This window comes from Streptoalloteichus tenebrarius (genome assembly GCF_024171885.1).
GTDB lineage: Bacteria > Actinomycetota > Actinomycetes > Mycobacteriales > Pseudonocardiaceae > Streptoalloteichus > Streptoalloteichus tenebrarius.
The window spans coordinates 57,672-113,500 of the sequence record NZ_JAMTCP010000016.1; the positions used below are offsets into that span (position 1 = coordinate 57,672).

Annotated in this window: 56 protein-coding genes and 4 tRNA genes (1 of these 60 only partly in view); 23 read left to right on the plus strand and 37 right to left on the minus strand. The window is 72.3% G+C overall.

Going from position 1 to position 55,829, the window contains the following annotated elements:
- Nucleotides 1-105: 105 nt before the first annotated feature.
- The 5 genes from mshD (at nt 106) to pstB (ending at nt 5,206) form a co-directional block, all read left to right on the plus strand.
- Nucleotides 106-1,032 carry a mycothiol synthase gene (mshD, locus tag LX15_RS15445; RefSeq protein ID WP_301304661.1) on the plus strand — a complete coding sequence of 309 codons (927 nt, stop codon included), beginning with the start codon at nt 106-108 and terminating at the stop codon, nt 1,030-1,032.
- Between the two features lie 214 nt (nt 1,033-1,246).
- Complete coding sequence (gene pstS / locus LX15_RS15450) at nt 1,247-2,356, plus strand: phosphate ABC transporter substrate-binding protein PstS (RefSeq protein WP_253670280.1); 1,110 nt, start codon at nt 1,247-1,249, stop codon at nt 2,354-2,356.
- 44 nt (nt 2,357-2,400) lie between these two features.
- A complete protein-coding gene (gene pstC / locus LX15_RS15455) occupies nt 2,401-3,504 on the plus strand; it encodes a phosphate ABC transporter permease subunit PstC (RefSeq protein ID WP_253670281.1) in 1,104 nt (367 codons plus the stop codon).
- Nucleotides 3,501-4,412, plus strand: a complete 912-nt coding sequence (gene pstA, locus LX15_RS15460) for a phosphate ABC transporter permease PstA (RefSeq protein WP_253670282.1) — start codon at nt 3,501-3,503, stop codon at nt 4,410-4,412. The genes pstC and pstA overlap by 4 nt, the downstream gene beginning before the upstream one ends.
- A gap of 17 nt (nt 4,413-4,429) precedes the next feature.
- A complete protein-coding gene (gene pstB, locus LX15_RS15465) occupies nt 4,430-5,206 on the plus strand; it encodes a phosphate ABC transporter ATP-binding protein PstB (RefSeq protein WP_253670283.1) in 777 nt (258 codons plus the stop codon).
- A gap of 123 nt (nt 5,207-5,329) precedes the next feature.
- Here the strand turns inward: pstB and phoU are convergent, their stop codons facing one another.
- The 6 genes from phoU to LX15_RS15495 form a co-directional block, all read right to left on the minus strand.
- On the minus strand, nt 5,330-5,986 hold the full coding sequence (phoU, locus tag LX15_RS15470; protein WP_253670284.1) for a phosphate signaling complex protein PhoU: 657 nt from the start codon (nt 5,984-5,986) through the stop codon (nt 5,330-5,332).
- A gap of 112 nt (nt 5,987-6,098) precedes the next feature.
- A complete protein-coding gene (locus LX15_RS33140) occupies nt 6,099-9,248 on the minus strand; it encodes an LCP family glycopolymer transferase (protein WP_308213472.1) in 3,150 nt (1,049 codons plus the stop codon).
- 279 nt (nt 9,249-9,527) lie between these two features.
- On the minus strand, nt 9,528-10,406 hold the full coding sequence (locus LX15_RS15480) for a GGDEF domain-containing protein (protein WP_253670285.1): 879 nt from the start codon (nt 10,404-10,406) through the stop codon (nt 9,528-9,530).
- A 328-nt stretch (nt 10,407-10,734) separates the two neighbouring features.
- Nucleotides 10,735-11,190, minus strand: coding sequence for a hypothetical protein (locus tag LX15_RS15485; protein WP_253670286.1), 456 nt, complete (start codon nt 11,188-11,190; stop codon nt 10,735-10,737).
- Between the two features lie 345 nt (nt 11,191-11,535).
- The gene (dusB, locus tag LX15_RS15490) at nt 11,536-12,690 is read right to left on the minus strand and encodes a tRNA dihydrouridine synthase DusB (protein WP_253670287.1); all 1,155 of its coding nucleotides are present in this window, start codon (nt 12,688-12,690) and stop codon (nt 11,536-11,538) included.
- Nucleotides 12,691-12,906: 216 nt separating this feature from the next.
- The gene (locus tag LX15_RS15495) at nt 12,907-13,497 is read right to left on the minus strand and encodes a superoxide dismutase (RefSeq protein ID WP_253670288.1); all 591 of its coding nucleotides are present in this window, start codon (nt 13,495-13,497) and stop codon (nt 12,907-12,909) included.
- A gap of 101 nt (nt 13,498-13,598) precedes the next feature.
- Between LX15_RS15495 and LX15_RS15500 the strand changes: the two genes are divergently transcribed.
- Both LX15_RS15500 and LX15_RS15505 read left to right on the plus strand, forming a co-directional pair.
- Complete coding sequence (locus tag LX15_RS15500; RefSeq protein ID WP_253670289.1) at nt 13,599-14,540, plus strand: DMT family transporter; 942 nt, start codon at nt 13,599-13,601, stop codon at nt 14,538-14,540.
- Nucleotides 14,537-15,007, plus strand: coding sequence for a DUF6328 family protein (locus tag LX15_RS15505; protein WP_253670290.1), 471 nt, complete (start codon nt 14,537-14,539; stop codon nt 15,005-15,007). Before LX15_RS15500 ends, LX15_RS15505 begins: the two co-directional genes overlap by 4 nt.
- Nucleotides 15,008-15,076: 69 nt before the next feature.
- On the opposite strand, the gene lysA is transcribed toward LX15_RS15505, so the two are convergent.
- From lysA to LX15_RS15530, 5 genes are all read right to left on the minus strand, one after another.
- On the minus strand, nt 15,077-16,411 hold the full coding sequence (gene lysA, locus LX15_RS15510; protein ID WP_253670291.1) for a diaminopimelate decarboxylase: 1,335 nt from the start codon (nt 16,409-16,411) through the stop codon (nt 15,077-15,079).
- A 216-nt stretch (nt 16,412-16,627) separates the two neighbouring features.
- Nucleotides 16,628-16,703 (minus strand) — tRNA-Lys (locus LX15_RS15515).
- Nucleotides 16,704-16,861: 158 nt separating this feature from the next.
- Nucleotides 16,862-17,530 (minus strand): deoxyribonuclease V, encoded by a 669-nt coding sequence (gene nfi, locus LX15_RS15520; RefSeq protein WP_253670292.1) that lies wholly within the window; start codon nt 17,528-17,530, stop codon nt 16,862-16,864.
- A 23-nt stretch (nt 17,531-17,553) separates the two neighbouring features.
- Nucleotides 17,554-18,114 (minus strand): suppressor of fused domain protein, encoded by a 561-nt coding sequence (locus tag LX15_RS15525; protein WP_253670293.1) that lies wholly within the window; start codon nt 18,112-18,114, stop codon nt 17,554-17,556.
- A 581-nt stretch (nt 18,115-18,695) separates the two neighbouring features.
- A complete protein-coding gene (locus LX15_RS15530; protein ID WP_253670294.1) occupies nt 18,696-19,712 on the minus strand; it encodes a DsbA family protein in 1,017 nt (338 codons plus the stop codon).
- A gap of 114 nt (nt 19,713-19,826) precedes the next feature.
- On the opposite strand from LX15_RS15530, the gene LX15_RS15535 reads away from it, so the two are divergent.
- A complete protein-coding gene (locus LX15_RS15535; RefSeq protein WP_253670295.1) occupies nt 19,827-20,378 on the plus strand; it encodes a TetR/AcrR family transcriptional regulator in 552 nt (183 codons plus the stop codon).
- 28 nt (nt 20,379-20,406) lie between these two features.
- Here LX15_RS15535 and ctaD read toward each other — a convergent pair whose 3' ends face one another.
- Complete coding sequence (ctaD, locus tag LX15_RS15540; RefSeq protein WP_253670296.1) at nt 20,407-22,107, minus strand: aa3-type cytochrome oxidase subunit I; 1,701 nt, start codon at nt 22,105-22,107, stop codon at nt 20,407-20,409.
- A gap of 251 nt (nt 22,108-22,358) precedes the next feature.
- Between ctaD and LX15_RS15545 the strand changes: the two genes are divergently transcribed.
- Nucleotides 22,359-22,802: a MarR family winged helix-turn-helix transcriptional regulator gene (locus LX15_RS15545; RefSeq protein WP_253670297.1), complete on the plus strand. Its 444-nt coding sequence runs from the start codon at nt 22,359-22,361 to the stop codon at nt 22,800-22,802.
- Nucleotides 22,799-23,617, plus strand: coding sequence for an SDR family NAD(P)-dependent oxidoreductase (locus LX15_RS15550; RefSeq protein WP_253670298.1), 819 nt, complete (start codon nt 22,799-22,801; stop codon nt 23,615-23,617). The genes LX15_RS15545 and LX15_RS15550 overlap by 4 nt, the downstream gene beginning before the upstream one ends.
- A 306-nt stretch (nt 23,618-23,923) precedes the next feature.
- On the opposite strand, the gene LX15_RS15555 is transcribed toward LX15_RS15550, so the two are convergent.
- The 7 genes from LX15_RS15555 to LX15_RS15585 form a co-directional block, all read right to left on the minus strand.
- Nucleotides 23,924-24,118: a hypothetical protein gene (locus tag LX15_RS15555; protein ID WP_253670299.1), complete on the minus strand. Its 195-nt coding sequence runs from the start codon at nt 24,116-24,118 to the stop codon at nt 23,924-23,926.
- A 47-nt stretch (nt 24,119-24,165) separates the two neighbouring features.
- Nucleotides 24,166-25,683: an alpha/beta hydrolase gene (locus tag LX15_RS15560; protein ID WP_253670300.1), complete on the minus strand. Its 1,518-nt coding sequence runs from the start codon at nt 25,681-25,683 to the stop codon at nt 24,166-24,168.
- A gap of 550 nt (nt 25,684-26,233) precedes the next feature.
- Entirely contained in the window at nt 26,234-26,884 is a 651-nt protein-coding gene (locus LX15_RS15565; RefSeq protein WP_253670301.1) for a UdgX family uracil-DNA binding protein, read from the minus strand.
- Nucleotides 26,885-26,948: 64 nt separating this feature from the next.
- On the minus strand, nt 26,949-27,383 hold the full coding sequence (locus LX15_RS15570; RefSeq protein WP_253670302.1) for a hypothetical protein: 435 nt from the start codon (nt 27,381-27,383) through the stop codon (nt 26,949-26,951).
- 497 nt (nt 27,384-27,880) lie between these two features.
- Nucleotides 27,881-28,438: a hypothetical protein gene (locus tag LX15_RS15575; RefSeq protein WP_253670303.1), complete on the minus strand. Its 558-nt coding sequence runs from the start codon at nt 28,436-28,438 to the stop codon at nt 27,881-27,883.
- The gene (locus LX15_RS15580; protein WP_253670304.1) at nt 28,435-28,755 is read right to left on the minus strand and encodes a hypothetical protein; all 321 of its coding nucleotides are present in this window, start codon (nt 28,753-28,755) and stop codon (nt 28,435-28,437) included. The genes LX15_RS15575 and LX15_RS15580 overlap by 4 nt, the downstream gene beginning before the upstream one ends.
- 39 nt (nt 28,756-28,794) lie before the next feature.
- Complete coding sequence (locus LX15_RS15585; protein WP_253670305.1) at nt 28,795-29,124, minus strand: YbaB/EbfC family nucleoid-associated protein; 330 nt, start codon at nt 29,122-29,124, stop codon at nt 28,795-28,797.
- A gap of 105 nt (nt 29,125-29,229) precedes the next feature.
- Here LX15_RS15585 and LX15_RS15590 point away from each other — a divergent pair, with 105 nt between their 5' ends.
- Together LX15_RS15590 and LX15_RS15600 are read left to right on the plus strand one after the other, a co-directional pair.
- Nucleotides 29,230-29,565, plus strand: a complete 336-nt coding sequence (locus LX15_RS15590) for a hypothetical protein (RefSeq protein WP_253670306.1) — start codon at nt 29,230-29,232, stop codon at nt 29,563-29,565.
- Between the two features lie 872 nt (nt 29,566-30,437).
- The gene (locus LX15_RS15600) at nt 30,438-31,082 is read left to right on the plus strand and encodes a ScbR family autoregulator-binding transcription factor (protein WP_253670308.1); all 645 of its coding nucleotides are present in this window, start codon (nt 30,438-30,440) and stop codon (nt 31,080-31,082) included.
- Here LX15_RS15600 and LX15_RS15605 read toward each other — a convergent pair.
- Nucleotides 31,062-31,868: an SDR family oxidoreductase gene (locus LX15_RS15605; RefSeq protein WP_253670309.1), complete on the minus strand. Its 807-nt coding sequence runs from the start codon at nt 31,866-31,868 to the stop codon at nt 31,062-31,064. The genes LX15_RS15600 and LX15_RS15605 overlap by 21 nt on opposite strands.
- Before the next feature lie 183 nt (nt 31,869-32,051).
- Here LX15_RS15605 and LX15_RS15610 point away from each other — a divergent pair.
- The 3 genes from LX15_RS15610 to LX15_RS15620 all read left to right on the plus strand — a co-directional run bounded on the left by LX15_RS15610 (nt 32,052) and on the right by LX15_RS15620 (nt 32,331).
- Nucleotides 32,052-32,124 (plus strand) — tRNA-Glu (locus LX15_RS15610).
- Between the two features lie 24 nt (nt 32,125-32,148).
- Nucleotides 32,149-32,225 (plus strand) — tRNA-Asp (locus LX15_RS15615).
- Between the two features lie 29 nt (nt 32,226-32,254).
- A tRNA-Phe gene (locus LX15_RS15620) sits at nt 32,255-32,331 on the plus strand.
- 80 nt (nt 32,332-32,411) lie between these two features.
- On the opposite strand, the gene LX15_RS15625 is transcribed toward LX15_RS15620, so the two are convergent.
- Nucleotides 32,412-32,549, minus strand: coding sequence for a hypothetical protein (locus LX15_RS15625; protein ID WP_253670310.1), 138 nt, complete (start codon nt 32,547-32,549; stop codon nt 32,412-32,414).
- Nucleotides 32,550-33,403: 854 nt separating this feature from the next.
- On the opposite strand from LX15_RS15625, the gene LX15_RS15630 reads away from it, so the two are divergent.
- From LX15_RS15630 to LX15_RS15640, 3 genes are read left to right on the plus strand one after another with little or no spacing between them, the layout of a single operon-like run.
- Nucleotides 33,404-33,802, plus strand: a complete 399-nt coding sequence (locus tag LX15_RS15630; RefSeq protein ID WP_253670311.1) for a nucleotide pyrophosphohydrolase — start codon at nt 33,404-33,406, stop codon at nt 33,800-33,802.
- 40 nt (nt 33,803-33,842) lie between these two features.
- The gene (locus LX15_RS15635) at nt 33,843-35,240 is read left to right on the plus strand and encodes an amidohydrolase (protein ID WP_253670312.1); all 1,398 of its coding nucleotides are present in this window, start codon (nt 33,843-33,845) and stop codon (nt 35,238-35,240) included.
- A gap of 49 nt (nt 35,241-35,289) precedes the next feature.
- Nucleotides 35,290-35,712 (plus strand): MarR family winged helix-turn-helix transcriptional regulator, encoded by a 423-nt coding sequence (locus LX15_RS15640; protein ID WP_253670313.1) that lies wholly within the window; start codon nt 35,290-35,292, stop codon nt 35,710-35,712.
- 18 nt (nt 35,713-35,730) lie between these two features.
- On the opposite strand, the gene LX15_RS15645 is transcribed toward LX15_RS15640, so the two are convergent.
- From LX15_RS15645 to yczE, 3 genes are all read right to left on the minus strand, one after another.
- Complete coding sequence (locus tag LX15_RS15645; protein ID WP_253670314.1) at nt 35,731-36,294, minus strand: hypothetical protein; 564 nt, start codon at nt 36,292-36,294, stop codon at nt 35,731-35,733.
- A gap of 287 nt (nt 36,295-36,581) precedes the next feature.
- Nucleotides 36,582-37,403, minus strand: a complete 822-nt coding sequence (locus LX15_RS15650) for a hypothetical protein (RefSeq protein ID WP_253670315.1) — start codon at nt 37,401-37,403, stop codon at nt 36,582-36,584.
- Between the two features lies 1 nt (nt 37,404).
- Nucleotides 37,405-38,052 carry a membrane protein YczE gene (gene yczE / locus LX15_RS15655; RefSeq protein WP_253670316.1) on the minus strand — a complete coding sequence of 216 codons (648 nt, stop codon included), beginning with the start codon at nt 38,050-38,052 and terminating at the stop codon, nt 37,405-37,407.
- Between the two features lie 60 nt (nt 38,053-38,112).
- On the opposite strand from yczE, the gene yczR reads away from it, so the two are divergent.
- The gene (yczR, locus tag LX15_RS15660; RefSeq protein ID WP_253670317.1) at nt 38,113-39,567 is read left to right on the plus strand and encodes a MocR-like transcription factor YczR; all 1,455 of its coding nucleotides are present in this window, start codon (nt 38,113-38,115) and stop codon (nt 39,565-39,567) included.
- A gap of 528 nt (nt 39,568-40,095) precedes the next feature.
- Here the strand turns inward: yczR and LX15_RS15665 are convergent.
- The 4 genes from LX15_RS15665 to LX15_RS15680 all read right to left on the minus strand — a co-directional run bounded on the left by LX15_RS15665 (nt 40,096) and on the right by LX15_RS15680 (nt 43,132).
- The gene (locus LX15_RS15665) at nt 40,096-41,454 is read right to left on the minus strand and encodes a hypothetical protein (RefSeq protein ID WP_253670318.1); all 1,359 of its coding nucleotides are present in this window, start codon (nt 41,452-41,454) and stop codon (nt 40,096-40,098) included.
- A gap of 535 nt (nt 41,455-41,989) precedes the next feature.
- The gene (locus LX15_RS15670) at nt 41,990-42,112 is read right to left on the minus strand and encodes a DUF445 domain-containing protein (protein ID WP_253670319.1); all 123 of its coding nucleotides are present in this window, start codon (nt 42,110-42,112) and stop codon (nt 41,990-41,992) included.
- Between the two features lie 194 nt (nt 42,113-42,306).
- Nucleotides 42,307-42,522, minus strand: coding sequence for a DUF397 domain-containing protein (locus LX15_RS15675; protein WP_308213473.1), 216 nt, complete (start codon nt 42,520-42,522; stop codon nt 42,307-42,309).
- A gap of 4 nt (nt 42,523-42,526) precedes the next feature.
- Nucleotides 42,527-43,132 carry a Scr1 family TA system antitoxin-like transcriptional regulator gene (locus LX15_RS15680; RefSeq protein ID WP_372502730.1) on the minus strand — a complete coding sequence of 202 codons (606 nt, stop codon included), beginning with the start codon at nt 43,130-43,132 and terminating at the stop codon, nt 42,527-42,529.
- A 366-nt stretch (nt 43,133-43,498) separates the two neighbouring features.
- On the opposite strand from LX15_RS15680, the gene LX15_RS15685 reads away from it, so the two are divergent.
- The gene (locus tag LX15_RS15685; protein WP_253670320.1) at nt 43,499-43,972 is read left to right on the plus strand and encodes a hypothetical protein; all 474 of its coding nucleotides are present in this window, start codon (nt 43,499-43,501) and stop codon (nt 43,970-43,972) included.
- A gap of 215 nt (nt 43,973-44,187) precedes the next feature.
- Here the strand turns inward: LX15_RS15685 and LX15_RS15690 are convergent, their stop codons facing one another.
- The 4 genes from LX15_RS15690 to LX15_RS15705 form a co-directional block, all read right to left on the minus strand.
- Entirely contained in the window at nt 44,188-44,799 is a 612-nt protein-coding gene (locus LX15_RS15690; protein ID WP_253670321.1) for a DUF3558 domain-containing protein, read from the minus strand.
- Between the two features lie 3 nt (nt 44,800-44,802).
- Nucleotides 44,803-45,222 (minus strand): hypothetical protein, encoded by a 420-nt coding sequence (locus tag LX15_RS15695; RefSeq protein ID WP_253670322.1) that lies wholly within the window; start codon nt 45,220-45,222, stop codon nt 44,803-44,805.
- A gap of 942 nt (nt 45,223-46,164) precedes the next feature.
- The gene (locus LX15_RS15700) at nt 46,165-46,512 is read right to left on the minus strand and encodes a hypothetical protein (protein WP_253670323.1); all 348 of its coding nucleotides are present in this window, start codon (nt 46,510-46,512) and stop codon (nt 46,165-46,167) included.
- An 80-nt stretch (nt 46,513-46,592) separates the two neighbouring features.
- Nucleotides 46,593-47,441 carry a phage major capsid protein gene (locus LX15_RS15705; RefSeq protein WP_253670324.1) on the minus strand — a complete coding sequence of 283 codons (849 nt, stop codon included), beginning with the start codon at nt 47,439-47,441 and terminating at the stop codon, nt 46,593-46,595.
- Nucleotides 47,442-47,565: 124 nt separating this feature from the next.
- Between LX15_RS15705 and LX15_RS15710 the strand changes: the two genes are divergently transcribed.
- On the plus strand, nt 47,566-48,201 hold the full coding sequence (locus LX15_RS15710) for a tyrosine-type recombinase/integrase (protein WP_308213474.1): 636 nt from the start codon (nt 47,566-47,568) through the stop codon (nt 48,199-48,201).
- 114 nt (nt 48,202-48,315) lie between these two features.
- Here the strand turns inward: LX15_RS15710 and LX15_RS15715 are convergent, their stop codons facing one another.
- Nucleotides 48,316-49,524, minus strand: a complete 1,209-nt coding sequence (locus LX15_RS15715) for a DUF445 domain-containing protein (protein ID WP_253670351.1) — start codon at nt 49,522-49,524, stop codon at nt 48,316-48,318.
- A gap of 172 nt (nt 49,525-49,696) precedes the next feature.
- Here LX15_RS15715 and LX15_RS15720 point away from each other — a divergent pair, with 172 nt between their 5' ends.
- A complete protein-coding gene (locus LX15_RS15720; protein WP_301304679.1) occupies nt 49,697-50,818 on the plus strand; it encodes a pyridoxal phosphate-dependent aminotransferase in 1,122 nt (373 codons plus the stop codon).
- On the opposite strand, the gene LX15_RS15725 is transcribed toward LX15_RS15720, so the two are convergent.
- From LX15_RS15725 to LX15_RS15740, 4 genes are all read right to left on the minus strand, one after another.
- Nucleotides 50,784-53,648: a CHAT domain-containing protein gene (locus LX15_RS15725; RefSeq protein ID WP_253670326.1), complete on the minus strand. Its 2,865-nt coding sequence runs from the start codon at nt 53,646-53,648 to the stop codon at nt 50,784-50,786. The genes LX15_RS15720 and LX15_RS15725 overlap by 35 nt on opposite strands.
- On the minus strand, nt 53,648-54,085 hold the full coding sequence (locus LX15_RS15730; RefSeq protein WP_253670327.1) for a hypothetical protein: 438 nt from the start codon (nt 54,083-54,085) through the stop codon (nt 53,648-53,650). The genes LX15_RS15725 and LX15_RS15730 overlap by 1 nt, the downstream gene beginning before the upstream one ends.
- Nucleotides 54,082-54,678: an RNA polymerase sigma factor gene (locus LX15_RS15735; RefSeq protein WP_253670328.1), complete on the minus strand. Its 597-nt coding sequence runs from the start codon at nt 54,676-54,678 to the stop codon at nt 54,082-54,084. The genes LX15_RS15730 and LX15_RS15735 overlap by 4 nt, the downstream gene beginning before the upstream one ends.
- A 149-nt stretch (nt 54,679-54,827) precedes the next feature.
- Complete coding sequence (locus tag LX15_RS15740; protein WP_372502731.1) at nt 54,828-55,349, minus strand: CGNR zinc finger domain-containing protein; 522 nt, start codon at nt 55,347-55,349, stop codon at nt 54,828-54,830.
- Nucleotides 55,350-55,457: 108 nt separating this feature from the next.
- Here LX15_RS15740 and LX15_RS15745 point away from each other — a divergent pair, with 108 nt between their 5' ends.
- Nucleotides 55,458-55,829: the 5' portion of a VOC family protein gene (locus tag LX15_RS15745; protein ID WP_253670329.1), read on the plus strand. 18 nt of this gene lie beyond the right edge of the window; only the first 372 of its 390 coding nucleotides appear in the window; the start codon lies at nt 55,458-55,460; its stop codon lies off the right edge, out of view.

The window sequence follows — 55,829 nt, forward strand, 5'->3', positions numbered from 1 at the left end:
TGGTGGGGCGGCGAACAACCGGCCGTCCGGCGGTGTTCCCCCACTGAGGTGATCATTGGCACGCGTGTCCAGTGTGGCCTGTCGACTAGCGTCGACGGCGTGGTGCTGCGGGAATGGCGTGACGTTCTGGACTCCGACCGCTCGGCCGAGGTGGTCGGGCTGATCGACGCGGCGGTGGCCGAGGACCGGGTGTCCCCGGTGTCCGACCACGTGCGCCTGCGGCTGCGCCCCGACGCGCCGGCCGCGCCGGAGTCCTCGCGGCATCTCCTCGTCAGGGACGACGACGGTCGCCTGGCCGGCTACGCGCACCTGGAGCCGGGCGCGGAGGGCTCGCCCGCCGTCGCCGAGCTGGTGGTCCACCCCGAGCTGCGCCGGCGCGGGTTCGGCGCGGAGCTGGTCGCCGGCCTGGTCGAGCTGGCCCCCGGGCCCGACGCGCTGCGCGTCTGGTCGCACGGCGGGCACCCCGGCGCCGCGCGGCTCGCGGAGCGTCACGGGTTCCGGCAGGTCAGGGCGTTGTGGCGGATGCGACGGGAGTTCGACGAGCCGCTGCCGGAGGCGTCTTTGCCCGAGGGCGTGCGCCTGCGGCCGTTCGTGGTGGGCCGGGATGAGGCCGCCGTGGTCGAGGTGAACAACCGCGCCTTCTCCTGGCACCCGGAGCAGGGCGGCTGGGACGTGGCGGACGTGCGGGCGCGGGAGGCGGAGTCGTGGTTCGACCCGGCCGGGTTCCTGCTCGCGGTGCGCGAGGACCCCGACGGCGGGGAGCGCCTGCTGGGGTACCACTGGACGAAGGTGCACGCCGGCGAGGAGCCGATCGGCGAGGTCTACGTGCTTGGCGTGGACCCCGACGCGCAGGGCGGCGGGTTGGGCAAGGCGCTCACCCTGGCCGGGCTGCGCCATCTCCGCGCCGCGGGTCTGCCGGCCGTGATGCTGTACGTGGAGTCGGACAACGAGCCGGCGATCGCGGTGTACCGGAGGCTGGGTTTCCGGCACTGGGACACCGATGTGCAGTACGCCCGTTCATCCGAACAGTGAGCCCTCCGTCACGCAGCGCTGAGTAGCAGGTCACGGCACGGGCACAGGATCAGACCAACGGGGGTGCCAATGCTCACCCGGTCGGCCTTGTTCACTTTTCGTTCACCTGGAGACCGGCGCGTGTCAACCCTCCCTGCCTAGCGTCCGGCGCAGCGGTCGCAGGAGGCAACCGGGCCGCGGAACACCCCGCCTTCCCTAGTCGTGGAGGATCCTGGTGAACATCAAGCGGCACGGTGCGGCGCTCGGTCTCGCGGCCGCGGGCGCGCTCCTGCTCTCGGCGTGCGGCAGCGACAACAACGCGCCGGCCTCGGGGGGCAACAGCGCCGCGAACGGCGTCAACGTGGACTGCGGCGGCAAGAAGCAGCTCACGGGCGAGGGCTCGTCCGCGCAGACCAACGCCATCCAGGAGTTCGTCGCTGCCTACGCGGCCAAGTGCCAGGGCTTCGACGTCGCCTACAACCCGACCGGCTCGGGCAACGGCATCAAGCAGTTCACCTCGAAGCAGGTGGACTTCGGTGGCACCGACTCGCCGCTGAAGGACGACGAGGTCGCCAAGGCCGCCGAGCGGTGCCAGGGCAACCCGGTGTGGCACCTGCCGCTGGTCTTCGGCCCGGTGGCCGTGGCCTACAACCTGCCGGGCGTCGACGGTCTCGTGCTCAACCCGGAGACCACGGCCAAGATCTTCAACGGCCAGATCAAGAAGTGGAACGACCCGGCCATCAAGGCGCTCAACGGCGGCGCCAACCTGCCGGACAAGGACATCGTGGTGTTCTTCCGGTCCGACGAGTCCGGCACCACCGACAACTTCCAGAAGTACCTCCAGGCCTCGGCCAAGGGCGTCTGGACGCAGGGCGGCGGCAAGCAGTTCAAGGGCGGCGTCGGCGAGGGCAAGGCCAAGTCGCAGGGCGTCTCCGACGGCGTCAAGGCCACCGAGGGCTCCATCACCTACGTGGAGAGCTCCTTCGCCAAGAGCGCCAAGCTCGGCGTCGCCAAGATCGACAGCGGCGCCGGCCCCGTGGAGCTGACCGACGCGAGCGCGGGCAGGGCCATCGCCTCGGCCAAGATCAAGGGGCAGGGCAACGACATGGTCATCGACCTCGACGCCCTGTACTCCTCGAAGGAGGCCGGCGCCTACCCGCTGGTCCTGGTGACCTACGAGCTGGTCTGCTCCAAGGGCTACGACGCCGACACCACCAAGGCCGTCAAGGCGTTCCTGACCACCGCCGCCGGCCCCGGCCAGGACAACCTCACCAAGGTCGGCTACGTCCCGCTGCCGAAGGAGTTCCGGACCAAGCTGGAGGACGCCGTCAAGGCGATCGCCTGAGCCCGGACGAACCACCCGTCATCTGCGAGACTGAACGAGACGCCATGAGCGACTCGACGCTGGCGGACCGCTCCGCGTCGGCCAAGGAGACGCCCGGTCGGGCGCGGGCGCCCCACGGGGCGCCGGGGTCGTCGCGGGGCGGCGCCGCGAGCTCACCGGACACTCCGGAGGGTCCCATCTCCACCGCGAACACCGCCCAGGGCGAGCCAGCTTCCACACCGGTCCGGCGTCCCGGCGACCGCGTCTTCCGCGGCACGGCCGTCGGCGCGGGGGCGTTCATCGTCGTGTTGATCGCGGCGATCGGCCTGTTCCTGCTGTTGCAGGCGGTCCCGGCGCTCCGCGCGAACCAGGTCGGGTTCCTGACCAGCGGGGTCTGGAACACCACCGACCCGAACAGCCTCCAGTTCGGCATCCTCCACCTGCTGTGGGTCACCGTCGCCACCTCGGTGCTGGCGCTGGCGCTGGCGATGCCGGTGTCGCTGGGTATCGCGCTGTTCCTGACCCACTACGCGCCGCGACGGCTCGCGCGCCCGTTCGCCTACGTGGTGGACCTGCTGGCCGCGGTGCCCTCGATCATCTTCGGCCTGTGGGGCATCAAGGTGCTCGGCCCCACGCTGGTGCCCGTCGCCGAGTGGCTGAACCGCAACCTCGGGTTCGTCCCGCTCTTCGCCCAGGGCAATGTCTCGATCAGCGGCGCCGGCAACGTCCTCACCGCGGGCGTGGTGCTCGCGGTGATGATCCTGCCGGTCATCACCGCGGTCAGCCGCGAGGTCTTCGAGCGCACGCCGAAGGAGCACATCGAGGGCGCCCTCGCGCTGGGCGCGACGAAGTGGGAGATGGTGCGGACCACCGTCATCCCGTTCGGCAAGGCCGGCTACGTCAGCGCGTCGATGCTGGGGCTGGGCCGCGCGCTCGGCGAGACCGTGGCGCTCTACCTGATCCTGTCGGGCACCGGGGCCGCGCCGAAGCTGAGCTTCTTCGACGGCGGGGCCACGATCGCCTCCAAGATCGCGTTGGGCGCCGGCGAGTTCAACAACGAGCTGACCGCGGGCGCCTACATCGCGGCCGGCCTCGTCCTGTTCGCCCTGACCTTCGCGGTCAACGCGCTGGCGCGGGCGATCGTCGCCAGGAAGAAGGTGTCGGCATGACGACCGCGACGACCGACCTGCACCGCCCGGCCACCGGCCCCGCCTTCCAGGGCGTCGGCCTCGGGCGCAAGGTCAAGAACGCGGTGGCGACCACGCTGGTGGCGCTGGCCTTCCTCGTCGCGGTGGTCCCGCTGGTGTGGGTGCTGTGGTCGGTGCTGGAGAAGGGCCTGCAACCGGTCCTGCACGCCGACTGGTGGACGCACTCGCTGTACGGGCTGCGCCCCTACGACGACCGCGGCGGCGCGTACCACGCGATCTACGGCACGGTGGTGCAGGCCCTGTCCACGGCGGTGCTCTCGGTGCCGGTGGGCGTGATGGTGGGCGTCTACCTGGTGGAGTACGGGGCGGGCACCCGCCTCGCCAGGGTCACCACGTTCATGGTCGACATCCTCACCGGCGTGCCGTCCATCGTGGCCGGCCTGTTCGTCTACGCGCTCTGGATCTCGATCCTCGGGTTCGGCCGCAGTGGCTTCGCGGTGTCGCTGTCCCTGTTGCTGCTGATGATCCCGGTGGTCATCCGCACCACCGAGGAGATGCTGCGGATCGTGCCCAACGAGCTGCGCGAGGCGTCGTACGCGTTGGGCGTGCCGAAGTGGAAGACGATCGTGAAGATCGTGCTGCCGACCGCGATGTCCGGCATCGTCACCGGCGTGATGCTCGGCCTGGCCAGGGTGATGGGCGAGACCGCGCCCGCGCTGATCGTCGGCGCGTACGCGTCGTCGATCAACCTCAACGTCTTCGACGGCAACCAGGCGAACCTGCCGCTGCTGATGAACGACCAGTTCGCCAACCCGGAGACGGCCGGGTTCAACCGCACCTGGGGCGCGGCGATGACCCTCGTGCTGATCATCATGCTGTTCAACCTGCTGGCCACCGTCATCTCGCGGTTGTCGGCCATCAAGAAGTGAGCGGGCGGGGACCAGCGATGGCAAAGCGCATCGACATCAAGGACGTCAACATCTACTACGGCAAGTTCCACGCCGTGGACAGCGTCACGCTGTCGGTCCCGCCGCGCAGCGTCACCGCCTTCATCGGCCCGTCGGGCTGCGGCAAGTCGACGGTGCTGCGCTCCCTGAACCGGATGCACGAGGTGACGCCGGGCGCCAGGGTCGAGGGCCAGGTGCTGCTGGACGGCGAGGACATCTACGCCGCCACCGTCGACCCGGTCGAGGTGCGGCGCACCATCGGCATGGTGTTCCAGCGCCCGAACCCGTTCCCCACGATGTCGATCAGGGACAACGTGGTGGCCGGGCTGAAGCTGGCCGGGGTGAAGAACCGGAGGCGGCTCGACGAGGTGTGCGAGCGGTCGCTGCGCGGGGCCAACCTCTGGGAGGAGGTCAAGGACCGGCTGGACAAGCCGGGTGGCGGCCTCTCCGGTGGTCAGCAGCAGCGGCTGTGCATCGCCAGGGCCATCGCGGTGCAGCCGGACGTGCTGCTGATGGACGAGCCCTGCTCGGCGCTCGACCCGATCTCCACGTTGGCGATCGAGGACCTGATCACCGAGCTGAAGCAGGACTACACGATCGTCATCGTCACGCACAACATGCAGCAGGCGGCGCGGGTCAGCGACCAGACCGCGTTCTTCAACCTGGCCGGCGTGGGCCAGCCGGGTCGCCTGGTCGAGGTGGACGACACCGAGAAGATCTTCTCCAACCCCAGCCAGAAGGCCACCGAGGACTACATCTCCGGCCGCTTCGGCTGATCCCTCCCCGACGGTTCTCCGGGCGGAACGCGGAACGCCCCTCGCACCACGTGGTGCGAGGGGCGTTCCGCGTGTGCCCCGACCGGCCCCGACCGGTGCTGGTCGGGGCCGGGGCGGAGTCGCTCAGTGTTCTTCGGAGCCCGGCATCTTGCCGGTGACCACGAAGACCATCCGGCGCGCCACCGACACCGAGTGGTCGGCGAAGCGCTCGTAGAACCGGCCGAGCAGGGTGACGTCGACCGCCGCGGCGGTGCCGTGCGGCCACTCCTTGTCCATCAGCACCGAGAACAGGTGCCGGTGCAGGTCGTCCATGGCGTCGTCCTCGTCCTCCAGCCGGCGGGCGAGGTCGATGTCCTTGGTGCGGATGACCTCCTCGGCGCGCCGCGCGAGGTGCACGGCGACCCGGCCCATCTCGGCGAAGTAGGGGCGCACCTGGTCCGGCAGCACCGGCTGCGGGTGCCGCCGCCGCGTCGCCTTGGCGACGTGCTGCGCGAGGTCGCCCATGCGCTCGAGGCTCTCCGCGGCGTGCAGGGCGGTGATCACGATGCGCAGGTCGGTCGCCACCGGGGACTGGAGCGCGAGCAGGGCGAGCGCGTGCTCCTCGCACTTCGCCCGCTCCTCGTCGACCTTCACGTCGTCGCCGATGACCTCCTCAGCGAGGCTGAGGTCGACGTCGAGCAACGACCTGGTGGCCTTCTCCATCGCGGTGGCGGCCATGTCGCACATGGCCGCCAGCTCGCCCGCCAGGTCCTCGAGTTGCTCGTGGTAAGCCTCACGCATGGCCCAAGGCTACGGTGGATCGGTCGCGGGGACGCGATGCGGCGGTGAACCCGAGGTGAACCGCCGGTGTCCACGCGATGACCGCACCCGCCCTGGCCTGCGTTGATCTTCCTCAGCCACAGGGGCCGTCGTCGGCGGCGTTGACCGTGGACAGGTCGTTCGGCAGCGGACCCGCCGGCGGCTTCTGGTCGCCCGGCTTCTGCTCCCCCTGCGGGGGCTCGCTGCCCGGCTTGACCACCCTGCCGTCGAAGTTGGCGCCGAGCACGAGCTGGATCGCGCCGCCCAGCGACGGGTCCTCGACCAGCTCCGCGCTCGGCACGGCGGACTTGAGCGTCCTGGCCTGCGCGGCGCGTTGGCCGGAGTGCCGGATCTGGGTCTTCTCGCCGCGCTCGCCGTCCCGCCGGGTGACGACCGTGAAACCCTGGGCGGCCAGCGCGTCGGCGGTCTCCTTGCCGGCGCCGTCCCGGCCGCTGCCGTTGACCACCTGGAGCTTGACCGTCTTCGGGTCCACGGCCGCGCCGCCCTGCGGGGCCTGCGCCTGCGGGACCGGCGAGCCCTGGGCCGGCTTCTCGCCGGGCAGCGGCGTCCCGTCGATGATCGCCCGGAACAGCGCGCGGGTGTCGTCGACGCGCAACACCTCGTTGCCCCTGGCGTTGGCGTTGCCGACGGTCGGCACGGTCACGAAGGTGATCTGGCCCGCCGACACGCCCCGCATCGACTGCGCGAGCGTGAGGAGCTGGTCGACGCCGACGTTGTCGCCGAAGGTGTTCTTCCCGACCTCGCTCACGAAACTCGTGAGCTTGCCGGGGTCGAGCAGCACCTGGCTCGACATGACCTTGCGCAGCAGCGCGGACAGGAACTGCTGCTGCCGCTTCATCCGGCCGTAGTCGGACGTGGGGTCGTTGGACAGGTAGCGGGCCCGCACGAAGTTCAGGGCGTCGTTGTCCCTGAGGACCTTCTTGCCCGCCTGCGGGAAGATCGGCCCCAGCTTCTCGTCGATCATCGGCTTGGGGATGCACACCTCGACGCCGTCGACGGCGTTGACCATGCCCTTGAACCCGTGGAAGTCCACGCCGAGGAAGTGGTTGATGGCGAGGCCGCTGATCTTCTGCACGACCTTGTTCGTGCACATCGGGCCGCCGGCCGCGTACGCCTCGTTGATCTTGGCGTTCTTCCTCGGCGCGGTCTTCTTCCCGGTGAGCTGACCCGTGTCGGGGTTCCACTGGTCGCACTCGGGCAGGTCGACCTCCAGGTCGCGCGGGAAGGAGACGACCACGACCCTGGAGCGGTCCTGGGGGATGTGCGCGATCATCACGCTGTCCGAGCGCGCGCCGTCGGCGTCGGCCTGGGTGCCCACGTGGTCCTCGGCCTTCGCGCCCGCGCGGGTGTCCGAGCCGACGAGCAGGAAGTTCTCGTCGCCGAGCTGCTTGTCCTTGTCCTGGATGTCGGCCGAGTCGGGGTCGAGGGCCATGACCTTGCGGAACTTGCTGTCGGCCCACTGCATGCCGCCCCAGCCGATGCCGCTGGCCACGAACACCAGCGCGGCGGCCGCGACGGCCAGGCCCTTGCCGACCAGCAGTGCGCGGCGCCGGTTCCGCGGGCGCCCCTCCACGGCCGGGTCGGACTCCGCGGGCTCCTCGTCCTTGCCGGCGTCCCGTTTGACGTCCCTCTTGGCGCCCTTCTCGGCGCGCGCCGGTTCCTCGGCGCCCTCCGGCTCGTCGGTCGCGGGCGGCAGGAGGGTGGTCTCCTCCTCGTCCGCCGGCGGACGGGGGGACGAGCCGCGCGGCTCCGCCGACCGCGACTCACCCGAGCGCGACTCGCCCGACCGCGACGGTGTCGCCTCGGCCGCGGCGTCGAGGTCCGGCAGCTCGTCACGCCGGATGAACCGGGTCAGCCGGTTCCGCTTCTTCTGCTCGGCCTCCAGCGCCTCGTCGTGGACTGCGGAGAACCGGGCCAGCGTGGCGTCGATCTTCTTGCTCTTCTCGTGCCGCTCGACGAGGTCCTGGGGACCGTCGCCCACGGCGGGCACCTCCTGCGTGACCTCCTCGGGAGAGGGGCCGGCGGGAGGGACGACGCCGCCCTGGCGGGCGGGACGCCGGGCAGCGCCGGGGACGGGCGGGCCAGCCGGCGTCGGCGGGCCGGCCGGGGGCCGGACGGGAGCCGCTCCGGCGGGGGGCGGTGGCGTGACCCCCGGGGGCGGTGGCGTGGCCCCTGGGGGCGGAGGCGTGGTGGGCCGCGGCGGCTGGGGCACCGGCCGGGACGGCGTGGGGTCCTCGCCGGACAGGGAGCCGAGGACGCCGGGATCGGGCCGGGCGGCCGAGGGCGGCACCGGCGGGGGCGGCACCGCGCCCGGCGGCGTCATCCGGGCACGGCTGCCGGGGCCCTGCGCGTCGCCGGCCGCGGCGGGGCGTTGCTTGCGGGTTGGCATCGGACGGGGTCCGCTGCCGCGTTGCGGGGTGGGCGCGTCCTGACGTCCCGAGGGCTCCTGCGCGGCGGGCTGCCGGGGGCCGCGCGGGGGAACGGGTGGCGGAGGGGAACTCGCCCCCACCGGAGGGGTCGGGGGAGTGGGGGGCGCCGAAGGGGTCTGTGCGGGAGGGCCGCCCGGCACCTGGCCCTGTCGGGCCCGACCGCCCGTCGGCCGGCCGCCGCGCCCGTCCGGCGCGGGAGCGCCGGGGGCGGGCATGGCGGGCCGGCTGGGCTCGTCCACGGGACGGCCACGGCCGGTCGGGGGTGTCGGCGTGCCCGGCGGCGTGACCGGCGGGGTGGTCCTCGGTGCCCGCATCGCCGGGCGGCTGGGCTCGTCGACGGCGCGCCGGCCGGTGGGGTTGGGGGCGGGCATCGCGGGCCGGCTCGGCTCGTCGACCGGGCGACCGCGGCCCGTGGCGGGGGGAACCGCGCCCGGCGCCGGCATGGCGGGCCGGCTCGGCTCGTCCGCCGCGCGGCGCGCGCGGCCGGGGGCGGGCAGGTCCCGCCGGCTCGGCTGGTCCTCGGCCGCCCGCGCGGGCTCGTCGGCGGAGGGGGGACCCGGGATGGGGTACTGGCCGGTGCCGTGTTTGGCGAGCAGGTCCGAGACGCTCACGCCGCCCGAGTCCTCGCGGGAGCGCCGCCGCCTGCCGGTGGGGGGCTCCTCGTAGCCGCGGCCCGCGCGGCGCGCGTCGCGGGGCTCGGCGCCGTCGCGCGCCTGGTCCCCCTGGGGGTCGCCGGTGTCGCGCTGCCTGCGGGAACGGCGGGAGCCGAAGCCGTCGCGGGGGTCGTCCGGCACTCGGTCTCCCTTCCCTTTCACGGTCTGCTGCGGGCGCGCTCCCTACGCCGCGTGCCCATGGTGGACGTGGAGCGACCCGTACCGGTTCCGTCACGATCAGATCGCTTGATGAACGCGATAGTACGGATGGTGTCCACTACTGACGACCACCCATCGAAATGTCTTCACTTTCCGTGCGCGCAAATACGCACCGTGTCGGTCCGTCCGGGCGAATCGTCCCCACCCACCGGCGGACGCAAATGCGTGATCACGCGATCACGCTTCGTGGAAATCGCCGAGTCAGTAACCGACGGCGCGGGGTTCGGCCACGGCACGGCGACCCGCGGCCGCGCCGGCGAGTCGGACCCGGCCGTTCTGGCGGTAGGCCACGGCGTTGCGCCCGGAGCGTTTCGCGGCGTAGAGCAGCCCGTCGGCCTGGAGCAGCGTCTGCTCGGGGCCGGCGGCCGTGCGGTTGCCGGGCGAGCTGTGGGCCAGGCCGACGCTGACGGTCACGCGCAGGCCCGGGCCGAGCTGCTGCCACGGGTAGTGCTCCACCCTGGCCCGCGCGGCGTCGCAGACCGCGACCGCGGTGGAGGCGTCGATGCCGGGGAGCACGAGGACGAACTCCTCGCCCCCGTACCGGGCGCAGAACGCGCCCTCGGGGAGGCCGTCCTGGAGCAGTTCGACGACGCGTTGCAGGACGCGGTCGCCGACGAGGTGCCCGTAGGTGTCGTTGACCTGCTTGAACCAGTCGAGGTCGACCAGGGCCAGGCCGAGGCCCGTCGGGTGGGTGGCCTCCTCGGCGAGCAGGCTGACCAGCCGTTGGTCGAGGTAGCGGCGGTTGTAGCTGGCGGTGAGGCTGTCCCTGAGGCTCTGCTCGCGGGCCTCGGCGTGCTCCCTGCGCAGCCGGTCGACCTCGCGGCGGAGTTGCTCGGGGACGTGCGGCGGCTCGGTCTGGTCGGCGTAGAGGAGGTCGAGCGCCGAGCGGAGGTGCTGGTAGGCCTGTCGCCACTGGCCGCGGGAGGCGAGCAACGCGGCGATGGACTCGTGGAGCTGGATGAGACCGGTGCTGCCGGTCTCCTGCGCGGGCGGCGGGGCGGCGCGGTCGGCCCTGGCCTCGGGCACCATGCCGTCGCGCACGTCGTCCGAATCGGCGATGTCGGGCCGCAGCACGGTCACCGCTCTCACCTCCCTACGTCCGTGGTGTCGTCGGCTGGGCCGGTCCCCTTGAGCGAGCGGCACGCGGCCGTGCCGGATTTCCCTCGACCGGTTGACCTCCCACTGCTCCGTTTCGGTGACTGTGGGTGATCTGTGTCGCCCGTCGTCGGGGTTCCGGGTACCGCCGACCGGGCTGGGCGGACCCGCCGGAGAGCACCCGGCCGGAGCAGTCGGACGGGGCGGGCGGTGGCCGTCCCGTCCGGTTCCGTGTCGAGGATCACGCTGCTCAGCACCGTCCCGTCCCGCCTTCGCCCTGGGAGCGCGCCGCGTCCTCGCCGCCCGGGGCGGGTCAGCTCGGGCAGGGGGCGAACCCGTAGGCCGTCCCGTCGAGGACCGCGATGTGCTTGGACGCGATCTGACTACCCAGCGTGGCACCCTCCCGACGGGCAGTCAGTGTGACAGCCACCACGTAGACCACGCCCCTGGGGTTCCCCGTCCGCCCGCCGGGACTCCAGTCCGGGTCGGGTCGCAGCGTCGTCAGCGCGGGTTCCATCCAGACGGTGAGCCCCCGGAGGTCGCACAGCCGGTCCCTGGCGTCGGGGTGCTGGGTGCGGCGGAAGAACTCCGCCTGCTCGCCCGCCCCCCGGTCGGCGGCGTGGTTCGCCTGCTCGAAGTACTCCTCGACCAGCCGTCGGTCGCTGTCGGTCAGCTCCACGGGTCGGGCGACGCCGGGCACCGCGGTGGCGCACCCGGCCAGCGCCGCCCCCACCAGCAGGAGCGCCGCCGTCCGCCCCCGGCCCGTCATGGCCCCAGCGTGACAGACCCACGTCCCCGACACCCGAGGATGACTCGGATTCGCGCCGCGCCGCGGGCTCTGGCACTTGCCAGAATCGACGGAAATGGCTGGCGGGAGCGTGGGCGGCGTCGCGCGGACTTCGTCTTCCGATGTCATGACAAAGCGCCCGACGCGTTCTCCCGCACCGGTCATCGGACATGACTCAGGAGGCGGTCGAACGTCGGAGCGCCGGTGTCGGCGAAAACACGTCCGGCGGCGGACTCCGGTGGGCCGACGCATTCCGACTCCGGGTATGGCGGCGACCGTTTCCGGGCGTGCCCCGGCGTCGGCCGAGGGGGCGTCGCGCCCCCGCTCTCAGCCTCCGGAGTGGTCGATCTCCGCCCCCGCCGGCACGCTGAGGTCCTCCGGGTCGTCCAGCCAGCCCTCCGGCAGCACGACCCGCGCCGGCGAGCCCTGCCGGCCCCTCGGCCCCTCGGCGTCCTCGGGGAACGGGGCGTCGTGGTCGAGCTGGCCGAGCAGGTCGTCCAGCTCGTCGAACGTCGACACCAGGCCGAACCGCTGCCGAAGCTGGGAGCCGATGGGGAAGCCCCGCAGGTACCACGCCATGTGCTTGCGCAGGTCGCGCAGGCCCTTGCCCTCGCCCAGGTGCGCGGCGAGCAGCTCGGCGTGCCGGCGCAGCACCGCGGCGACCTCGCCCAGCGTAGGGCCGGTCGGGATCGGCAGGCCCGCGAAGGCCGCCTGGAGGTCCCGGAACAGCCACGGGCGGCCGAGGCAGCCCCTGCCCACCACGACCCCGTCGCAGCCGGTCTCGCGGACCATCCGCAGGGCGTCGTCGGCGGAGAAGATGTCGCCGTTGCCGAGGACGGGGATCGACGTCACGGCCTCCTTCAGGCGCGCGATCGCCGACCAGTCGGCCTCGCCGGAGTACCGCTGCGCGGCCGTCCTGCCGTGCAGGGCGACCGCGGCGGCGCCCTCCGCCTCGGCGATGCGCCCCGCGTCGAGGTAGGTGACGTGGTCGTCGTCGATGCCGATGCGGAACTTCACCGTGACCGGGATGCCGGCCGGCTCGGCCGCCCGCACCGCCGCGCGCACGATCGCGGCGAACAGCCGCCGCTTGTACGGCAACGCGGAGCCGCCGCCCTTGCGCGTCACCTTGGGGACGGGGCAGCCGAAGTTCATGTCCACGTGGTCGGCGAGGTCCTCCTCGACGATCATCTGGACGGCGCGGCCCATCGTCTCGGGGTCGACCCCGTAGAGCTGCATCGACCTCGGCTTCTCGTCCGGGTCGAAGGTGATCATCCGCATCGTCTCGGGGTGCCGCTCGACCAGCGCCCTCGTCGTGATCATCTCGCAGACGTAGAGCCCGGCCCCGTACTCGCGGCACAGCCGGCGGAACGCCACGTTGGTGATGCCGGCCATCGGCGCGAGCACCACCGGCGGGTCGACCACGTGGGGGCCGATCCGCAGGGGCGCCGTCACCGGCACGGGAAGCGTGGTGGTGCTGGGCATCGGTCCATTGTCGCCGTCCCGTCGGGGTGGGCGTCGCCCCTCCGCCGGGGCGGTGTGGCCAAGACCTCACCGCGCGCCGCGCGCCCGCCTCCCCCAGCAGCGGGAAAGGCCCTCCCCGACGGGTCGACGGGGAGGGCCGGGCGGTCTTCGGACGATCCGCCCGCGGTCACGCGGACGGTGTGGTGTCAGAACGGTCTGTGTCAGAGAAGGACGGGGTCAGAACGGGACGGTGATGCAGGCGAGGCGGTCACCGGCCTGGCCGGCGTGCCCCGGGTCGGTGTGCGTGTGGTGCTCGTGGATGACCACCGAGCCCGCGTGCCGGTCGGTGAACCGCCAGGGCACGGTCGTCATCGCGAAGCCGTTGCCCTCGCGATCGGTGGTGAAGTCCAGCCAGATCTCGTTGCGGGGGTTGGCGTAGGCCGGGTCGGTCGAGGTCCCCGGCTTGGGGTCCACGACGTTCTGGTAGTGCGGGCCGGCCGCCGCGCCGGTGGCGCCGCACGCGTTGACGTGGGCGTGGGCGCCGTACTCGCGGTGGGGCACCAGGCCCTGGGTGAGCAGCACCACCCGGGTGCCGTTGTTCGGGGCGGGGAAGGCGACGACGGTCGCGCGGGAGCCGGGGCGGGCCAGCTCCTGGTTGTAGGTGATGGCCGTGGCGCCCGGTCGGTAGGGCTCGAACGTCCCTCGGGCGATGACGGCGCTGCCGCCGGCGGCGGTCGCCTCGGTGGAGGCGACGGCGGGGGTGGTGGTCAGGAGGGTGAGCGCAGCGCCCATGCCGAACAGGGCGGCGATGGTGGATTTGCGACGCATGCCCCAATCCTTGGCGCAGGCGCGGGGATCGTGCACGCCCCCCGATCGTGTACCACCCAGAAGGACCACCGGGGATTTCTTCCCCCGCATACGGTGTCGCGGTGCTCGGGAAGAGAGTGACAACAGCCGACCGGACGTGGTTGGTGGCCTGTTCGGCCGCCCTCTGGGGGACGGACGGCCTGCTCCGGAAACCCCTGGCCGACGCCCTGCCGGCCGCCACCGTCGTGTTCTGGGAACACGTGATCGTCCTCGTGCTCCTCCTGCCGTGGCTGCCGGGCGCCCTGCGGGCGCTCCGCCGGTGCTCGGCCAGGGAGTGGTTGGCCGTCCTGGCGATCGGGGCCGGCTCGTCCGCGGCCGCGACCGCCCTGTTCACCGCCGCGTTCCGCGTGGGCGACGCGGTGACGCCGCTGGTGTTGCAGAAGCTCCAGCCGGTCTTCGTCGTGCTGGCCGCCTCCGCCCTGCTCCGCGAGCGGGTGCGGGCGGGCTACCTCGTCTTCGCCGTGCCCGCCCTGGTCGGCGCCTGGTTGCTGACCTTCCCGAACCCGTTCCAGGTGCGTGTGGCCGCCGCGCAGGCGGCCCTGCTCGCCGTGGGCGCGGCCGCGTTGTGGGCGGCCGGCACCGTGCTCGGCCGGTTGGTGAGCCGGTCCCTCAGCCCGCGCGAGGTGACCGTGTCGCGGTTCGCGACGGGCCTGCCGGCAGCCGCCGTCGTGGTGTGGCTCCAGGACGCGCCGGTCGCGGTCGGCTGGGGCAACGCCACCGGGCTGGTGCTGCTCGCGGTGGTGCCGGGCCTGCTCGCGCTGAGCCTGTACTACCTGGGCCTGCGCTCCACGCCGGCGTCCAGGGCCACCCTGGCCGAGCTGGCGTTCCCCGCGACCGCCGCGCTGATCGGCGTCGGCCTGCTCGGCAACCACCTCACGGCCACCCAGTGGCTGGGGTTCGCGCTGGTCGTGGCCATGGTCACCGCGCTGGGGTGGCACGAACGGGTGCGTCGGGTACCCGTCGTCCAGGACCGGACCGGGCGGGAGGAGATGGTGCCGGGGTGAGCGAGCCCGAGGAGGACGACAGCGAACGGCTCGTCCGCAACCTCAACGAGCTGCTCCAGGAGCTGCGGGTGGCGCAGGCGGGCGTGCAGATCCTGTTCGCCTTCCTGCTGGCGGTGGCGTTCACCGAGGTGTTCCGGGACGCCTCCGCCTTCCAGCGGGTTCTGCACCTGGTCACCGTCATGCTGGCCACGGGCGCGGCGGCGCTGCTGATCGCGCCGGCGGCCTGGCACCGGCTGCTGTTCCGCTCGGGACGGCGGGAGCAGATCATCGGGGTGGCGAACCGGTTCGCCACGGCCGGGCTCGCGTTGCTCGCGGCGGCCATGACCGGCGCGGTCGTGTTGGTGGCCGACGTGGTGCTCAGCGGGCCGTGGGCGGTCCTCCTCGGCGCCGTCTCCGGGGTCTTCTACGGGGTCCTGTGGTTCGCCTGGCCGCTGCGGATCAGGTCCGCCCGCGGCCGCCGCCGGTGAGGGGCGCGCCGCCCGGCTCGGGGGACCGGGCGGCGCGGGTTCGCCGGGCGCGGCGGGCGCCCGGCCGGCTCAGCCGACGTCCCGGCGGAGCAGGTCCTCCTCGGTCTCCCTGCGCACCAGGAGCCGGACCGCGCCGTCGTCCACGGCCACCACGGCCGGGCGACCGACGAGGTTGTAGTTCGAGGCGAGCGAGTGGTGGTAGGCCCCGGTGGCCGGGACGGCGAGCAGGTCGCCGGCGTGGACGTCGCCAGGCAACGGGACGTCCCTGGCCAGGACGTCGCCCGCCTCGCAGTGCCGGCCCACCACGGTGACCTCGCGCGTCGGCGCGACCGGGGGCCGTCCGACCAGCCGGGCCAGGTAGCGCGCCCCGTACAGCGCCGGCCTCGGGTTGTCGCTCATCCCGCCGTCGACCGCGACGAACGTGCGGACCGCGTGCTTCACCGCGACCACGCGGTACACCGTCACCCCGGCGGCCGCGACCAGGGCCCTGCCCGGCTCGACCGTCAGGCGGGGCGGTCGGAGCCGGTGCCTCGCGCACTCGTCGTGCACCGCCACGCGCACGCGGTGGGCGAAGCCGGCGAGGTCGAAGGTGTCCTCGCCGGGGAGCTGCGGCACGGCGTGTCCGCCGCCCAGGTTCAGCTCCGGCAGCTCCAGCCCGTGCTCGTCGCGCACGGCCGCGAGGAACCCGACCAGCCGACGCGTGGCCAGTTCGAAGTCGGCGACCCGGCGCAGTTGCGAGCCCAGGTGGGTGTGCAGCCCGACCAGGCGCAGGTTCGGCTGGCGGAGCACGTGGCGGACCGCCTCGGCGGCGGCGCCGGTGCTCAGCGGGAAGCCGAACTTCTGGTCCTCCACGCCAGTCGTGACCGCGACGTGCGTGCCGCCGTCCACGCCCGGCGTCACCCGGACCAGGACGCGTTGGCGGTCCCTGGCGAGCGCGCCGAGCTGCTCCACCTCGTCCAGCGAGTCGACCACGATCCGGCCGACGCCGTGGGCGAACGCGGCCTTGAGGTCCTCGGGTGTCTTGGCGTTGCCGTGCAACAGCATCCGCCAGCCGGGGAAGCCGACCGAGCGGGCCACCGCGATCTCGCCGGCGGAGCACACGTCCAGCGACAGCCCCTCGGCGGCGACCAGCCGGGCCATGGCCCGGCACAGGAACGCCTTGCTGGCGTACGCGATCTCCGCGCCGGGCAGGGCGGCCCGGTACGCGCGGCAGCGCCGGCGCACGTCAGCGAGGTCGATCAGGTGGAGTGGGGTGCCGAACCGGCCGGCCAGCTCGGTGACGCGGACGCCACCGACCAGGAGTTCCCCGTGCTCGTCGACGGTCGTGCCGACGGGCCAGACGTTCTCTTCGAGACGGGCCTGCGCCATTCCGCGCAGGGACGGCAGGATTTCCGCAAGAGTCACCGCGTCCTCCCCGGTGTGGGGTGTGTGCGGGACAAGCACAGCGCCTGGCGGGCCCTCCGATGCCGCTCCGGACACCGTCATGACGACCCGACCGGCCATGTTGACGCCCCGTTGACACCGCCGTGTCCGCCGTCACGGGGCTGGGCGGCGTGGCGTCGGGTTTCGTATGGCTGTGATCTTGACAAGCCGAAGCCCCTGGTCGATGACCAGGGGCTTTGGTGGGCCGCCAGGGGCTCGAACCCTGAACCCGCGGATTAAAAGTCCGCTGCTCTGCCAGTTGAGCTAGCGGCCCGCAGACAAGGCTAGAGGAAGCCGGGCAGGGGGTGGGCACCCTCCCGGGGATTCGACCAAGCGGCCGCCTCCGTTCGGCGGTGCCCAGGAACCGGAATGTCGCACCCGCCGTGCGTCTTCTCGCACCCGCGATCCGCGCGCCGCCCCGGCGGCGGCCGTTCAGCGCGCGAGGGCGGCGCGGCCGAGGTGGTCGGCCTGGCGGGTCGTCTCCGGGAGGCGGTAGCGGGGCGCGAGCCGCAGCACCTGCTCGGTGGCCGTGTCCAGGTCGACGAGATGGCCCACCGAGACGAACACCGGGCGCACCCCGTCCTGGGTGCGCAACGCCCGGCCGACGACCTCGTCGCCGTCGAGCAGCGGCGTCCAGTCGCCCCGCCGCGGTCCGGGCGGCTCGTACCGGCCCAGCGGCGTCTTGGCGACCCCGATGCTCGGCACCCCGGTGAGCACGCCAAGGTGGCAGGCCAGCCCGAACCGGCGCGGGTGGGCGATCCCCTGCCCGTCGACCACCAGCAGGTCCGGGGTGGTCGCGAGCCGTTCCAGGGCGTCCACCAGCGCCGGCAGCTCGCGGAACGCGAACAGCCCCGGCACGTAGGGGAACGTCGCCGTCCCAGGGACGACCGCGCTGTCCACGGGGGACAGCGTCTCGGCGTCCAGCACGGCGACCGCGGCGACGAGGTCGTCGCTGCCGTCGGCGTAGGCGACGTCGAGGCCGGCGACGGTCCGCACCCCGGTCAGCTCGCCGCTCGCGCGGACCCGCGACCGGAGCCGTTCCTGGAGCGCCTCCGCCTCGGCGGCCGAGCAGGGCCAGTCGTGCGTCACGCGCACCCGCATGGCGTCGTCCTCCCCGGACCGAGCTAGATCGAGGAGGAGCGGTAGACGTCGAGCAGGTCGGTCTCCTTGGCCTCCCAGATCTTGCGCACCGCGTCCGCCCCGAACTGCTCGACGTACTTGGCCTCGGCGAACGTGATCGGCACCAACGTGATGATCTGGAGCGCCGGCTCGCCGTAGGCGTCGTGGAAGACGTCGAAGTCGGTGCTCAGGTAGGGGTGGGGTGAGGCGAGCACGCCGTGGATCCTGGTGTCGGGCACCAGCGGCTGGGTGTTCTCCACCGCCTGGTCGAACTCCAGGCCCTGGCCGCTGCGCACGACCATCTCGCAGATCACGTTGACCAGGAAGGCGGCGATCTCCTCCTGGTCGGACTGGAGCGTGCAGACGAACTCCTCCGGCAGCATCGAGTCGACCTGCTGGAAGCAGACCCCGTTGCTGATCACGGAGACCATGTCGTACTCCGGGTGCTCGTACACCGCCAGCGTGTACCCCTGGTTCGGGCCGTGCAGGGTCGGCGACTCCGCGTCCCGGATCCGGCCGAGGTGCCGCTCGATGTGGCCGGAGACCCCGTCGTACCTGTCGGCCATCCGGTTTCTCCCTCGCTCGCGTGTGGTTGTCCCCCGATTCCACCAGGGCGCGACCGGGGCGCGTCCTGGCTCCATCGTCGTCGCAGAAGCATGGCACCTCGCCGGGCGCGGGGACGCGCGTCGGTCGGTCCGAGGGGCGCCGGGCGCGGCGCGCGGCCACCACCCGGTCGGCCGGTCGAACAGCCGTTCGAAGGTTGGTTACCATGGCCTCGGGTCGGCGTCCGTGGGGTGGGGAAGGCCCGACGGGCGCCGGCCCGCGCGTGCGACGCGGTCCCCGGGGCCGGCTGTGGCCCCGGGGACCGTGCGCGAGGACGCCCTCAGTCGTCGTCCTCGTCCTCCTCGTCGTCCAGGTCGAGTTCGTCGAACTCCTCGAGGTCGCCGAGGTCGGCGATCTCCGCTTCCTGGAAGTTCGGGTTGGTCACCCTGTGTCCCCTTCCCGCTCACACGCGGTGATCCCCGCGTGTGGCGCGAGCCTAGGGGCAGCGGCCCGCCACGGCCGAGCACGGATCGGCAACGGGGTGGTGAAGGCTCTTCCGGGCGAACCCCCTGACGAGTGACGGCGCGGGACCGGTCAGACCGGGTCAGACCTCGGCGCGCGCCCTGGCCGCGGCCTCGGCGTACTCGGGTCGGGGCGCGAGGGCGACCGCGACCCGGTAGTGCCGCAGCGCCTCCTCCGACCGCCCGCGCCGTTCCGCGCTCCGGCCCAGCAGGAACCGGGCGTAGTCGTCGGCCGGGTCCTGCGCCACGAGACCCTCCAGGGTGGCGGCGGCCCGGTTGAGCTGGGCGGACGCGAGGTACGCGCGGGCGGCCAGCAGGCGCACCGCCCGGTCGTCGCCGTGCTCGTCGAGCAGGGGGCGCAGCAGCCGCAGCGCGCCGAGCGGGTCGTTGAGGGCGAGCAGCGCCTCGGCCTCCCGGAAGTCGGCCACCGGCCCGGTCACGGCGACGGGCTCCACCGGCTGGCGCAGGAGGTCGAGCAGGGCCTCGACGGGTTGCGCGCCGGCCACGGCCCTGCGCCCGACGACGAACGTCGGCGACGTGGCGACGCCCCTGGCCTTGCCTCGCAACAACGCGGTCCGCACCTGCTCGGCGCCCTCTCCCGCGTCCATGGCCGCCCCGAGGTCGCCCAGGCCGACCTCGTCGGCCAGGGACAGGAGCACGTCGCGGTCGCTGATCACGCGCCGCTCGACGAAGTGCGCGCGCAGCAGGCGCTCGGCGAGCTGGTGCTGCGTTCCCGGCGCGCCGCGCTCGTGCGCGAGGGCGAGGAGCCGGTGGGCGTCGAAGCTGTTGACCCGCCAGGCGGCGCCCCAGGGCGGGCCCAGTCCCTCCGCGAGCGCGATGTCGGCGACGCGTTGCCTGACGGCGGTCGCGGTGGAGCCGCCCCCGCACCGCAGCGCGATCTCCTCAGCCATCGGGGTGTCGAGCACCTCGGCGAGCGGCTCGGGCGTGTCGGGGGCGGTCGGGTCCACCCGGTAGGGCAGCCAGCGCACCTCCACGGGCTCGCCGCCCTCGGCGTGCCACCGCTCCAGGGCGCGGTCCAGGCGGCGCTTCCCGACGTAGGACCACGGGCAGACCATGTCCGCCCACACCACGATGCGCATGCGTGTCACCTCGACTCCTTCTGTCGAAGTCGAACTTTACGACACCTGTCGTCTACACGACAAGCGTCTATTAACTAGGCTGGCGACGTGGCGGTACGAGCTGAGGACCCCCGTGTGCGCCGGACCCGCGCCTCGCTGCGGGCCGCGGCGCTGGAACTCGCGGCGGAACGGGATCTCGACGCGATCGCGGTCGCCGACATCGCCGAGCGGGCCGGGATCAGTCGGGCGACCGTCTACCTGCACTACCGCGACCGCGACGACCTCCTCCTCGACGCCGTCGAGGACGCCGTCCGCGGACTGGCGTCGGCCGCGGCGCGCTGCCCCGCGTTGTCCGACCGGTCGTCGGCCGACGAGCCGCCGCCCGCCGTCGCGGAGCTCTTCGAGCACGTGCGCGCGAACGACGTGCTCTACACGCGCATGCTCGGGCCGAGCGGCAGCGGTCGCTTCGCCGCCCGGCTCAGGGAGGCGATCGCCTCGGAGATCGCCGAACAGCTCGCCGCCGCGCGCCGCTCCGGCGCCCTCGCCGCTGTTCCCCTCACCGTCCGGGCCGACTACCTGAGCGGCGCCCTTCTCGGCGTCATCGCGGGCTGGCTCGCCGCCCGTCCGCGCCCCGGCGTCGCGGAGATCAGCCGCGCGACGTGGGTCCTGCTGCGACTCCCCGGCTGAGCGTCCGCCGCGCCCCGGCCGGGTTCAGTCACTCGGCCTCGTGAACCTTGCGCACCTTCGGGTGCGCCTCCGGTTGCTGGTGGAGGGCCAACGCCGGGTAGTGCAGGTCGAAGGCGGGGCGCTCGGAGCGGATCCGGGGCAGGGCGAGGAAGTTGTGCCGCGGCGGCGGGCAGGAGGTCGCCCACTCCAGTGAGTTGCCGTGTCCCCACGGGTCGTCCACGTCCACCCGCGTGCCGTAGCGGTAGCTCCGGAAGACGTTCCACAGGAAGGGCAGCGTGGCGGCGCCCAGCAGGAACGCCCCGATCGTGGAGATCGTGTTCAGCGGGGTGAAGCCGTCCGTGGGCAGGTAGTCCGCGTACCGGCGGGGCATTCCCTGCGAGCCGAGCCAGTGCTGCACGAGGAACGTGCCGTGGAACCCGAGGAACGTGGTCCAGAAGTGCAGCCGGCCCAGGGGTTCGTCGAGCAGCCGGCCGGTCATCTTGGGGAACCAGAAGTAGATCCCGGCGAAGGTGGCGAAGACGATCGTGCCGAACAGCACGTAGTGGAAGTGGGCGACCACGAAGTACGTGTCGGTGACGTGGAAGTCCAGCGGCGGCGAGGCGAGGATGATCCCGGACAGCCCGCCGAGCAGGAACGTGAGCAGGAAGCCGAGGGAGAACAGCATCGGCGTCTCGAACGTGAGCTGTCCCCGGAACATCGTCAGGGACCAGTTGAAGAACTTGATGCCGGTGGGCACGGCGATGAGGAACGTCGCCATCGAGAAGAACGGCAGCAGCACGGCGCCGGTGGCGAACATGTGGTGTGCCCACACGATCATCGAGAGCGCCGCGATGGCCCACGTGGCCACGACCAGCATCTTGTAGCCGAAGATCGGCTTGCGGCTGAACACCGGGATGACCTCGGTGACGATGCCGAAGAACGGCAACGCGACGATGTAGACCTCGGGGTGGCCGAAGAACCAGAACAGGTGCTGCCACAGGATCGCGCCGCCGTTGGCCGGGTCGAAGGCGTGCGCGCCCAGGTGCCGGTCGGCGAGCAGCGCGAACAGCGCCGCCGTCAGCACCGGGAAGGCCAGCAGCACCATCAGGCTGGTCACCAGGATGTTCCAGGTGAAGATCGGCATCCGGAACATCGTCATGCCGGGCGCGCGTAGGCAGATCACCGTCGTGAACATGTTGACGGCGCCGAGGATCGTGCCCAGTCCGCTCACGATCAGTCCGGCGGCCCACACGTTGCCGCCCATGCCGGGCGAGTGCCGCACGCCGGACAGCGGGGTGTAGGCGAACCAGCCGAAGTCCGCCGCGCCTCCCGGCATGAGGAAGCCGGACACCACCAGGACGCCGCCGAACAGGAAGAGCCAGTAGGACAACGCGTTCAGGCGCGGGAACGCCACGTCCGGCGAGCCGATCTGCAACGGCAGCACGAAGTTGGCGAACCCGAACAGGATCGGGGTCGCGTACAGCAGCAGCATCACGGTGCCGTGCATGGTGAAGAGCTGGTTGTACTGCTCCGTCGAGAGGAACTGGAGCCCGGGTCGGGCCAGCTCGGCCCGCAGCAGCATCGCCATGGCGCCCCCGACGAGGAAGAACGCGAACGCCGTGACGAGGTAGAGCAGCCCGATCCGCTTGGGGTCGGTGGTCCACAGCAGGGCCAGGAGCCGGGACCCCTTCGGGGGACGGTGTTCCCCTTCCGGGCGGATCTCGACGGGGGTGCGCGCCACCGTCGTCATCGCGAACCCCTTCCGTCGAGGTGGTCCGGGGCGCCCGACACGTCGGCGAACCGCTGGTCACCGCTCGTTGGCTGTGTCCTGGCTCACGGGACATCCTCACCCGGGGTGTCGACGGGGGCAACGCGACGGGCCCCGCGTTCGAGGGTCGCCGGCACGTCCTCGTCATCCGTCACGCGCGCGAAAAGGCGTTGCCCCCGGCAAAAGGGTGCGTACTCTTTGAGTAGTCACCTATTTGGGGGGGAGGAACGGGCATGACCGAGGAGAACGAGCGCCTCACGCTGCTGCTGGACCTGCTGTCCACGCGGAACGCGCTGGTGCGCCGGTTCGACGCTGAGCTGGCGTCGTACGGGCTGGGCCTGACCGACTTCGTGATCCTGCTGAGGCTGGCGCGGTCCCCGCGCATCCGCCGGGTCGACCTGGCCGAGCAGGTCGGGCTGTCGCCGTCCGGGGTGACCAGGGCCCTGGTCCCGCTGGAACGGCTCGGCCTGGTCGCCAGGGAACGCGACGAACGGGACGCCCGGCTGGGCCCCGCCGTGCTGACCCCGCTCGGCGAGCGCAGCCTGGCCGAGGCGGCGAAGACGGTCCGCAGGGTCGCGGACGCCGTGCTCGGCGCGGACTGGACCGAGGACGACCTGACCGCGTTCGCCTCGGCGCTCGGGAGGACGCGCTCGGCGGCGGAGGGGAGGACCCCGTGAGGCTGGAGAAGGGGCAGGTCGCGGTGGTCACCGGCGCGGCGAGCGGGATCGGCCGCGCGGTGGCGGCCGCGCTGGTCGGGCGCGGGCTGCACGTCGTGATGGCCGACGTCGAGGAGGGGCCGTTGGCGGAGGCCGCCGCCGAGCTGGGCGACGGCGCGGCGCCCGTGGTCACCGACGTCGCCGACCCCGCCCAGGTCGACCGGCTCGCGGCCACGACGCTGGACCGGTTCGGCCGCGTCGACCTGCTGGTCAACAACGCGGGGGTCGGCGGTGGCGGCGGTCCGGCGTGGACGATCCCCGTCGACGACTGGAACTGGGTCTGGTCGGTCAACGTGGGCGGGGTCGTCAACGGCATCCGCGCCTTCGTGCCGCACATGGTCGCCGCGCGCCGAGGGCACGTGGTGAACGTCGCCTCGCTGTCCGGGCTCACCAGCCCGCCCTTCATGGCCCCGTACAACGCGACCAAGCACGCGGTCGTGACGCTCTCCGAGACGCTGCGCGCGGAGCTGGAGCATCTCGCGCCGAAGGTCGGCGTCACCGTCGTGTGTCCGGCGATGGTCCGCACCCGCATCCTGGAGGCCGACCGGAACCGGCCGGCCGGCCTGGCGGAGCGGCCCGAGCAGCCGGCGTGGCTGGTCGAGGGGATGAGGACGGCGTTCGAGCGGGAGATGCGCTCGGCGATCGAGCCCGAGCGCGCGGCCGAGATCATCCTCGACGCCGTGGCCGAGGACCGCCTGCACGTGCTGACGCACCCCGAGTCGGTGACGCACGTGGAGGCCCGGGTCACCGCGCTTCTGGAGGGCGTGCGCGCCTGACCCGCCCGTGGCCGGTGCGCACACGGACGTGGGGGTGGCGGCTCCGGACTCGCGGGTGCAGCGGTGCCGTGACCGGCGGGCCCACGGACGTGGGGGTGGGCGAGCCCATCCCGGTGAGGGCGGGGAACCGCTGGCGCGGACGCCCGCGCCCCAAGAAGGGTCCACTATGGACTGACCTTCGCGCGCGTGGTGGGCGCGCTCACGCGCCCACCACGCGTTCTCCGACCACGCGTTCTCCGACCACGCGTTCTCCGACCACGCGTTCTCCGACCACGCGCTCGCCGGCCGCCCTCGGCGGGCCGCGGGTCAGCCGTCCAGGTCGTCCAGGTCCGGCTCGACCCCGGGCACCACCCGGTTGCCGTCGTCGGCCAGTTCCGCGGGATCGAGTTCGTCGCGGTCCGTCACGCCGACGAGGCGGTTGCCGTCGTCGGCGAGTTCCTCGGGGTCGTCGGTCGGGGCGGGCTGCTGGAAGGCGGGGTCAAGCGGGGCAGGGCCGAGCATGCTGACCACCTCGCACGAGTCGGGTTCGTCCCGACGCTACAGCGCCGTCAGGACACCGCGCAGGTGGTTCCGGAGGGCGGGAGAGCGCCGTCGACCAGATAGCGCTCCACCGCCGTGTCGACACAGCCGGACAACCCGCCGTAGGCCCCGTGCTCGTCCGCGTCGAGCACCAGCACCGAACTGCCGGGGAGCTGCTCGGCCACCGCCTTCGCACCCACCAGCGGGGTCGCCACGTCGCCGTTGGACCCCAGCACGAGCGCGGGTGGCAGTCCCGGCGCGCGCAACGGCGCGGTGGGCGGGTTTCCCGTCTCGGGCCACCCCAGGCACGTGCGGAACTGGCTCCACACCACGTGTTCCCCGAACCGGGGCGCCTGCGCCGCCACCCGTTGGGCCAGCTCGCTGATGCGTTCCCGGTCGCGGAACGGCGGCGGTCGGTCGGCGCACACCACGGCGGCCTGGAGCCCGTCCTGGTCATAGGCCGGGTCCGGGGCGGGGAGGACCACGGAGGTCGGCGCGGACGAGGCCGTGGCCGACGGGCTCTCGGCCGGGTCGACGAACGCCGAGGCGTCGCCCTCGACGGCCAGTCGGACCGACGCGGCCAGCGCCGGCCAGTTCCCCGACGTGTAGAGCATGCGGTAGGCGGCGGCCAGCAGCGCCTCGTCGTCGGCGCCCTGTCCGGTCGACGACGGGATCGGCGACCGCTTCGCCCTCGCCACCAGCTCGTCCCACACCGCCCCGACGTCCTGTCCGTGCAGGGCGCAGTCGGGAGTCCGCGCGCACCACGTGGCGAAGTCCCGGAAGACCTCGTCGAGCATGGCCGCCTCCCTGGCCACGGCGGCGTCCAGCGGCGTCGTCCTGTCCACCACGCCGTCGAGCACCATCGCCCGCACGTGGCCGGGCGCCAGCTCCGCGTAGCTGGCCGCGAGCAGCGTGCCGTAGGAGGTGCCGTACAGGCTCACCTTGTCCTCGCCCAGCGCCCGCCGCACCAACTCCATGTCCCGTGCGCTGGACCCGGTGTCCAGGTGCCGCAACAGGTCGCCCGTCCGCTCGGCGCAGCCCTTGGCGTACCGCTCGTTCGCGGAGCGGATCCGCTCGAACTCCTCGGCGTCGTCGGGCACCACGTCCGTCGGTTCCGCGCGCGGACACCGCACGGCGGTCGACGCCGCGACCCCTCTCGGGTCGAAGCCCACGAGGTCGAAGTGCTGTCGCAGGGCCGGTGTGAACCGTTCGGGCTCCATCGACACCATCTGCGCGCCCGACTCGCCGGGGCCGCCCGGCGCGACCAACAGCACTCCCCTGCGCTGGTTGGCATCGGACGCGCGCCGCCTGGCCAGGGCGATGGTGATGCGTTCCCCGTCAGGGCGCGCGTGGTCAAGGGGGACGTCGACCTTGCCGCACTCCGCCCCGTCACCACAGGGCGTCCACGCGACCGAGCGCACGACGGGTTCGGGCGTGGAGGGGAGGGGATCGGGTGTGGGGGCGGAGGTGCACCCGGTCAGCGCGAGAAGGCCAGCGCTGATCATCGTGATCGCCCGCCACAGGACACCGCGTGTCTGGCCTCCCATGGCTCCGGACGGTACTTGCTCACTGAAGGTGATAGATCACATGAGGGGGAGGAGCCCACCCGGCACATGCCTTGCCGCGCATGCGGACCAAGGCCTGCGGTCAACCACGAGGCCTGCGGCCAACCACGAGCCGTGCGGCCAACCACGAGGCCTGGTCTCACCCCGCCGGCATGTTCCCCACAGGCGGGCCGTCTACTGCCACCGCCCGCTGACCCGCGCCCGCCTCGGCTCCAACACCGGTGCACCACCTCCGTGCACTACAGGCTTCAGCCCCGGGGGAACCCCCACTTCAAACGTCGCACGGAGGTCTGACAGAAACCGGGCCCTGGACGTCGCCCGGTAGAGGGGAGAACGGCGGAAACCGTCGAAAGAGTGGTCTTCCAGGCCGCGTCCTCGCCTCGCCACGGCCAAAAGGTGATCACCTGTCGTACCCCGAAGATCCCCACGACCGCGGCCTGGCACGACGAGAAGAGGAGGACCACTTCCCGTGGAGGCGCGGGGAAATCCGAGGATGGCGAGAGGCGCGACCGGCCGGCTGACGAACGTCCGCTCAGGTCGCGAGAACCTCGGCGACCACGCGGAGGTCGGCGACGAAGGCGGCGTACGCGGCGTCCCGGTCGTCGGCGCGCAGCACCGACGAGGGGTGCACGGTCGCGACCGCGACGCCCTCGACCCCCTCGATCTCCGGCAGGGGGAACACCGTGCCCCGCCGGTCGCCCACCCGGAACGACGCGCCGTAGAGCGCCTTGCCCGCCGTGGCGCCGAGGAGCACCACGACCTCGGGGCGGATCAGGCGCAACTCCGCGAGCAGCCACGGCTTGCAGGCCGAGACCTCGGCCGCGCTGGGCTGCTTGTGCAGCCGGCGCTTGCCCCGTTCCGGGGGCACGAACTTGAAGTGCTTGACCGCGTTCGTCAGGTACGTCCGCTCGCGCGGGATGCCCGCCTCGGCCAGCGCGCGGTCGAGCAACCGCCCCGCGGGGCCGACGAACGGCTCGCCGGCGACGTCCTCGCGGTCACCCGGCTGCTCACCGAGGAGCAGGGCGCGGGCGTCCGGTGCGCCGTCGCCGAAGACGGTCTGCGTCGCGTTGCGGTAGAGGTCGCATCCCCGGCAGCCCGCGGCGGCGCCGCGGAGCTGGTCGAGGTCGTCGACGTCAGGGGGCAGGAAGTCGGCCGCGCTGCGCCGCTGTCCTCGGGTCGCCACCGACTCGGGGTACCCGGCGCGGCGGCGCGGCAAGCCCCGACGCCGCTACAGGCGCCAGACGCCGCTACAGGCGCCAGTCGTGGCGGGCGGTCTCCCACTCCGACTCGTCGCCGGGCTCGGTCGCCTCCGCCGCGGGCTCGCCGACCGGCCGCAGGTTCGGGTAGGTCTTCCACGCCGCGCGCGGCTCGTGCGTCTCCTGCTCCAGCCGCTGCATGATCCACTCGGTGGCCAGCGCGAGCGGCGAGCTCTCCCGCTCCTCGGCGAGCTGCCGCAGTCGCTCGTTGGCCTTGAGCGACAGGCGGAGCTGGTACACCTGGGCGTTACCGAAACGACGCCCGGAGCCGGTGGTCTCCACCTCGGACTCGGGGGCCAACGCGGCCAGGTACGAGTCCAGGTCCCGGTCCGGCTCGCCGCCCGCGACCTCGGCGGACTCCGGCTGGTGGTGGCGTCCGGCCTTGGCCTTGGCGGCTCTGCCGATCTTGGTCAGTCCTAGGGGCACGGCGGCAACGATAACGGTTCGGTTGCGACGCGCCAGTCCCCTGTGTCCTGCGCCACGTCCCCGGCGGGCCACGCCGGTCGTCGATCCCAGCCGCCGATCCGGCCGTCGATCCGGTTGTCGTCCTGGCGCGGCGGTGGCGGCGTCGTGACCGGCTCCAGAAACGGAGAGGCCCCCGCGCCAGGGGGAGGAACGCGGGGGCCGGAGGGGATCTCCACAGGTGCTGACCGGGGGTGTGTCAGCGAGGGGATTGTGACACGCGGCCCGGGGCTTGGGGAGTGACATGGACCAAATTGCTCGCGGAAATCGTCTTCCGGGCAACTTCTCGCAGCCCCGGATCATCCCGCCGAGGGTCCTCGCCCGCGGCGCGGCCCCACTCGGCGTCCACATCGGACCACGACGCGGTCCACTGTGGAGTGCCGCTCTCCGTTGTCGCCGGTGACGGCGACCGGCCTCGACGCGCTGCTGTCGGATCGATCGCCGTCGAGGTTCCCCCCGGGCTACGCCAGGCCGTCCAGGACGGCGCCGAGCTGGCCGACCTCGGTCACGGCCCGCTCGCACACCGTGATCACGTCGTTCACGGCGAGGTTCACCCGCTCCGCCGCCTCCACGAAGTGCGGGTGGGACGGGCCGCCGCCCAGCACGACGTCGCAGGCGGGGTCCGCGCCCCGCGCGCTCGACGTCGAGGCCGCCCCCGCGTCGCGGGCGAGCGCGTCGAGGCGGTCGGCGATCGCCTGGCCGGCCCTGCCCGTGGCGTCGGTGCGGTCATGCGTGGCGCGCAGGTGGCTCACCGCGCCCTCGCCGGCGCGGCCGAACGCGTCCGCCGCCTCGCCCCGCCACCCCTGCCGGGCGGCCGCGACCGCCCTGGCCACGATGTCCGCCGCCTGGCCCACCAGCTCGGCCGCCTCGAACACCGCGCGCGTCCTGGCGCGGACGGCCTCCGGCTCGCAGTCCACGTGCTGGAGCGCCTCGACCGGGTTCGCGCTGTGGATCCGGTCGGACGCCATCCGCAGCTTGTCGACGCCCCGGGCGGCGTCGTCGAGCGCAGGGTGCCTCACCGCGAACCTCCCTCAACCGCGCCGACGGTCTCGCTGTTGTCCCGCTCGGCGTCCTCGTACTCGCGCCGCGAGTCGTCCAGACCCGCGCGCAGGTCGCGCAGCATCGCGATCGCCTCGACCACCTCGCGTTGCCGGGCGTCCACCGCGGCGTTCCACTTCGCGCCGAGAGCCACGCCCTCGTCGGAGGCCCCGAACGCGCTCGGGTCGCCGTGCGCGTCGGCCAGGGCGCGCCGCGCGGCCTCCAGCCGCCCGATCGCCCCGTCGATGTCACTGGCCGCGCGCCCGAGGTTCTCGGGACTCGTCTCGAAGCCGGGCATGGCCCTCCTCCACGTCGTCGTTCCGCCGGTCGCCCCGGCTCAGGCCGGAGCGCCGCCGTCGGTCGGGGTGCCCAGGTGGTATTCGCTGCGCTCGGCCAGCAGGCGCCGCGCGTCCCGCTGCGCCCGCCTCGCCGCGCGCAGCACGGCGTCGGCCAGCACGGCGGGGGCCACGCGGTCCACGAGGGCCGCGTTCACCGCCACCTCCACGACCTCGCCGGACGGCGACACCCCGATCTCCACCAGGTCCCCGTCGTCCCTGGCGGTCACCACCCGGTCGGCCAGGTCGTGACGCAGCGCGAACAGCCCGTCGTCCACCCGGGCCGCCCTGGCCCTGAGCGCGGCGAAGCCGCTCCTAGTGCCCTCGGCCACGCCGCCTCCTCCCCGCCCCGGTCAGCGTGCCCTCCGACGGCCGTCACCCCCTCGTGGTTCCCCGTTCGGGGGAACCTGTGCCGAGGTCGACACGTCGCAGCGACCATGGGCGGCGGGAACCGGGGCGGCGGGCAGTGGGTGCGGGTCCGCGCGACCGACGCGCCGCTCGCGCGGGGGCCGCGCCTCCCGGTCCCGGCCCGTTGGGTGCGGACGGGCCACGCCCCTCCCGTCCCCGTGCCCCCGCCGACACCGGCGTTCCCGTCCGCCCCGTCGCCGCGCGTGGCCGCCGCCGTCCCCGGCGCCGGTGTGCCCGTGGTCGCGTCCCTCCGGCTGGTCGCGGAGCCGGCCGAATGGGCGGAGGAGGACGACGAGGAGATCGGCGGCTGGCTGGAGCCGTCGTTTGACGTTTCCAACCCCTGGGTAGGTAGGCGACGGCGCTGACGGACCCGGTCAGTTCTCCGTCGCGGTCGAGCCACCCGACGACAGCGTCCACAAGGGACGCCGAGCGGCCTGCGCGAGCCACGCGTGCGACTACTCACGGTCGTCGCGGAATCACACTGCGGGGGGCTGCGGGGGTCCGGGCCGGTAGATAGCTTGTGCCCGAAGTCGAAGTCGGGGAGGCGTCGTGAGCGGGTCGCTGGACGTGCGGAAGTTCTTGTGGCAACAGGAAGAGTCGGTCTCCCGCCCTGGGCCGACAGTGCCGACACAACGCTCGGGTGAACCATCCCGGATCTCAGCCGAACAGGTGCACCGCGCCCGGATGGCGGTCGCGCGGGGCGCGCTCGACGCGGCCGACTGCCGCATGCTGCTGGAGATGCTCGGACTCGTGCCGGACGCGGAGGGGATCCCGCCCGTCCGGCGGTGACCGCACGTCGCCGACGGGCGCGGCCGAGGCAACCCGACGACGGCCGCGGTGGTCGGCGCCGACGCGCCGGAGGAGGTGGGGGTGGCGTCGACCTCCGGGACCGGAGGGCCACGCCCCCCACCTCACCCCGCTCGACGAGGCGACCCCGACGCCGGACACCTCGCCTGTGCGACGCGTGGAGGCGCACACCCCCCGGGGGCGCGCCTGCGCGAACACGGCACGTCAGAAACATACCGACCGGTCGCCTTCCGCGGCAACGGCGCCAGATGTCACGGCGTGTCATCGCGCCGTCATCCGGCTTTACGACGTTGTGGTGAGTGTGTGCGTCCATCGGGGACAAGCGGTAACTTCACGTACCGATGGTGATCATGGGTGGGGCGGGACCTCCCCCGCCGTGGAGTCACCCCGTGGATTCCGTTCCCGATCGCGTCGACGAGCCGGAGCCGCCATGCCGCAGCAGCACCGGGCCCACGCCACCCGACAGGCCATCCTCTCGGCCGCCGCCGAGGAGTTCGACCGAGCGGGTTACGCGGCCACCCCGTTGAGCGCGATCCTGCGCCGCAGCGGCGTCACCAAGGGCGCCTTCTACTTCCACTTTCCCTCGAAGGAGTCACTGGCCACGGCGCTCGTGCGTGCGCAGGAGGCGGTGTGGCCGGAGCTGTACCAACGCTGGGTGGAGCAGGGGGTCGACCCGCTCCGCATGCTCGTCGGCCTGGTGGACGACCTCGCCAGGGCGATCGCCACCGACACCGTGGTCCGCGCGGGATTACGGCTGTCCTGCGAGAGCGGGCTGATCGACAACGACCTGCCGTCGCCCTACCCCCTGTGGGAGCGGGTGCTGTTCGAGCTGTTCGACCAGGCCGGGGCCGGCGGGCTGCTGCGGGACGGCGTGAACCCCGCCGTCGCCGCCCGCGTCGTCAACGCGGCCCTGGTCGGCGCGCGGATCATCTCCTGCTCGTTGAACCGCTGCACCGACGTGACCCAGCGGACCCGCGAGCTGTGGCCCCTCGTGCTGCGGGGGATCGCCACGGACGTGTGGTTCGAGGGCTGGGTGGGGGAGTCGCGCGCCAGCTCACCGCTGTACGCGCAGTGACCAACCCCCGTCGTGGTCGAGGATCCGGCCGGTCATCCACGCCACCGCGTCGCTGACGAGCCAACCGACGAGGTCCGCGACGTCGTCGGGTCGGCCCCACCGCCCGAACGGCATCCGCTCCCTCACCCACTGGTAGGTCGCCTCGTCGGCGTACCCGGTGTCGACCGGTCCAGGGTTGACGCAGTTGACCGTGACGCCTCGCGGGGCGAACTCGGCCGCCAGGCTCAGGGTGAGCTGGTGCAGCGCGCCCTTGCTCACCGCGTACGGCAGTTCGCCGGGCATGGGGTCGAGATGTTGGCCGGACGTGAACCACACGACGCGGCCGCCGGGGCGGGAGTGGTCGCGCACCTCGGCGTAGCGCCGGGCGAGCAACAGCGTCCCCCGGACGTTCACCGCCCAGCAGGCGTCCAGTTCGGCCACGGTCAACCCGGCCAGGTCCTGGAGGCTCGACCGGGCGTGGGTGGCGACGAGGACGTCGATCGCGCCGAACGCCGCGACCGCGGCGTCCACGGCCGCCGCCGGCTCCGTCGGGTCGCCGAGGTCCCCGGACCGGCCGACCACCCGGCCGGCGCCCTTCGGCAGCTCGGAGCGGAGGTGACCGAGAACACCTTCCGCACCCAGCGGGTCCTCGCCCCAGGGCTGCTCGGCGTCGTGCGGGGCCCACGAGTGGGCGAGGACGTCGGCTCCCCACGCCGCCAACCTGCGGGTTAGGGCGTACGCGATGCCGATCCGGCGGCTGACCCCGGTCACCAGCGCCACCCGTCCGCGCAGCGGGAACTGCTCCATGGACCGAGCCTCCTCGATCGGCCCTGGAGTGGCAACACAGTTCCTGACCTGCGGGAACGCCCGTGGCGGCCGGGGTGCCCACCCCCCGTTTTGGTGTTTGGCGGGATCGTGTTCTAAGCTTTCGATGCTTCCAACGGGCAGCCGTTGGAGGGAGTGACCGGAGCGGGACGCCGCGAGGGTCAAGCCCCCATCGTCTAGCGGCCTAGGACTCCGCCCTTTCAAGGCGGCAGCGCGGGTTCGAATCCCGTTGGGGGCACGCACTACAATAGAAATGCCACGAGGCCCCGTGGCGCAGTTGGTTAGCGCGCCGCCCTGTCACGGCGGAGGTCGCGGGTTCAAGTCCCGTCGGGGTCGCCACAGCGATCGGCCAGGAGGCCGGCCGCCCAGGCCAGGTAGCTCAGTTGGTACGAGCGTCCGCCTGAAAAGCGGAAGGTCGGCGGTTCGACCCCGCCCCTGGCCACCACATTCTCTGAGCAGCAAGAGCACCGAGGGCCGCCCATGTCTGGGCGGCCCTTCGTCGTGTCCGGGGTCTCAGTTCGGGTCTCAGTTGCCCCCGCCCCACAGGAAGTTCCCGAGCCGTCGGGCGATCTCCCAGTGGATGGCGGCGATCAGGTGTTGGTAGCGCTTGGCCATGGCACTGTTCGACCAGCCAGTGATCACCATCACAGCCCGCTCGGGCACGCCGAGCAGGAGCAGGATCGTCGCGCCGGTGTGTCGAGTACGGGCTTGAGGGTGTGCTCCACCGGAGCTGGTGACCTTGTGGCGGGCTTCTGGGTGTTGAGAAGCGCCCCACAGGCGCGTTCTTGCTCGTGTCGGATGTCCGGGGTGGCGGCTTGGGAACCTGGAGTGCTGGGCGGCGCGCGTCGGGAGGTTCCGAACTTCCTCGTCGGCGCGTCCTGTTCTCGGTAGCCTCAACGCCGTGCTCACCCTGTGGGTGGCCACGAAGTCCTGCCGGTCAGGCAGGGCGCAGCACTGGCCCTTTGGGGCCGGTGAGGATCGCAACGTGCACCGGGACGGATGCCCAGCGGTGCCCGCCGAGCAGCACCGGCCCTTCAGAGTCAATGAGGATCGCAACGACGCGCGGACGTGCGCGCCGACGGGGGGCCTCGGCGGCAGCCCCGGTCCCTGAGGGCCGATGAGGATCGCAACCAGGACACACGGCAGGCCCACCAACTCCATCTCGACGGCAGCACTGGCCCTTTGGGGCCGGTGAGGATCGCAACTCCCGTGCTGGTCTTGAGGAGGGCTGCGACATCGGGGATAGCTTGTGACGCACTGAACTCAGAGCTCCCCGACCCCGAAGAGCCGGGGCCGCTCAGATCCTCGTGCTTGGAAGCCGCCCCGGTGGGCGGCCTGCCTTTTGTCATGCCCGGGACGCCCGTCGACCTCTGGGGGCTTCGGGCTTCCGGTTGGCCCTGCGGCTTCCTTTCCTAGTGCCGGATGAGTCTCGGTGGAGAGGACCGCCACAGTGCCGCCGATGGGGCGAGGCCGTTAGCCCCGCTGGTCCCTGACGTCCGCTCCGTACCGTTCGGGGTATGGGGTCGTACGAGGAGTTGGCGGGTCGGCTCGGCGAGTTCGCCGCGGCGCGGGAGTGGGAGCGGTTCCACACGCCGAAGAACCTGGCGATGGCGTTGGCCGGTGAGGCGGGCGAACTGGTCGCCGAGTTGCAGTGGTTGACGGACGAGGAGATCCGCGCGGCGCTGGCCGAGGGGCCGCTGCGGGACCGTCTCGCCGACGAGGCGGCGGACGTTCTGCTGTACCTGGTGCGGCTCTGCTCGGTCTGCGACATCGACCTGGTGGCGGCGGCCCACGCGAAGATCGCGCGGAACGAGCGTCGCTACCCCGTCGAACTCGCGCGGGGGAACGCGCGGAAGCACACCGAGCTTCGCCGACTGCCTGACTCTTCCGACGGTGGTGAGGCGACGGCCGACTGATCGCCGCGCGCGGGGAGGCACCCACATCTATGGTCGTCCCGTGGGGCACCGAGGAGCTTCGGCCGGTGTCGGTCGGGGTGGCGGTGACGACGAGCGGCTGCGGGATGTCGCGCGGCGCGCCGCGCGGCGGGCCGGGGACGTGCTGTCCGATCTGGAGGGACGCCTTCCCGAGCTCCGGGCGTTGTACGAGGACCTGCACCGGAATCCCGAACTGTCGGGCCAGGAGCGGCGCACCGCCGCGATCGTCGCTGACAGGTTCGCCGCAGCCGGGCTGACCACGACGCCAGGTGTGGGCGGCACGGGTGTTGTCGGACTGCTGCGCAATGGCGACGGTCCGGTCGTGATGGTGCGGGGCGACATGGATGCGTTGCCGATCGCCGAACGCACCGGACTTCCCTACGCCAGCACGGCGTCGGGTGCGCTGCCCGACGGCAGTGCGACTCCGGTGATGCACGCGTGCGGTCATGACGTGCACACCGTCGCTCTGATCGGCTCCGTGGAGGCGTTGGCCCGCGCGCGGGACACGTGGTCGGGCACGCTGCTCGCCGTCGCCCAGCCCGCCGAGGAGACGGCGGAGGGCGCGCTCGCCCTGTTGGCCGACGGCCTGTTCACCCGCTTCCCGAAGCCGGACGTCGCGGTGGGCCAGCACGTCCAGGCGTTGCCGGTGGGTCTGGTGGCGCACAGCCCCGACGTGCTGATGTCGGCGGCGACGAACGTGGAGATCCGGATCTTCGGGCGGGGCGGCCACGGCTCCTTCCCCGAGGCCGCGGTGGACCCGGTGGTGGTCGCGGCCTTCCTGGTGGTCCGGTTGCAGACGATCGTCTCCCGCGAACTGGCCCCGGCCGAACCCGCCGTGGTGACCGTCGGCGCGCTCCACGCGGGCTCCCGAGCGAACGTCATCCCCGACGAGGCGCGCCTGTCGGTCAACGTCCGGGTGCGGAGCGACGCGACGCGGGACAGGGTGGTGGCGGCGATCCGCCGGATCGCCGACGCCGAGACGCGGGCGGCCCGGTGCCCGAGGGAACCGGAGATCACGCTCTCCGCGCGCTTTCCCCTGACCCGCAACGACTCCGCGCTGGACGGTCTGATCCGCGCGACGCACGAGGAGTTCCTCGGCGAGGGCTCGGTGATCACGATCGACCCCGTGATGGGCAGCGAGGACTTCGCGTACTACGGCCTTCCCGGGCCGGGGAGGTACGAGGGCGCGCCCGTTCCCTACAGCTTCTGGTTCTTCGGCGGGACACTCCGCGAGACGTGGGACGAGACGCCGGGCGCGGGCCTGGCCAAGCTCGGCGCGCTCCCCGGGCCGCACACCGCCACCTTCGCGCCGGACCCGGACGGATCACTGGCGACGGGTGTCCGCGCTCTCGTGTCCGCCGTGCTGGCCAGCCTCGCCTCGGAGGAGGGCGCGCCTCCGGGACACCCCCGCCAGGACTAGATCAAGAAGCGCGTTCCTCGGCCGGTCGAGTGATCATTAGGCTGGTCCCGTGACACACGGGGGCGACGAGGACCAGGCGCTGGAGTTGGCCCGCGTGCTGGTCGGCGTCGCCGAGCGGCTGAAGGTCGAGTTCGCCTCGGCCGTGCACGACGTTGGCCTCACCCCCCAACAGGCGGGACTGCTCATCTGGCTCAGGGAGCCCACGCCGATGCGCGTGCTCGCCGACCACCTGCGCTGCGACGCCTCGAACGTCACCGGCATCGTCGATCGCCTGGAGGTCAAGGGGTACGTGGGTCGGAAGGCCGATCCCCGCGACCGGAGGGTCAAACTGGTCGTGCTGACCCCGGAGGGCGAGGAGGTCGCCGGGCGCCTGCGCCGGGGTGTCGGCGAACGGGACGCGGTGCTGGCCGGGCTCACCACCGGGCAGCGCCGCCAGCTCCTCGACCTCCTCCGCCCCCTCGTCGACGACTGACGTCGCCACGCGGCGACGCTACGGAGCCCCGACCGGCGCCGACCGGGAGATGTCCCGCGTCGCCTCCTCCGGCAACAGATGGCTGAGGAGGAGCTTCACCAGCATCACCGGGGCGAACCAGGAGATCGCGGCGGGAACGGTGGTCAGGGCCGTGACCACGGTCAGGGCGAGTGCCGTCACGCCGAACGCGACCGGCCGACGCGACCGGTCCGGCGCGCACACCACGGCCACGGCCGAGGCGAGGGACACCGCGTAGACCGTGGCCGCCGTCGTCCACGGCAAGCCCGGCACGACCAGGGCCAGCAGGAAGGGCTGGACGTGGACCGCGACGAAGACCAGGTGGTGCCGGTTGGTGCGGCCCTCGCGGTGGTACCAGCGCTTGGCCGAGTGGGTGGCGTTGACGACGGCGCCGCCGAACAGGTCGAAGGCGACCAGCGCGACGACGACCACGGCGAGCAGGGGCAGGCCGGCGTGGAGCGTGAGGGCCAGGGCCGCCACCGCGCCGGCGCCGGCGGCGCCGAAGCTGGCGACGACCTCGCCCCGGGAGGCGCCGGGAGCGACCAGGCGTTCGACCAGGGTCATGCGTGGTTTCCCTTCAGGATCGGGCCGACGGCGGTCCCGTCTCGGTGAACGGCAGATGGGAGATGATCAGCCGCACCGGGAACCGCTCGGTGGCGTCCCATGTCCAGCGGGGACCCTGATCCCCGTTCGGCCGTCACGTCCTCGATCTCCGAGGTGTCGTAGCCCTGTCGGGCGAAACCGCCGGGCGCGTCGTGAATCTCCGCCCGTCGGGCGGCCTGTCCGCTCTCCTGGGCATGTCGGGATCATGGCCGATCGACCGAGCGTGATCGAGGGAGTTGTCGGCGTCGTCACCGCGGTGGCGCGGCCCCGTCGAACCGGATCACGGCCAGGCTCTGGTCGTCGTGCCGCTTCGAGCGCGGCCACCGCCGCCCGTCCGGATCGCTCTCCTCGGCGGCCCTGACCCGGTCCAGCACGGCGTCGGGGCCGTGCCGCTCGGCGCAGGCGAGGAGGGCGGACCAGTCGGGGAAGACGCCGTAGTCCTCGACCCCGCAGGACACCCCGTCGCTGGCCATGACCACCGCGCGCACGTCGGCCCTCGGCCAGCTCGCGCGCACCGCCTGGTGGGCGGCGGCGGGCACGGCCTCGGCGACCCAGAACCCGCCCTCCCGGTTGCGCCACTCCCGCACCCCGCGCGCGGAGGCGACGAGAGTCGCCCAGTGCTCGTCGTCGAAGCCGCCGCCGGCACGCAGTCGAGGCCCGTAGGCGACGGTGCGGGGAACCTGGGCCAGGCGGTGGTCGGCCACCACGTGCACGTCGGCGTCGGTGAACGCGACGACCGGGCTGTCCGCGAGAACCAGCCCCTCCACCACCTCGTCGTCCCAGCGCACCAGGGCGACCGTGCTCGACGGGGACTCGCCCGGTCGGAGGTCGTGTGTGGTGACGACGTCCTCGATGGCGGCGGCGAGGACGTCGGCGAGGTCCGTGCCCGTCCCGTCGGCCAGGCGGGTCCGCAGCGCCTCGCCGAGCCGCTCGGCGTACCAGCCGCCGTCGTGGGCGGTGGGCAGCAGGGTCGTGGCCCCGTCGAGCAGCGCGACGGCGTTCGGGAGGACCACGACCCGGTCCTCGGTGCGTCCGGCCCCCGGCCGCTCGGCGATCATGACTCGTGGCATGTCAGGCGAGCGTACGCACCGGGGGCGCGACAGGGGTGGAGACCACGACGCGGGGCAGGAAGAGCTGGATCAGGGGCCCGATCGCCAACGCGTACACCACCGTGCCGGCCCCGACCGTCCCGCCGAGCAGCCAGCCCACCGCGAGCACGGACACCTCGATCCCGGTCCGCACCACCCGGACCGACCACCCGGTGCGCGCGCAGAACCCGGTCATCAGGCCGTCGCGGGGGCCGGGGCCGAGCCGCGCGCCGATGTAGGCGGCACTGGCCAGTCCATTGAGGACGACACCGGAGAGCAACAGTCCGATCCTGGCCGGCAACGACGAGGGTGTGGGGAGCAGCGCCAGGGTCAGGTCGACGGAGAGCGCGATCATCACGACGTTGGAGACCGTGCCCACTCCGGGGCGCTGACGCATCGGGATCCACAGCAGCAACACGGCGACGCCGGTCATGGCGGTGATCAGTCCGAAGCTGAGGCCGGACCGTTTGGTCAGGCCCTCGTGCAGCACGTCCCACGGGTCCAGGCCCAGCTCGGCGCGGACCTGCATGCCCATGGACGCGCCGTAGAGGGCCAGGCCCCCGAAGAGTTGGAGGAGCCGGCGCGCCGGCCGGTGGGACAGCGGCAACGGGGTGAGATCGGGACTGGCCATGGCCTCATCAAAGGGGCCATTGGCCTGGCATTGAAGAGCCAATTCTGCGAAATTGGCTTGATGGAACCAGTGTTCTCGACGGGTGGTCGGGTCTCCGGCGCGTCATTGGCCCGCCTTCTGGGCGCCTGGCGACAGGGCGACCGCCGGGGCTCGGCCGACCTCGCCGGCGCGGTCCGGGTGCTCGTGCTCGACGGGCGGCTCACCGTGGGGACCCGGCTGCCCGCGGAACGCGAGCTGGCCGACGCGCTCGGCGTGAGCCGCACCCTCGTCACCGCCGCGCTGGACCGGCTCAGGGAGGACGGGCTCGTCGCCAGTCGGCGCGGCGCCGGGACCTGGATCGCGATGCCGGTCGGCTCGGCGCGGCCGGGCGGGACGGGGACCGCGTCCGCCCCCGACATGCTGGACCTGAGCTGTGCCTCGCCGCCCGCCCTCCCGGAGATCGCGAGCGCGTTCGACGCCGCCCGCTCCCGGATGCCCGCGCTGTTCGCCGAGCCCGGATACCTCCCCCTGGGGCTGCCCGAGCTGCGGGAGCGCATCGCCGAGCGGTACACCGCGCGCGGTCTGCCCACCCACGCCGACCAGGTGCTCGTCACGAACGGCGCCCAGCACGCGTTCGCGCTCGCCCTGCGGATGCTCGTCGGGCCGGGTGACCGCGTGCTCATGGAGAACCCGAGCTACCCCAACGCCATCGACGCGGTACGGGCCAGCCACGCGCTACCCGTCGCGGTGGCCGTGACCGACGAGGGATGGGACGTCGAGGGGATGGAGGTCATGCTGCGGCAGGCCGCGCCCCGCCTCGCCTTCCTCATGCCCGACTTCCACAACCCGACCGGCACCTACCTGGACGCCGCCGGGCGGGAACGGCTCGGGGCGGCGGCGCGCCGCACCAGGACACCGGTCTTCGTCGACGAGACCCTCGTCGACCTGGCCCTGGAACCGGACGTGGTCGAGGCCCCGCCGCTGGCCGCGTTCGCCGAGGACCTGGTGATCACCGCCGGCTCGGCCAGCAAGACCTACTGGGGCGGCCTGCGACTGGGGTGGGTGCGCGCGCCCGTCGAGATGGCGCGGCGCATGGTCGCGATCCGACCGGCGCTCGACCTCGGATCGCCCGTGCTGGAACAGCTCGTGCTCGCCGAGCTGTTGGCGGCCCCGGCCACGGTGTTGGACCGGCGGCGGGCGGAGTTCCGCCGACGCCGGGACGTGTTCGTCGCGGAGCTGCGGGAGCGGTGTCCGGCGTGGGAGGTCCCGACCCCGGCCGGTGGCCTCGCGCTGTGGTGCCGGCTCGACGGCCCGGTGAGCACCCGACTGGCCGTCGCCGCCGAGGGCCTGGGTGTGCTCGTCGCGCCGGGGTCGAGGTTCGCGGTGACCGGTGGCCTCGAACACCACATGCGCCTGCCGTTCACGGCGCCCGAGGACCAGTTGGCGGACGCCGCCCGGCGACTCGGGCTCGCCGCGTCGGCGGTGGGGGGAACGTCGCTGGCGGCCGAGCCGCTGGCCGGCCTGGCCATCACCTGAGACGGGGCGGGCGGCGCGGAAACGGGGCGGAACGGGAAAGAGGTGGCCCCCACCGGAGTGGAGACCACCTCTTTCGCCGTCGGGCACGGCCCCTCGTCGTGCCCGACGACGTGACGTCCCGTTACGGGAACCGTCGGTCCGACCGCGCGCCCCGCCGACCGGGGGCGGTCCGTGGGGCGGTGGGTCGGCAGCCCCGGCGTCGCGGGGGCAACGCGACGCCGGGGCCAGATCCCGTCGCGACCGGGCGCGGTCGGTCGGGACGGGTCTTTGCTGAGTGGAGCGCTCACGCCCCACCCTTCCGGGGCGGCTCACCCGGGGGACTGACTTGGTGCGCCGGTCCCGGTGGTTCGGGGCCGTCCGGCGCTGGCTGCGCCGGGGGCTCGCGGGGGATCGCGGGGTCGGGTTCCTCGACTGGCGGGGCCGTGGCCGGAACCGGCGTGGGGGACCGTGGTCGAAACCGGTCGGGGGACGCGCCGGGAACGCACGGGGACGGACCCGGCACACGCCGTGCCGCGGCGAGGCGCGCGATCAGTCGGGCGAGGTGGCGGGGCGGCGGGGAAGACCGCCGACCGCGGCGGATCCCGCCGAGCGCTCGGCCCTCGTCCCGGCGGGCTCGGGGACCGACGGCTGGTGGAACAGCACACCGGCCACGCCGCGGGCACCGCCGGCCTCCTGCGCCCCGCCCGTCGCCAGGGAGGAGGGCGAGGGAAGGGGGAGCGGAGGCGGGTCGGGCAGCAGCGGCGTCCGGTTGTCGCCGTCCGGGACGGTGCCGTCGGCGTTCTCCACGCCGGTGTCGGCGGCCGTGGGCTCCGGCAGGGCCGACAGGGAGGGGATCCGCGGAACCCGGAGGGCGCCGGCCCCGCCGTCGACGTCGGTCGACGCCGTGGGCGAGGCGGGCGAGCCCACCGGTTCCGGGGCGGGGTCCGTCGGGTCGGTCGTCGTGTCCTCGGCTGGCGCGTCCTCGGCCGGCGCCGGGCCGTGGCCCGGTCGCGGGGCGGGCGGGCCGACGAGGGCGGGACCCGGCCGTCGGCCGGTCGCGGCGGAGCCGGGGTGCGAGGGCTGGTGCGGGCGGTGGGCGGGCGGGCCCGCCTGCTCGCCTCGCGCGTGGCCCTCGTCGAGGTCCTCGCCGAGGACGAACCCGTGTTCCATCCCGTCGTCCACCGACATCGCCGACATCGCCGACACAGCGGACACAGCGGACACAGCCGGCCCGCCCGCCGTGTCGGAGGCCTCGGCCAGACCGGTCAGCGGCGCGGGCAACGGGAGGTCGGCCAGCCGGCCCTCGAGTCGTTCGAGGTGTTCGAGGCGGACCTCGGTGGCGCGGCCCAGCGGGTCGGCCCACGGCCCGAACCCGGAACCGGCCGGCGCCGCCGGCGTCGTCCCGCTCCTGACCCGGCCGACGTTCACCAGCCCGTTCGTGACCCCGCTGATACCGCCGCTGAGACCGCTGCCGATGTCGCTGGGGCCACCGGCACCGCTGATGCCATCGATGGCGCCGACCCCGCCGACGACGGCGCGGACGACGCCGAGAACACCGAGAACACCAGGGCCGTCCTGGCTGGTGTTGGTCGGCCTGCCGGCTCCTCCTGACGGGGCGACATCACCCCGCCGGTCGCACGGGTTCGGGAGGTTTCGTCCCAGGAGGCCCTGGTGACCGTGGACACCGGCCCGCGCCGGAGCTTCCGCCGGTCGCCCGTTCTGCTCCGCGACGACCGCCGGGCTCGACGAGCCGTCGCGGACCGGTGCCTCGGTCGCGGACGCGGTGGCGGTGCTGGCCAGCCAGGTCGCGGCGGTCAACCCCACGGTCAACCCGCCGACGGCGGCCAACCGCAGCACGGCGACGCGCAGCCTCTCTCCCCAGCCGCGCGCAGTGCCGGTGCCGCTCACCGCCACCACCACCCGTCGCCAAACCCGGTCTCGTCACGAGTGCCCGAACTCTACCGATACTTCATGGTTGGCCCTGGCCTGCGGCTTCGCGAGGGCTGGCGGCAAGGAACACCCGGAAAGGCGGTGTACAGCCACCGTCCGTGGCCGTGGTCCGGGTGAGGGTCACCGAGCGTTCCCTCGCTGGGACGGGTGACGCGCCAGTCGCCTGGTCCGTCCTTTGTGGACGGACGTGGTCGGGTCGTTCCGAGTCTCAAGAGGACAGTTCCGCCTCCGGTGGGTGGGAGCCTGCCGGGTTCGGGGCCAGTAAACCCCGCTGCGACCGGGCCCGCTCGGTAACGCGCCGCCGAGAGGAGGACGCCGGGGCTCCGGAGTTGTCCACAGTCACCCGAATTTGTCCACAGCGGAGCTTTGTCCTCTTGGGCGGGCTGCTGCGCGCGGATAGGCTGGACGCGGGGTCGCCCCCCAGGGCGGGTGGGGGCTGTCCGGGAGACGAGGAAGCTGATCTCCGGGTTGCTGTTCCTGGCTGGCGCGCGGGTCAGAGGAAGAGCTGCGAGAGGGTGTGGATCAGCAGGCCCGCGAGCGCGCCGACGACGGTGCCGTTGACGCGGATGAACTGACCAAGATCAAGTTTACCGGCCCATAGCGCATCAGGTCGCATAGCGCAAACCCGCTGCTCAGGAGCGGGCAGCCCCCTCGGGCGCTTCTCCGGTGTCCGAGGGGGTTCCCGCGCGTTCTCGACCTTGTGCTGACTTCGTGCTGACGCTTCACCCCGGGCGGGGCCGAGCGGGCACATGTGATCAGAGAAGGCTGAGGGGGTACCCGCCTGACGGGTACCCCCTCGGTATGTCAGGGTCAGCTCAGGTCGAGTAGCCCGGCCCTGATCGTGCGGACGAAGGACGTCCACTCGGCGCGGCTGAACAGAAGCGCCGCCCCGGTGGGGTTCTTGGAATCGCGGTAGGCCGTGACGGGTACGGCCAGCGGAGCGACCTCAACGCAGTCGTTTCCGCCGTTGCTCCGAGTGCTCTTGCGCCACGGAGTGACGACGTGCAAGTCAGGCGCAAGAATCACGGGGTCACTCTCCTAGGTTTTGAATTTGCCGGTCAAGGAGTTGCAGCGTTTTCGCTTCCGGAAGCGCTGCCTTCCACACCTGGTCGAACGCCTTGACGTAGATGTCCGAGCCTGGTGGCCGGTCATGGTATACGCCTTCACTCAACACCTCCACGTAAACGAAGGTGGACGCGGGCTCGCCCAAATACAGGACGGTGAACGAGGTTCCGAGCGCCGTATACGCTCCAGCGTCGAACATGACCTCTTCCTGAAATATGTCGATTCGACGCGCGCCTGCCTCCAGCGCTGAATACGTCTGCACGTGCTCCGCTACAGGCACGGCAGCAGCCGGGTCACGCCTACGGGATTCGCGGCCCAACTCACGAACTTCGTGAGCCTCAGCCGGGCTCAGCGCGTAGAGGTCAACCAGCCGATCGACCTCGGCCGGCGCGAGCTTGCGCTTCCCGCTTTCGACGAGTCCAACCTTCTGGACGTACGACCATTCCATGGCCGCCGCGACCTCGCCCTGACGCAGACCGACGCGCTCTCGATAGCGGCGTGGCAAGGCTGCGCTCGGAGCAAGATCACCGATTGGACGAGAGAAACTGTGTGGTGACAGTTGTAGCTTCACAGTCGCGGACCGGCACAGTGCGTGAGCAGCCCGGTACAGGACGCCACGGCAAGTGACGGGCTCGCTGTGGCGCAGCGCCGGTCAAGGAGAGCGCAGGGAGAAGCCGCACTGCGCCGGTCCGCGGCCAGGACTGAATCGACGAAGGGGGCTCGATGAGCGCCGTAAGCGCACTCACCACGGATCCGGCAGTGGCAGTTGCCACAGCAGGCTTCGGGCTCGTGGCCTTGATCGTCGTGGGGACGCTGGTCCTGGTCGCTGTTGAGGAGTTACGTACTCGACGGCAAGACCGCCGGGCTGCCGCCGAGGCCGCCCGTTCCTCGCGAAGCTACAGGTGGAACACGCTGATCTGTCGCACCGGATTCGGGCATGGAACAGTGGAACGCTCAGCGGTCACAGCATGTGCGAGACGACGGCACGACCTCCAAAAGCTTCTGTAGGCGCGCGGTGACGATCATGAGTACGATCGCTGACCTGTTGCCGTACCCGGGACAGCACCCCGGAGAGCCCCCTACCGCGATGCTTGCCCGCTGGGCGGACAATGCAACTCGTGACGCGCGAATGTACGAGCTGCGAGGGGAACAGGATCTTGCACGGCTGGCCTACCTCCGCGCGCTCATCTATGTCAGCGCAGCGGAGGAAGTCGATCTGGCCGGAGCTGACCGAGTGGTTGGCTCGCACCGAACGCTCGCGGCGGGACTCGCGCATGACCTAAACGAACTCGAACGCGCGGGGGTCCCGATCGAGACCCTAGCCATGCCCTACATCATCGGCTGCGCTCACCAGGCCGTCGCCGCCGGCCTGAGCGGAGAACCGTGCGAGTACATCAAAAAGTGGTCCTGATCGGGGCGCAGAGACTTCCGCAGTGATGACGGCACACCACACGGCGGAAGACAGGAAACCGCAACAGACTAGTAGGGAGGGGCCCTCACGCTTGTTGGACGCTACCGCCCCCCTGCCCTGATACCCCTGGGGTAGGAACAGGGCGGCAGCGGCACAGAGCGGGGGCGGACCTTGGGAGCAGAGCCCAAGATCCGCCCCCGCACCCAAGCGGAATATTAGCCCTGGCCCTTCATCGTCTTCACAATCTCGGTCGCGAGTGCTTTCACCTGCCTACACGGATTGGCGGAGTCCGGGGACCGCTGGGACAGTCGGACCGTGACGCTAAAGCTCAGCTTGTCACTGACCCCAACCTCGGAATCACACATTCCGAGAGACACTTCCTTTCCGCCAAGCAGGACACCAGGATAACCCTCTGCGTCGAACTGCTCAAAAACCGTGGTGAAGTTTTCCCGGTTTCGGTAGACCGCCGCAAGTCCGTCACGACTGGTGGCAATAGTCACGGTAAAGCTCATATTCGACGGACCCGATGAGTCGGACCAGCGACAGTAGGGGTCCGTGTTCTTGCCTGGCTCACCCGCGGACTGGACATTGAATGCCCTTAGCTGAGTTGAGGTAAGAACACTGCACGGGTTCTGCGTGTACTTGGTGACGTCCAACGGCTTTGCGACGCGGGGGACGCCACTCGGGACTTCCCTGGCGCTGGTCTCGGTCCCGCTGGTTGTGGAACTTCCGCCAGTGAGTTGCGCGTCTCCCGTGGTCGGCCCACATGCGACCAGCGGGACAACCCCAAGGATGGGGACAACCAGCTTAATTATCCTCTTCGCCACGTTTTAGCTCCGCTTGTTGAACCCGTCCCGGTTGACGTCCTCGGCGTTATCGTAGGACTTCATGGCCGCTTCGAGACTCTTAATCATGCTGTCGATGTCGCGCCACTGCCGCTGATTCGCGGTCAAGTAGTTGTCAACCAGTTGAGGCCCCATCCGATCGGCTGCCTTCGGACTGAATGGGTCCTTCCCCATGGGATCAACGCGGCGCGCCGCTACCGCGAGATCGGCGGCGGCTTCCAATTTCTTCTTGGCCTCTTCCAGGTCCTTGATCAGTTCGGGTATACGGTCCCGCTCCACGGCGAAATGAACGCTACCCCGACCACTGGCGTTGGTCGCCGCCGCTGCTCCCGCCGCCGCGACCGCTCCCGCTGGTCCGGACACCCCCGCTGCGGCTGCCCAGAAGCCGCTCACCATGTCAGCCACGGGCGTTCACCCCCAGGAAGGTGCTGCCCTGCTGTGGTGCGCGTTTGGCGTCTATGGGCATGGACATGCAGACATACCCCCTTGCGATGACGGCACGTCGCTGACCGTAGCAGCGCGTCACCCATCGGGGAGGACGCTTGCGAAGGATGCCTCGGAAGCCGGTGTCACCCGGTCCTGGCCGCTTCGTCCCGGCGCTTGCGTGCCGTAAACACGGAACCAGGCCCACGCGCTTGCGCGTGCTCTTAGCATGGCCGTCGAGGCGAAGGGGTTAACGGTCATGGTGACGGCCAGGTCCTCGCAGCAAAGCTCAGCGCAATCGACATTTGCGGGTGGCCGGTCCCCGCTCAACTCGTCTCGCTTCACAGCGCGGATGTTGCGAAAACCACTTGAAAGCCCGTACACGATGACGGCGCCGCTATACGCGCCGATCTAGGAATCCCCCAGGGGGTAACTCCCCCTGGGGGCTCCACATATCAGCTTGTTGAGATCAAATCTAACCGCAGTCGCGTCGAGACCGCAAATCGCAAGCGCACGCGGTTTCCTGCGCAGTCTCCCGCTGCCGCGTAAACCTCACAAACGCCCGGCGACAGGGCGTGCGGATGCTCAGCCGCTAGCGTGCAGCGGAGTCCTGCCCTGCCTGTGCGCGTGCCCTGTCCTCACGCAGCCACGCACGCCGGTCGACGTACCCGGACATGTACCTGTCCAGGGCGGCCATTACCTTGTCCAAGTCGGCCATTTCCTCCACGAGCGCCTTTCTCTCCCGATCGCGTGCACCAAAAAGGAGCTGCTGCCAGTAACGCCCTCGCAGGGTGGTGTCGCGTATGTGGACCTCTTTGCACAGGGCGGAGCAGAAGCGGTACCCCTTGACGACCTGGTGGACGCGCACGACACCGGGACAGGACGAACGCTGACACCTCCGTGGAACCATGAAAATCCTCTTGGTTAAAACCTGAGAACCTCGGCGAAGATTGCCGCGGGATCAACATCGAAACCACCCGAACCCTGTGACCAATCTGCCGGTCGAGCTTGACTCGCACGGATTTCCTTGACGAGCCGGTCCAGCTCGGCTGCGTCGGCTTCAATTTCCTCGGGACTGTTCCCTCGGACCATGCGGGCGAAGGTAAGTGCCTGCTGTCCGCTGTAGCCGGCCGCGAGGGCGGTCTTGAGCCGAATCAGCTCCAAAGCCTCGGGACTCAAGCCGTCGCCCCCGGTGGCGTCACCTTCGGTCGGCGCGTTCGGGGCGTCAGCGGCGCTCGCAGGGCTCTTTTCGGACGTCTCGATCTCGCTCACGGCTTCTCCCTCCTGGGTGGGGACGACGCACCGGGGAAGGGGCAGGCAGCTGGGCGGCCGCCTGCCCTGACTCATCCCCGTCAGGCCGTGGCCCTAACGATCTTCACAACGGCGCTCGGCTGCGTGAACGCGAAGCCCACACGGTGAACGAGTCGGAGCAGTGCCTCATAGGTGTTGAACGCGGCGTGACGGGACGCCTCCAACTCGGCGGGGGTGCGCTGCACGACGGTGACCCGCTCGCGCGGGATCGCCCACACGTGGCCCTTGGTCACGGCTGGGGAGGTGAACAGCGGGTATCCGAAGATGACCCGCCGCGTGGGGTTGCTCGGGTCGATGCCCAGCAAAGGAGCGTTGCTGTCCTTGGTCTGCTTGAGCTTGGCCAGTTCCAGCGCGTCGGCCGGGTTGGCCACGAAGGAAATACCCGTGGTAAGCCCGTGATCCTCAATTCGGGACAGGGCCTCGGCGAGCGGGTCGAGGTTGGAGAACGCCGCCGGAGCGCTGACGGTGGTGACTCCGGTCAGTGCCTCCAGACCGGCCGGGGCTGGGGCGGGCAGGGAGCCAAAGAACGCCGCGTCGATCTTCTTTGCAGCGTCGATCACCATTCCCTTGCCCACCATCAGCAATGCGGGAGGTCGGGAGTCGTTAACCATCTCCAGTGACACCCCTGTCAGGGCAGCCAGCTTCGGCGGCCGGACCACGGTCTCGGCCAGCTTGGGTTCGGTCTCGGTGATCGGCGCACCCTCGGTGAACCAGCCGGCTTGAGGCGTGTCCACGACCAGCGGAACTCGGTAGGTCTGTGCGTCGGTGTGCACCACCGTCGAGACCTGGAACGCCACGGCTGTCTCCTGCAACGGTCCGTAGAACACAGCATTGCCCCGCTCATCCGGCAGGATCGCGGTCGCGTTCGGGCTGGACTCGTAGAACGGCATTCGGTGCTGTTACTCCTTTGGGTATGAAAAAAGCCGCTCCCGGCTGGGAAGCGGTATAGCTGAGAGCCCTTGCAAGGGCGTAAAGCTGCCCCGTGCCACAAATTCGCGCGCCAACGAAGACGAGATCCCGACGATTGCCGAGATCAGGCAGATTGAGCAGGGGCTTCCGGAGAACCTCAAGCTCGCGGTATGGCTGATGGCCGGCGCAGGGCTCCGCGTGGGTGAGGCGATGGCCGTGTCCGCGAAGTGCGTTCGAGGGGAGACGTTACGAGTCTGGCAACAAATGTCACTGGCCCCCGACCCGGAAACGGGCAGGTACGTGACGCACCTTGCGCCCCTCAAGCACCGAGCCGAGGGGGACTACCGAGACATACCGATCCCCAAGTTCCTACGGGAGAAGGTCAAGGAGCACATCGCGCAACATGGCACCCTCTCAACGCCAGAGGCAGAGGAGATGCTGTTCCGAACCAAGATTAACACCCTGATGTCAGTCGACAACTTCCGGCACCATTGGGACAAGGCTGTGGGGGCTCTCAAGCTCGCCTACACGCCTCATGACCTTCGGCACTACTTCGCGTCCACGGCGCTTCATGGCGGCGTGGCGCTCAACGAGGTCTCGGCGTGGCTCGGACACAAGTCGATCAAGACTACGGTGGACATCTACGGGCACCTCACCCAGGAGGCTTCCGCACGCATGCGCCGTGTGATGCAGGAGGCTCTTTCTGCGTCGCCTGTGGCGACTCTTCCGAAGGCGGCGTGAGTGCTGACTCGGCCGGACGTGCTGACTTGGTGCTGATTCTCTGGGCTCCCAAGCCCCTTCCATCCTGGGCTCCCGACCGGTCCGGCGAGCTACCTCAGTAACCAAAGACGCGGGTCAGAGGAAGAGCTGCGAGAGGGTGTGGATCAGCAGGCCCGCGAGCGCGCCGACGACGGTGCCGTTGACGCGGATGAACTGGAGGTCCCTGCCCACCTGGAGTTCGATCTTCTGGGAGGTCTCCGCCGCGTCCCAGCGTTCCACGGTGTCGGTGATCAACGTCGTGATCTCCGCGCGGTAGTTGGTGACGAGGTACGCGGCCGCGCCCTCCAGCCAACCGTCCACCTTCTCCCGCAGCGCCGCGTCCGAGCCGAGCCGGCCGCCGAGCGAGACCAGGCCGTCCCGCGTGCGTCGCCGCAGCTCGCTGGAGGGGTCCTCGGCCGCGTCCAGGATCATCCCCTTGGCCGTGCCCCACGCCGAGGCGACGACGTTGCGCACCTCGGGGTGCTCCAGGACCTGCTGCTTGACCTGCTCGGCGCGGGCCATCGTCTCGGGGTCGTGCTGGAGGTTGTCGGTGAACTCGACGAGGAACTTGTCCAGCGCCTGCCGCATCGGGTGGTTCCTGTCGGTCTTGACCGCCCACGCGAACGCCAGCGCCTCGGTGTAGACCTTGTCCCCCACCAGCTCGTCGACGAAGCGCGGCGACCAGGTCGGCGCCCGGTTGGACACCACACGCAGCACCGACTCGTGGTTGTCCCTGACCCACTCGTAGGCCTGGTCGCAGAGCAGGTCGACCAGCCGGTGGTGCGTGCCGTCGGCCACCACCTGGCCGAGCAGCCGGCCCAGCGGCGGCCCCCACGGCCGGTCGACGAGCCGGCGCACGACCGCGTGCTCCAGCACCGCCTGCACGTCCTCGTCGCGCAGCACGGTGACCAGCCCGCGGACCGCCGTGGCCAGCTCGGAGGTCACCCGCTCCGCGTGCTCGGGCCGGGCCAGCCACGCCCCGAGCCGTCGGGCGACCCCGACCCGGCGCAGCTTGTCCCGCACGACCTGCTCGGACAGGAAGTTCGCCCCGACGAAGTCGCCCAGGCTCCTGCCGAGCTCGTCCTTGCGGGTCGGGATGATCGCCGTGTGCGGGATCGGCAGGCCGAGTGGCCGCCGGAACAGCGCGGTCACGGCGAACCAGTCGGCCAGCGCGCCGACCATGCCCGCCTCGGCGGCCGCCCGCACGTACCCGACCCAGGCGGCGGCGCCCTCCGACTCCCGCCAGCGGGCCACCGCGTAGACGACGGTCGCGACGAGCAGGAGGCCCGTGGCCACCGCCTTCATCCGGCGGAGCCCTCGGCGTTTCTCGACCTCGGCTGCGGTGAGCTGCTGCACTCCCCGATTGTCACCCGATGTGGTTCGGTGTCGCCGGGAGAAACTGGCAGTATCACGTGCTGTGCACAAGCCGCCCCTGAGCAGCAGGCTGCGACCGTTCACGTCGACGATCTTCGCCGAGATGACCGCGCTGGCCCAGCGCACCGGCGCGGTGAACCTGGGGCAGGGTTTCCCCGACACCGACGGGCCCGAGCGCATGGTCGAGGTGGCGAGCACGGCCCTGCGGAACGGGATGAACCAGTACGCGCCGGGGCCCGGCGTGCCCGAGCTGCGTCGCGCCGTCGCCGACCACCAGCGGGAGCGCTACGGGATCGACCTGGACCCGGACACGCAGGTCCTGGTCACGGTCGGGGCGACGGAGGCCGTCGCCGCGTCCCTGATCGCCCTGGTCGAGCCGGGCGACGAGGTGCTGTTGCTGGAGCCCTACTACGACTCCTACGCCGCCGCCGTGGCGATGGCGGGGGCCACGCGGCGCGGCGTCCCGCTCGCCGAGGACCCGGAGACCGGCCGGTTCGGGCTCGACGTGGCCGCGGTGCGCTCGGCGGTCGGCCCGCGCACCAGGGCGCTGGTGTTGAACACCCCGCACAACCCGTGCGGAGCGGTGTTCACCAGGGAGGAGCTGACCGCCCTCGCCGAGCTGTGCCGGGAGCGCGACCTGGTGGTGATCTCGGACGAGGTCTACGAGCACCTGGTCTTCGCCCCGGCCGGGCACGTGCCGATCGCCACCCTGCCCGGGATGTTCGAGCGCACCGTGACCATCTCCAGCGCGGGCAAGACGTTCAGCGTCACGGGCTGGAAGGTCGGCTGGGCGAGCGGCCCGGCGGAGCTGGTGGCCGCCGTGCGGGCCGCCAAGCAGTTCATGACCTTCGTCGGGCCGGGGGCGTTGCAGTTCGCCACCGCGCACGCGCTGCGCGAGGAGCGGCCGTGGGTGGAGCGCCTGCGCACGGACCTCGCGGGCAAGCAGCAGCGGCTGGCCGAGGGCCTGGCCGAGGTCGGGTTCGCGGTGCGGCGGAGCGAGGGCACCTACTTCGTGTGCGCGGACATCCGGCCGCTCGGTTTCGCCGACGGGCTGGAGTTCTGCCGTCAGCTTCCCGAGCTGGCCGGGGTGGCGGCCGTGCCGGTGCAGGTCTTCACCGACGACCCTGACCGGTGGCGGCACCTCGTGCGGTTCGCCTTCTGCAAGCGCGACGAGGTGCTCGCCGAGGCCGTCAGTCGGCTGGGGCGGCTGCGCGACCGCGCCTGACCGGGCGCTGGCCGTCCCGGGCGGGACCAGGTCTGACCGGGCGCTGGCCATCCCCGCATGACGTCTCGCCCTCGCTCACGCCGCCACCGCGTCCTCCCGGGAACGCGGACGGCGGGAGCGGGGTGAGGCCCGCGCCGAGGCACTGGAAGCCGAGGTGCCCGTGCCGAGCCTGGGCCTCGGCGAGCGCCTCGGCCGGGGACCGGCCCGCGCGCGTCGCCGCGTGCAGCGCCGTCATCAGGTCGGGAGCCTGGTCGTCGGGGACGGGGAGGACGCTGGCGACGAGGGCCGTCGTGCCGACGCGGAGGAGCGCGGAGGCCAGGCCCAGCAACTCGTCGCCGACGCGGACCCCGGAGGAGCCGACCTCGCACGCGGACAGCACGACCAGCCGTGGCGCCCGGCGGAGGCGGTGCAGGTCGTAGGCGTAGAGCGGCCCGTCGGCCATGTCCAGCGACGACAGGAGGGGCTGGTCGCCGCGGAACGTCCCGTGCGCGGCGACGTGGAGGATCGCCGCGCCCTCCGCCGCGTGGAGAACCGCGTCCACTGTGGACGAAGACCCGGTGAGGAGGCGCCCGCCGTGTCGGGCGTGGAGCGCCGTGGCTTCCCGGATGGTGTGAACGAGGCCAGGTCCCGCCACCCACACCGGCGGTCCAAGTGGCGCGGGGCGTGGCGCGAGCGCCCTGATCCAGTCCGATGTGGACGGAGCAGTGGTCAGGGGGCGGCCCCGGCAGGACGGCAGAGCCGCCCAGGGAAGGTCGTGGAGCGCGCCCGTGGGGACGATGACGAGCGGGACGTCCCCGCCCAGTGCTGGCCGCAACAGGGCGTCGAGCTGGCTGGCCACTGCCCTCGCCACCCGCGTGGCTGATCGGCGGGAGGTCGACGTTCGTCCGATCACCTGCTGGGACAACGCGAACCGGAGTCGGCGGACGTCCGAGACGACCTCGGCGAGGCGGCCGAGGCGGTGGAGCCGGGCGCCCGCACGGGACAGGGCGACGACCCAAATCAGTCCACTGTGGACGAAGAAGCTGAGCAGGGTGGCGTCGCCGAGCGCGCCCGTCAGCTCGGCGCTCGTCGGCGGAACGCCAGGGACCCCCGCTCTGAAGTGGGCCAGCGCTCTGCGGCGGACCCGCTGCTCCTGGCGTGTGACCGACGGATGGGCGGACTTCACGAGCCGGTGGGCGCGACGCGCGCCCATCATGGTGGCGCGGAGCGCGGCCAGTTCGGTCGCGAGCGCCGGATCGACGGTTGCGAGCGCCGGATCGACGGGCGCGGGGGGCGGATCGACGAGCGAGGACACCGGGTCGACGGTCGCGAGCGCGGGATCGACGGTTGCGGGCACCGGGTCGACGGGCGCGGGTACCAGGTCGACGGGCGCGGGGGTCGGACCGGCGGACGGAGCGGCCGGTCCCAGTGGAGGGCGGCTCAGGAGGCCGACGCGACGCCGTTCCGTCCATCGCAACACCGCCCGCGCGTTCACGCGTGGTCTGGCCAGCAACGAGCCCAGGGCGTGGTCGGCGAAGGCGACAGTCATTCCGGCGACAGGTGCCTGCGCTTCGAACACGCCGAGCAACGGCAGGTGCGTGAACAGGACGCGGAAACCCTCACGAGCGGCCCGCATCAGGCGGGGGTGGTCTCCGTCGAGTTCGGCGAGCAACACCCTGGCGCGCCAGGCCAGGACGCGGAGCGGCGCGGGGCCTCGCGCCCGGGACTCCGGCAGTCGCCCCAGCACCCGTCGAGCCAGATGTTCCTGACCGTGGCCGATGGCCCGGAGCGCGCCGTCGAGGCGCAGCTCGGCGGCGGCCACGGGCCATCCCTGATGTTCGCACCGCAGCGCGACACGGGGGACCGCGCGAAGCCGGGACAGTTGGTCCTGGGCGAGTTCCGCCCGGAGCTGGACGGCGCGCGCCACGGCGGCCCATGGGCCCCGACCTTGCCGTCGAAAGGCGCGGAGCGCCTGTTCGGCCGCTGTCGCGGCGAGTTCCGGGCGTCCCATCCGCAGGGCGCACCGGGCCAGGGTGAGCCGGGCCTCGGCCAGTCGCGCGGGCCGTCCGGCCCCCGACAACAGTGCGCAGGCCCGCTCCAGGACCGCGCCGGCCTCGACGTGGAGGCCGGCGAGCTGGAGCGCCTCAGCCCGGTCCAGCAGGATCTCCGGACGCCGTCGGGGTTCCAGGCCTTCCCGCACCGCGTCGTCGAACAACGACAACGCCCGGAGGACGTCACCGGACGACAGCGCGACGAACCCGAGGTTGTGCGTGCAGGAGGCGGCCCGCAGCGGCTGGGCGACGTCCGTCCACAACGCTCGGGCTCGGAGGAGGTCCTCCTCCGCCGCTCTCCCGTGCCCCCGGTACGCCGCCGCGACACCCCGTGCGGTCAGGACGTTCGCCAGCCACCACCGGTCCCCGTCGAGGTGGGGGAGCGCGGAGGTCAGCGCCGCGACCGCCGCCGCGTGCCGGCCCCGCGCGCTCAGACCCAACCCCGACAGGCAGTGGGCCCGGCCCACCTGCGAGCCGGCGAGTCTCGACCACACGGACCGGAGCCGCGCCGCACCGGCCCCGGTGGTCCCCCGCTCGATGTCCAACCAGACCAGGGAGAGCTGAAGCTCGACGGCGAGGCGCTCATCGCCGATGCGCCGCGCCTGTGCCAGTGCCCGCAGGCCCTCACGGCGGGCGGCCGCGATCTCTCCCCGCTCGGCGTGGGCGAGGCAGAGCGCGTGCCGCGCGATTACCCGGCCCCGGGGATCATCTGCTGCCTCGGCCAGCGTGCGGGCCGGGAGGAACACGACGTCTGGCTCCCGTCGGGCGAGATCGCGCAGCCGTTCCGCCTCCGCCAGCACTAGACCACCAACCAGGGCGTCGCGACCGGGTCCGCGCCGGGGACGTGGACGACCAGGCTGACCGGCCCGGGGTGGACACCCGCAAGCCGGAACCATCCGAGAGGGTCGGAGACGGTGGCGGACGCACCCACGGGAGTGCGCGCGGTGATCCCAGCGGGGCTGGGCGACACCAGGCCGACGAGTTCCCATGTGCCGTCACGGCTCTCCGTGAGCTGCACGGTGACACCGGCCGACGGGCCGTCGAACTCCCACTGCCGTCGTGCGCGTCCCGTGCGGAGACCGCTGTCCGGGGCCGGTTCGCGCTCGGAGACCAGGCGCAGCAGGGCCGGACCGCCGGCCACGAGGCGCGCCGCGTGCCCTGCGACGCGGACGCGATCGGGGACGGGGTCGATCCGGCGGAGCAGGTCCACCAGCGTCCACAGGGGATTCCCGGTCACCGCGCGGCCCCCGACGGGACCGGCCCCGGGAGCAGACCGGCCTCGGCCAGCAGGCCGCGGAGCGCGCGCAGACAGCGCGTCCTGACCGGTCCCACGCTGCTGGGGCGGAGATCGAAGGCCCGGGCGAGATCGGCGTAGCTCGTCCGGGGATCGACGGCGAGCATGCGGAGAAGGTGTTGGCAGCGCTCGGGAAGCCGGGAGAACACCCGCCACAGCGCGGCGTCGTGCTCGTCCCGCAGGACGCGGTCCTCCGGCCCCTCCACGGGCGTCGGCGGGACCAGGTCGAGGTCGACGGGCGGTTCCCGGTGGCGCGCGGCGCGCACCCGCGCCGCCTCCCGTCGGGTCGTGGTGACCAGCCACGCGGGCAACCGGGCCGGGTCCCGCAGCGCGGGGAGCCGCTGGGCCAGGCGGAGCCAGGTCACCTGGCAGACGTCGGCGGCGTCGGCGGCGTCGAGTCGGTGCCGTCGGGCGACGGCCCAGACGAGGCCGGCGTACCGGTCGACCAGGCGACGCCAGGCGTCGTGGTCACCGCGGACGGCGTCGGCGACGAGTCGGTGGAGGTCGTCTTCGGAGCTGGTGCGGCGGTCGCTCATGGCGCTTTGAAGGCGCGCTGCGCGCCCCGCGCTCCCCGGCGCCGCCCGGACAGGCGGTCATCCCACCCGACGGTGTGGGGCCGGACGGCGGGCGGGAACCCGCCGTCCGGCCGTGGACAGGGTGGTGTCGTGAGGGCCGGTCGACGCGGTCAGCGCGCGGCGGCGCTGCGGGCGCGTTCCCGCCAGTTGCGGGCCTTCTCGCGGTTCCCGCACACGCGCATCGAGCACCACGTGCGGGAACGGTTGCGCGAGCGGTCGTAGAACGCCCACCGGCAGTCGTCGGCCGGGCAGATCTTGATGCGCGCCCAGTGTCCGGTGAGGACGAGCCGGTAGGCGGCGGCGAGCACGGTGCCGAGGGCGTCCGCCGCGGTCAGCATGGGCACGCCGGCCAGCAGGTCGATCCGCACCGACCAGCTCGTCGTGCCCGCCGACTCGCCTCCGGCGACCGCGGCCCGCAGCGCGTCCCTGACCGGCCGCGCCCTGGCCGCGGTGGGGGGTGGGCCGAGATCGCGCCCCAACGCCCACGTCCGCCAGGAGTCCTCCTCGGAGAGCGTGTCCGTGCCGTGTTCGACGTCGCACGTGTTGAGGAAGGCGAGCACCAGATCGATGTCCTGTTCGACGTCCCAGTCGGCGAGCGGTTCGACATGGACGCCGGCAGCCAGGCCAGTCACAACACCACTGTAGGGGGAACGGGGGTTGTGCGCCCGTGGTAACCGCCATAGTTTGGTCGACGGTTACGCGCCCGTGGCGGGGTCACGGGCCGTGAGGAGGAGGTCGACATGTCCGTCCCGACCCGGTCGCTGAAGGTGGGCGCGGTGGTGCTGGACTGCCCGGACCCGACGGCGCTCGCGAACTTCTACTCCGCCCTGCTCGGCTGGCCCTCGGTCGAGGCGGACGGGGACAACTCCTGGGTGACCCTGCGCGACCCCGCCGGTGGGCCGAGCCTGTGCTTCCAGCGCGCGGCGGACTACACGCCGCCCACCTGGCCCGACCCCGAACGGCCCCAGATGCTCCACCTCGACGTCGAGGTCGACGACCTTCGCGCGGGGCACGAGCACGCGCTCACGGTCGGCGCCCGCCCGCTGGAGGTCGACAAGCTCACCGCCGGCTCCGGCTTCAACGTCTACGCCGACCCGGCGGGCCACCCGTTC

Excerpts from the sequence above, each read along its gene's own strand:
- LX15_RS15685 (WP_253670320.1), top strand. The coding sequence starts at position 43,499 with ATGGAACAGTGGAACGCTCAGCGGTCACAGCATGTGCGAGACGACGGC.
- LX15_RS15720 (WP_301304679.1), top strand. The coding sequence starts at position 49,697 with ATGACCGCGCTGGCCCAGCGCACCGGCGCGGTGAACCTGGGGCAGGGT.
- pstC (WP_253670281.1), top strand. The coding sequence starts at position 2,401 with ATGAGCGACTCGACGCTGGCGGACCGCTCCGCGTCGGCCAAGGAGACG.
- yczR (WP_253670317.1), top strand. The coding sequence starts at position 38,113 with ATGGAACCAGTGTTCTCGACGGGTGGTCGGGTCTCCGGCGCGTCATTG.
- LX15_RS15590 (WP_253670306.1), top strand. The coding sequence starts at position 29,230 with ATGGGCGGCGGGAACCGGGGCGGCGGGCAGTGGGTGCGGGTCCGCGCG.
- LX15_RS15735 (WP_253670328.1), bottom strand. The coding sequence starts at position 54,678 with ATGAGCGACCGCCGCACCAGCTCCGAAGACGACCTCCACCGACTCGTC.
- LX15_RS15600 (WP_253670308.1), top strand. The coding sequence starts at position 30,438 with ATGCCGCAGCAGCACCGGGCCCACGCCACCCGACAGGCCATCCTCTCG.
- pstA (WP_253670282.1), top strand. The coding sequence starts at position 3,501 with ATGACGACCGCGACGACCGACCTGCACCGCCCGGCCACCGGCCCCGCC.
- LX15_RS15650 (WP_253670315.1), bottom strand. The coding sequence starts at position 37,403 with ATGCCACGAGTCATGATCGCCGAGCGGCCGGGGGCCGGACGCACCGAG.
- nfi (WP_253670292.1), bottom strand. The coding sequence starts at position 17,530 with ATGCGGGTGCGCGTGACGCACGACTGGCCCTGCTCGGCCGCCGAGGCG.
- LX15_RS15715 (WP_253670351.1), bottom strand. The coding sequence starts at position 49,524 with ATGAAGGCGGTGGCCACGGGCCTCCTGCTCGTCGCGACCGTCGTCTAC.
- LX15_RS15580 (WP_253670304.1), bottom strand. The coding sequence starts at position 28,755 with ATGCCCGGCTTCGAGACGAGTCCCGAGAACCTCGGGCGCGCGGCCAGT.
- dusB (WP_253670287.1), bottom strand. The coding sequence starts at position 12,690 with ATGCCCAGCACCACCACGCTTCCCGTGCCGGTGACGGCGCCCCTGCGG.
- LX15_RS15530 (WP_253670294.1), bottom strand. The coding sequence starts at position 19,712 with ATGCGCATCGTGGTGTGGGCGGACATGGTCTGCCCGTGGTCCTACGTC.
- LX15_RS15605 (WP_253670309.1), bottom strand. The coding sequence starts at position 31,868 with ATGGAGCAGTTCCCGCTGCGCGGACGGGTGGCGCTGGTGACCGGGGTC.
- LX15_RS15495 (WP_253670288.1), bottom strand. The coding sequence starts at position 13,497 with ATGCGTCGCAAATCCACCATCGCCGCCCTGTTCGGCATGGGCGCTGCG.
- ctaD (WP_253670296.1), bottom strand. The coding sequence starts at position 22,107 with ATGACGACGGTGGCGCGCACCCCCGTCGAGATCCGCCCGGAAGGGGAA.
- pstB (WP_253670283.1), top strand. The coding sequence starts at position 4,430 with ATGGCAAAGCGCATCGACATCAAGGACGTCAACATCTACTACGGCAAG.
- LX15_RS15645 (WP_253670314.1), bottom strand. The coding sequence starts at position 36,294 with ATGACCCTGGTCGAACGCCTGGTCGCTCCCGGCGCCTCCCGGGGCGAG.
- LX15_RS15555 (WP_253670299.1), bottom strand. The coding sequence starts at position 24,118 with ATGCTCGGCCCTGCCCCGCTTGACCCCGCCTTCCAGCAGCCCGCCCCG.
- LX15_RS15670 (WP_253670319.1), bottom strand. The coding sequence starts at position 42,112 with ATGCGACCTGATGCGCTATGGGCCGGTAAACTTGATCTTGGTCAGTTC.
- yczE (WP_253670316.1), bottom strand. The coding sequence starts at position 38,052 with ATGGCCAGTCCCGATCTCACCCCGTTGCCGCTGTCCCACCGGCCGGCG.
- LX15_RS15525 (WP_253670293.1), bottom strand. The coding sequence starts at position 18,114 with ATGGCCGACAGGTACGACGGGGTCTCCGGCCACATCGAGCGGCACCTC.
- phoU (WP_253670284.1), bottom strand. The coding sequence starts at position 5,986 with ATGCGTGAGGCTTACCACGAGCAACTCGAGGACCTGGCGGGCGAGCTG.
- LX15_RS15630 (WP_253670311.1), top strand. The coding sequence starts at position 33,404 with ATGGGGTCGTACGAGGAGTTGGCGGGTCGGCTCGGCGAGTTCGCCGCG.
- LX15_RS15485 (WP_253670286.1), bottom strand. The coding sequence starts at position 11,190 with ATGACGGGCCGGGGGCGGACGGCGGCGCTCCTGCTGGTGGGGGCGGCG.
- LX15_RS15705 (WP_253670324.1), bottom strand. The coding sequence starts at position 47,441 with ATGCCGTTCTACGAGTCCAGCCCGAACGCGACCGCGATCCTGCCGGAT.
- LX15_RS15545 (WP_253670297.1), top strand. The coding sequence starts at position 22,359 with ATGACCGAGGAGAACGAGCGCCTCACGCTGCTGCTGGACCTGCTGTCC.
- LX15_RS15560 (WP_253670300.1), bottom strand. The coding sequence starts at position 25,683 with ATGGGAGGCCAGACACGCGGTGTCCTGTGGCGGGCGATCACGATGATC.